The 57,671-nt window shown below is 37.0% G+C and carries 54 protein-coding genes and 2 riboswitches (1 of these 56 running past the window's edge); of the genes, 34 read left to right on the forward strand and 20 right to left on the reverse strand.

Features of this window, described 5'->3' with window-relative positions; all coding sequences use genetic code 11:
- Window positions 1-248, forward strand: the 3' end of a protein-coding gene (locus B2C77_RS06260) for a ThiF family adenylyltransferase (RefSeq protein ID WP_077702851.1). 772 nt of this gene lie to the left of the window's left edge; the window shows 248 of its 1,020 coding nt (coding positions 773-1,020); the start codon falls outside the window, past its left edge; its stop codon occupies window positions 246-248.
- A 306-nt stretch (window positions 249-554) separates the two neighbouring features.
- Here the strand turns inward: B2C77_RS06260 and B2C77_RS06265 are convergent, their stop codons facing one another.
- The 4 genes from B2C77_RS06265 to B2C77_RS21590 are packed head-to-tail and all read right to left on the reverse strand — an operon-like array spanning window position 555 to window position 3,620.
- Window positions 555-1,187, reverse strand: coding sequence for a transposase (locus B2C77_RS06265; RefSeq protein WP_077702852.1), 633 nt, complete (start codon window positions 1,185-1,187; stop codon window positions 555-557).
- Between the two features lie 59 nt (window positions 1,188-1,246).
- A complete protein-coding gene (locus B2C77_RS06270; RefSeq protein WP_077702853.1) occupies window positions 1,247-2,644 on the reverse strand; it encodes a nucleoside recognition domain-containing protein in 1,398 nt (465 codons plus the stop codon).
- The gene (locus B2C77_RS06275; protein ID WP_101933588.1) at window positions 2,634-3,365 is read right to left on the reverse strand and encodes a FeoB small GTPase domain-containing protein; all 732 of its coding nucleotides are present in this window, start codon (window positions 3,363-3,365) and stop codon (window positions 2,634-2,636) included. Before B2C77_RS06275 ends, B2C77_RS06270 begins: the two co-directional genes overlap by 11 nt.
- Window positions 3,366-3,620 (reverse strand): FeoA family protein, encoded by a 255-nt coding sequence (locus B2C77_RS21590; protein WP_176087287.1) that lies wholly within the window; start codon window positions 3,618-3,620, stop codon window positions 3,366-3,368. It abuts the gene before it with no gap.
- 686 nt (window positions 3,621-4,306) lie between these two features.
- Between B2C77_RS21590 and B2C77_RS06280 the strand changes: the two genes are divergently transcribed.
- Window positions 4,307-5,623, forward strand: coding sequence for a S1C family serine protease (locus B2C77_RS06280; protein WP_077702854.1), 1,317 nt, complete (start codon window positions 4,307-4,309; stop codon window positions 5,621-5,623).
- 123 nt (window positions 5,624-5,746) lie between these two features.
- Here the strand turns inward: B2C77_RS06280 and B2C77_RS06285 are convergent, their stop codons facing one another.
- The 3 genes from B2C77_RS06285 to B2C77_RS06295 all read right to left on the reverse strand — a co-directional run bounded on the left by B2C77_RS06285 (window position 5,747) and on the right by B2C77_RS06295 (window position 8,351).
- Complete coding sequence (locus tag B2C77_RS06285) at window positions 5,747-6,148, reverse strand: DUF4064 domain-containing protein (RefSeq protein WP_077702855.1); 402 nt, start codon at window positions 6,146-6,148, stop codon at window positions 5,747-5,749.
- A gap of 138 nt (window positions 6,149-6,286) precedes the next feature.
- Entirely contained in the window at window positions 6,287-7,657 is a 1,371-nt protein-coding gene (locus B2C77_RS06290; RefSeq protein ID WP_077702856.1) for a sensor histidine kinase, read from the reverse strand.
- Window positions 7,635-8,351: a response regulator transcription factor gene (locus B2C77_RS06295; RefSeq protein ID WP_077702857.1), complete on the reverse strand. Its 717-nt coding sequence runs from the start codon at window positions 8,349-8,351 to the stop codon at window positions 7,635-7,637. Before B2C77_RS06295 ends, B2C77_RS06290 begins: the two co-directional genes overlap by 23 nt.
- Window positions 8,352-8,607: 256 nt before the next feature.
- Here B2C77_RS06295 and B2C77_RS06300 point away from each other — a divergent pair, with 256 nt between their 5' ends.
- Window positions 8,608-8,853, forward strand: a complete 246-nt coding sequence (locus tag B2C77_RS06300; protein ID WP_073013282.1) for a hypothetical protein — start codon at window positions 8,608-8,610, stop codon at window positions 8,851-8,853.
- 17 nt (window positions 8,854-8,870) lie between these two features.
- A complete protein-coding gene (locus B2C77_RS22335; protein WP_257790344.1) occupies window positions 8,871-9,005 on the forward strand; it encodes a hypothetical protein in 135 nt (44 codons plus the stop codon).
- A gap of 75 nt (window positions 9,006-9,080) precedes the next feature.
- On the opposite strand, the gene psiE is transcribed toward B2C77_RS22335, so the two are convergent.
- On the reverse strand, window positions 9,081-9,530 hold the full coding sequence (gene psiE / locus B2C77_RS06305) for a phosphate-starvation-inducible protein PsiE (protein ID WP_073013284.1): 450 nt from the start codon (window positions 9,528-9,530) through the stop codon (window positions 9,081-9,083).
- A 309-nt stretch (window positions 9,531-9,839) separates the two neighbouring features.
- Here psiE and B2C77_RS06310 point away from each other — a divergent pair, with 309 nt between their 5' ends.
- From B2C77_RS06310 to xsc, 6 genes are all read left to right on the forward strand, one after another.
- Window positions 9,840-10,559: a GntR family transcriptional regulator gene (locus tag B2C77_RS06310; protein ID WP_077702858.1), complete on the forward strand. Its 720-nt coding sequence runs from the start codon at window positions 9,840-9,842 to the stop codon at window positions 10,557-10,559.
- A 464-nt stretch (window positions 10,560-11,023) separates the two neighbouring features.
- The gene (locus tag B2C77_RS22485) at window positions 11,024-11,140 is read left to right on the forward strand and encodes a hypothetical protein (RefSeq protein WP_164085478.1); all 117 of its coding nucleotides are present in this window, start codon (window positions 11,024-11,026) and stop codon (window positions 11,138-11,140) included.
- The gene (locus B2C77_RS06320; RefSeq protein ID WP_077702860.1) at window positions 11,125-11,247 is read left to right on the forward strand and encodes a hypothetical protein; all 123 of its coding nucleotides are present in this window, start codon (window positions 11,125-11,127) and stop codon (window positions 11,245-11,247) included. Before B2C77_RS22485 ends, B2C77_RS06320 begins: the two co-directional genes overlap by 16 nt.
- Window positions 11,248-11,398: 151 nt before the next feature.
- Window positions 11,399-12,787: an aminotransferase gene (locus B2C77_RS06325; RefSeq protein WP_077702861.1), complete on the forward strand. Its 1,389-nt coding sequence runs from the start codon at window positions 11,399-11,401 to the stop codon at window positions 12,785-12,787.
- Between the two features lie 48 nt (window positions 12,788-12,835).
- Window positions 12,836-13,771: a selenium metabolism-associated LysR family transcriptional regulator gene (locus B2C77_RS06330; protein WP_077706845.1), complete on the forward strand. Its 936-nt coding sequence runs from the start codon at window positions 12,836-12,838 to the stop codon at window positions 13,769-13,771.
- Between the two features lie 297 nt (window positions 13,772-14,068).
- Window positions 14,069-15,844: a sulfoacetaldehyde acetyltransferase gene (gene xsc / locus B2C77_RS06335; protein ID WP_077702862.1), complete on the forward strand. Its 1,776-nt coding sequence runs from the start codon at window positions 14,069-14,071 to the stop codon at window positions 15,842-15,844.
- 261 nt (window positions 15,845-16,105) lie between these two features.
- Here xsc and srtD read toward each other — a convergent pair whose 3' ends face one another.
- Together srtD and B2C77_RS06345 are read right to left on the reverse strand one after the other, a co-directional pair.
- Window positions 16,106-16,690 (reverse strand): class D sortase, LPxTATN-specific, encoded by a 585-nt coding sequence (gene srtD / locus B2C77_RS06340; RefSeq protein WP_077702863.1) that lies wholly within the window; start codon window positions 16,688-16,690, stop codon window positions 16,106-16,108.
- A gap of 146 nt (window positions 16,691-16,836) precedes the next feature.
- Window positions 16,837-18,018, reverse strand: a complete 1,182-nt coding sequence (locus B2C77_RS06345) for an LL-diaminopimelate aminotransferase (protein WP_077702864.1) — start codon at window positions 18,016-18,018, stop codon at window positions 16,837-16,839.
- 348 nt (window positions 18,019-18,366) lie between these two features.
- Between B2C77_RS06345 and B2C77_RS06350 the strand changes: the two genes are divergently transcribed.
- From B2C77_RS06350 to B2C77_RS06380, 8 genes are all read left to right on the forward strand, one after another.
- Window positions 18,367-18,960, forward strand: a complete 594-nt coding sequence (locus B2C77_RS06350) for a TetR/AcrR family transcriptional regulator (protein ID WP_077702865.1) — start codon at window positions 18,367-18,369, stop codon at window positions 18,958-18,960.
- A 229-nt stretch (window positions 18,961-19,189) separates the two neighbouring features.
- A complete protein-coding gene (locus tag B2C77_RS06355; RefSeq protein ID WP_077702866.1) occupies window positions 19,190-19,957 on the forward strand; it encodes a 3-hydroxyacyl-CoA dehydrogenase in 768 nt (255 codons plus the stop codon).
- Between the two features lie 188 nt (window positions 19,958-20,145).
- Window positions 20,146-21,303: an acyl-CoA dehydrogenase family protein gene (locus B2C77_RS06360; RefSeq protein ID WP_077702867.1), complete on the forward strand. Its 1,158-nt coding sequence runs from the start codon at window positions 20,146-20,148 to the stop codon at window positions 21,301-21,303.
- 174 nt (window positions 21,304-21,477) lie between these two features.
- On the forward strand, window positions 21,478-22,629 hold the full coding sequence (locus B2C77_RS06365) for a thiolase family protein (protein WP_077702868.1): 1,152 nt from the start codon (window positions 21,478-21,480) through the stop codon (window positions 22,627-22,629).
- Window positions 22,630-22,674: 45 nt separating this feature from the next.
- On the forward strand, window positions 22,675-23,694 hold the full coding sequence (locus B2C77_RS06370) for a CaiB/BaiF CoA transferase family protein (RefSeq protein ID WP_254843946.1): 1,020 nt from the start codon (window positions 22,675-22,677) through the stop codon (window positions 23,692-23,694).
- Window positions 23,691-23,834, forward strand: coding sequence for a CoA transferase (locus B2C77_RS22005; protein WP_254843947.1), 144 nt, complete (start codon window positions 23,691-23,693; stop codon window positions 23,832-23,834). Before B2C77_RS06370 ends, B2C77_RS22005 begins: the two co-directional genes overlap by 4 nt.
- 462 nt (window positions 23,835-24,296) lie before the next feature.
- Window positions 24,297-25,829 (forward strand): class I adenylate-forming enzyme family protein, encoded by a 1,533-nt coding sequence (locus tag B2C77_RS06375; RefSeq protein WP_077702869.1) that lies wholly within the window; start codon window positions 24,297-24,299, stop codon window positions 25,827-25,829.
- Between the two features lie 28 nt (window positions 25,830-25,857).
- Window positions 25,858-27,477, forward strand: a complete 1,620-nt coding sequence (locus B2C77_RS06380; RefSeq protein WP_077702870.1) for a long-chain fatty acid--CoA ligase — start codon at window positions 25,858-25,860, stop codon at window positions 27,475-27,477.
- Window positions 27,478-27,681: 204 nt separating this feature from the next.
- On the opposite strand, the gene B2C77_RS06385 is transcribed toward B2C77_RS06380, so the two are convergent.
- The 4 genes from B2C77_RS06385 to B2C77_RS06400 all read right to left on the reverse strand — a co-directional run bounded on the left by B2C77_RS06385 (window position 27,682) and on the right by B2C77_RS06400 (window position 32,353).
- Complete coding sequence (locus B2C77_RS06385) at window positions 27,682-29,160, reverse strand: APC family permease (protein WP_077702871.1); 1,479 nt, start codon at window positions 29,158-29,160, stop codon at window positions 27,682-27,684.
- Between the two features lie 624 nt (window positions 29,161-29,784).
- Window positions 29,785-30,270 carry a hypothetical protein gene (locus B2C77_RS06390; RefSeq protein ID WP_077702872.1) on the reverse strand — a complete coding sequence of 162 codons (486 nt, stop codon included), beginning with the start codon at window positions 30,268-30,270 and terminating at the stop codon, window positions 29,785-29,787.
- Complete coding sequence (locus B2C77_RS06395) at window positions 30,267-31,058, reverse strand: DUF3100 domain-containing protein (RefSeq protein ID WP_077702873.1); 792 nt, start codon at window positions 31,056-31,058, stop codon at window positions 30,267-30,269. Before B2C77_RS06395 ends, B2C77_RS06390 begins: the two co-directional genes overlap by 4 nt.
- Before the next feature lie 8 nt (window positions 31,059-31,066).
- A complete protein-coding gene (locus tag B2C77_RS06400) occupies window positions 31,067-32,353 on the reverse strand; it encodes a M20/M25/M40 family metallo-hydrolase (RefSeq protein WP_077702874.1) in 1,287 nt (428 codons plus the stop codon).
- A 208-nt stretch (window positions 32,354-32,561) separates the two neighbouring features.
- Window positions 32,562-32,663, forward strand: a riboswitch (purine riboswitch).
- 487 nt (window positions 32,664-33,150) lie between these two features.
- Here B2C77_RS06400 and B2C77_RS06405 point away from each other — a divergent pair.
- The 4 genes from B2C77_RS06405 to B2C77_RS21595 all read left to right on the forward strand — a co-directional run bounded on the left by B2C77_RS06405 (window position 33,151) and on the right by B2C77_RS21595 (window position 37,557).
- Window positions 33,151-34,551 carry a nucleobase:cation symporter-2 family protein gene (locus tag B2C77_RS06405; protein WP_077702875.1) on the forward strand — a complete coding sequence of 467 codons (1,401 nt, stop codon included), beginning with the start codon at window positions 33,151-33,153 and terminating at the stop codon, window positions 34,549-34,551.
- Entirely contained in the window at window positions 34,548-35,909 is a 1,362-nt protein-coding gene (locus tag B2C77_RS06410; protein ID WP_077702876.1) for an amidohydrolase, read from the forward strand. The genes B2C77_RS06405 and B2C77_RS06410 overlap by 4 nt, the downstream gene beginning before the upstream one ends.
- 63 nt (window positions 35,910-35,972) lie before the next feature.
- Complete coding sequence (locus B2C77_RS06415; protein WP_077702877.1) at window positions 35,973-36,980, forward strand: Rieske 2Fe-2S domain-containing protein; 1,008 nt, start codon at window positions 35,973-35,975, stop codon at window positions 36,978-36,980.
- A gap of 418 nt (window positions 36,981-37,398) precedes the next feature.
- Complete coding sequence (locus B2C77_RS21595) at window positions 37,399-37,557, forward strand: hypothetical protein (RefSeq protein ID WP_164085480.1); 159 nt, start codon at window positions 37,399-37,401, stop codon at window positions 37,555-37,557.
- A gap of 183 nt (window positions 37,558-37,740) precedes the next feature.
- On the opposite strand, the gene B2C77_RS06420 is transcribed toward B2C77_RS21595, so the two are convergent.
- The 3 genes from B2C77_RS06420 to B2C77_RS06430 form a co-directional block, all read right to left on the reverse strand.
- Complete coding sequence (locus B2C77_RS06420; RefSeq protein WP_077702878.1) at window positions 37,741-38,790, reverse strand: 2,3-butanediol dehydrogenase; 1,050 nt, start codon at window positions 38,788-38,790, stop codon at window positions 37,741-37,743.
- Window positions 38,791-38,977: 187 nt separating this feature from the next.
- Window positions 38,978-39,859, reverse strand: coding sequence for a 4-hydroxy-tetrahydrodipicolinate synthase (gene dapA / locus B2C77_RS06425; RefSeq protein WP_077702879.1), 882 nt, complete (start codon window positions 39,857-39,859; stop codon window positions 38,978-38,980).
- Window positions 39,860-39,970: 111 nt separating this feature from the next.
- A riboswitch (Lysine riboswitch) is annotated at window positions 39,971-40,150 on the reverse strand.
- 220 nt (window positions 40,151-40,370) lie between these two features.
- Window positions 40,371-40,913 (reverse strand): CueP family metal-binding protein, encoded by a 543-nt coding sequence (locus tag B2C77_RS06430; protein WP_077702880.1) that lies wholly within the window; start codon window positions 40,911-40,913, stop codon window positions 40,371-40,373.
- A gap of 576 nt (window positions 40,914-41,489) precedes the next feature.
- Here B2C77_RS06430 and B2C77_RS06435 point away from each other — a divergent pair.
- The 5 genes from B2C77_RS06435 (at window position 41,490) to B2C77_RS06455 (ending at window position 46,453) form a co-directional block, all read left to right on the forward strand.
- On the forward strand, window positions 41,490-42,527 hold the full coding sequence (locus B2C77_RS06435) for a lactonase family protein (RefSeq protein WP_077702881.1): 1,038 nt from the start codon (window positions 41,490-41,492) through the stop codon (window positions 42,525-42,527).
- A 188-nt stretch (window positions 42,528-42,715) separates the two neighbouring features.
- Window positions 42,716-44,362 (forward strand): thiamine pyrophosphate-binding protein, encoded by a 1,647-nt coding sequence (locus B2C77_RS06440; protein WP_077702882.1) that lies wholly within the window; start codon window positions 42,716-42,718, stop codon window positions 44,360-44,362.
- Between the two features lie 59 nt (window positions 44,363-44,421).
- Window positions 44,422-44,802: a carboxymuconolactone decarboxylase family protein gene (locus tag B2C77_RS06445; protein ID WP_077702883.1), complete on the forward strand. Its 381-nt coding sequence runs from the start codon at window positions 44,422-44,424 to the stop codon at window positions 44,800-44,802.
- Window positions 44,795-45,181 carry a hypothetical protein gene (locus B2C77_RS06450; protein ID WP_073005783.1) on the forward strand — a complete coding sequence of 129 codons (387 nt, stop codon included), beginning with the start codon at window positions 44,795-44,797 and terminating at the stop codon, window positions 45,179-45,181. The genes B2C77_RS06445 and B2C77_RS06450 overlap by 8 nt, the downstream gene beginning before the upstream one ends.
- Before the next feature lie 6 nt (window positions 45,182-45,187).
- Window positions 45,188-46,453, forward strand: a complete 1,266-nt coding sequence (locus B2C77_RS06455) for a methyl-accepting chemotaxis protein (protein ID WP_077702884.1) — start codon at window positions 45,188-45,190, stop codon at window positions 46,451-46,453.
- Between the two features lie 229 nt (window positions 46,454-46,682).
- Here B2C77_RS06455 and B2C77_RS06460 read toward each other — a convergent pair whose 3' ends face one another.
- Window positions 46,683-47,888 carry a transposase gene (locus B2C77_RS06460; protein WP_077702885.1) on the reverse strand — a complete coding sequence of 402 codons (1,206 nt, stop codon included), beginning with the start codon at window positions 47,886-47,888 and terminating at the stop codon, window positions 46,683-46,685.
- Window positions 47,889-47,899: 11 nt separating this feature from the next.
- On the reverse strand, window positions 47,900-48,808 hold the full coding sequence (locus B2C77_RS06465; RefSeq protein ID WP_077702886.1) for a transposase: 909 nt from the start codon (window positions 48,806-48,808) through the stop codon (window positions 47,900-47,902).
- A gap of 673 nt (window positions 48,809-49,481) precedes the next feature.
- Here B2C77_RS06465 and B2C77_RS06470 point away from each other — a divergent pair.
- From B2C77_RS06470 to B2C77_RS06500, 7 genes are all read left to right on the forward strand, one after another.
- Window positions 49,482-51,587: a BglG family transcription antiterminator gene (locus B2C77_RS06470; RefSeq protein WP_164085482.1), complete on the forward strand. Its 2,106-nt coding sequence runs from the start codon at window positions 49,482-49,484 to the stop codon at window positions 51,585-51,587.
- 28 nt (window positions 51,588-51,615) lie between these two features.
- Window positions 51,616-52,065 carry a PTS sugar transporter subunit IIA gene (locus B2C77_RS06475; protein ID WP_077702888.1) on the forward strand — a complete coding sequence of 150 codons (450 nt, stop codon included), beginning with the start codon at window positions 51,616-51,618 and terminating at the stop codon, window positions 52,063-52,065.
- Window positions 52,062-52,334: a PTS sugar transporter subunit IIB gene (locus B2C77_RS06480; RefSeq protein WP_077702889.1), complete on the forward strand. Its 273-nt coding sequence runs from the start codon at window positions 52,062-52,064 to the stop codon at window positions 52,332-52,334. Before B2C77_RS06475 ends, B2C77_RS06480 begins: the two co-directional genes overlap by 4 nt.
- A gap of 40 nt (window positions 52,335-52,374) precedes the next feature.
- Complete coding sequence (gene ulaA / locus B2C77_RS06485) at window positions 52,375-53,670, forward strand: PTS ascorbate transporter subunit IIC (protein WP_077702890.1); 1,296 nt, start codon at window positions 52,375-52,377, stop codon at window positions 53,668-53,670.
- Window positions 53,671-53,928: 258 nt separating this feature from the next.
- Window positions 53,929-54,921 (forward strand): phosphotriesterase family protein, encoded by a 993-nt coding sequence (locus B2C77_RS06490; protein WP_077702891.1) that lies wholly within the window; start codon window positions 53,929-53,931, stop codon window positions 54,919-54,921.
- A gap of 50 nt (window positions 54,922-54,971) precedes the next feature.
- Window positions 54,972-55,697, forward strand: a complete 726-nt coding sequence (locus tag B2C77_RS06495; protein WP_077702892.1) for a creatininase family protein — start codon at window positions 54,972-54,974, stop codon at window positions 55,695-55,697.
- Between the two features lie 74 nt (window positions 55,698-55,771).
- Complete coding sequence (locus tag B2C77_RS06500) at window positions 55,772-56,500, forward strand: SIS domain-containing protein (protein WP_077702893.1); 729 nt, start codon at window positions 55,772-55,774, stop codon at window positions 56,498-56,500.
- Between the two features lie 265 nt (window positions 56,501-56,765).
- Here the strand turns inward: B2C77_RS06500 and B2C77_RS06505 are convergent, their stop codons facing one another.
- Window positions 56,766-57,599, reverse strand: coding sequence for a YitT family protein (locus B2C77_RS06505; protein ID WP_077702894.1), 834 nt, complete (start codon window positions 57,597-57,599; stop codon window positions 56,766-56,768).
- Between the last annotated feature and the right edge of the window lie 72 nt (window positions 57,600-57,671).

Below are 57,671 nucleotides of genomic sequence, written 5' to 3' on the forward strand. Positions count from 1 at the left end.
AGACAGCCGTTCTTTGCGGAAGGGACACGGTGCAAGTACGCCCTGCACAAACCAATAAATTGTCTATTCCTTCCTTAGCGAAACAGTTAAAACCGTTTTCAGATTCGATGAAAGATAATGGGGAATTATTAATTTTTACGATTAAAAAAAACCGTTTTGTTGTGTTTAAAGATGGTCGAACATTAATTCACGGAGTAAGTGACGTAGATCAAGCTAAAAAGTTATATCAGCGTTATATTGGAGCTTAAAAGATAAGCCCCCTGACATTGTTGCTTCGTTATTGAATAATTGAATGCGACTTAAGAGATGACAGGAAAAAGATGGAATCATTTTTGGCCAACTTGTATGAACAGGATTAATGCTGTGTTTCATATAGAACAACCTTTAAATGAAGGAAAAGGAGCTGTCGCAAAATGCATATTATGCATTTGCTGACAGCTCCTTTTTATATATGAGATTGCTCGTTTTAAGATGCATTATTTTATTTATGGTGATAAAAGGAAATTTAATCGGTTTTTGACGCACTTAAATAAGCCTCGCCTTTTTTTATTTTTTTAAGCTGTCTTTAATGGATGATAATAGAGGTTTAGGCGATTAGCTTGGATTTTCGTATGTATTTTATTGAGATTATAACCAAATGCCAGGATTAAAAGTTCGTTTCGTACATTACCTGTTCCTCGCGTACGAAACTTCTTCAGATGATAATCTTCCTTCAGTACGCCGAACGTTCCTTCCACTTGAATGGAACGATTCATACGGTACAGTGTGCCTGTTTCTGTTAGAATATTTTCTTGCGCTGTTTCCCGGTATGCCAGAAATTCCTTGGCTACATGCAGTTGGCGATTCCCTTTCGCTTTTGTACATTTTTCTTTGAGCGGACAACCTGTACAATCTTCACATTCGTAGACGGTTACCTTAGATTGATAGCCAGTCTGCGAGGTTCGCGTGTAGTTTCTAATGGCATGCAGCTGCTGGTTATTGGCACAGGTATAGGTATCTGTGCTTTTATCATAAGCCATGTTTTCTCGGTGTCTGATGTCCTTTTTGAAAGAAGCTTTTTTCTTGCGTTCATGATTTTGCGGCTTGATATAGGCCGTCTGTTTTTGCTTCTTTAAATACACGTAATTTTCTTCGCTTTCATATCCAGAATCTGCGACGATGTTGCGATAGGTAAAGGGAAGATNGATCTGTGAACCTTTTTAAAAAGAAGTCTATATCGAAATCTATAATCGAACAAGTATAGAGTCTATACCCAGCCAAAGCCTTTTACGACTTGCGCAATAACGAATGTGACGACAATGGCGATAGTAGTAGGTAATATAAAAGCGGCCGACGTCCATTTTACACTTTTTGTTTCTTTCCAAATGTTGAACATGGTTGTACCACAAGGATAATGCAATAAAGAAAATAGCATCATATTAAGCGCTGTTAACCACGTCCATCCATGGTCAAGAAATATTTGTTTTAAATCGTTTAAGTTATCCACTTCGATCATCGATCCTGTTGCAAGATATCCCATTAAAAGAATCGGCAGGACGATTTCATTTGCAGGAAAGCCTAAAATAAATGCCGTTAAAATAAAACCATCCAAGCCAATCGCCTGTGCAAAAGGGTCTAAAAACCCAGCAAAATGTTCAAGAACACTTTGATCACCAACGAAAATATTCGCTAAAATCCAAGTAATAACGGATGCTGGTGCAGCAATAATGACGGCTCTTTTTAATACAAACCATGACTTATCCAATGTAGCTCGAACAATCGTATTCCATATTTTCGGTTTTCTGTAAGGTGGCAGTTCCAATGTATAGTGTGAAGGCACACCGCGCAATAATGTTTTGGAAAGAGCCCATGAAACAAAGATAGTCATGATAATGCCAAACAATACAATTCCTACGACAACGGACGCAGCAACAAACGTATTCATACCGCCTGAAAATCCAGCCGCCATAAATAAACCTGCAAGGAGAATTAATACTGGCCAGCGCCCATTACACGGGACAAAGTTGTTTGTCAAGATGGCTATCATGCGTTCCCGTGGTGACTCAATAATGCGTGAAGACATGACCGCTGCAGCATTACATCCGAACCCCATTGCCATCGTTAACGATTGTTTACCATGTGCACCAGATTTTTTAAATACACGATCTAAATTAAACGCTACTCGTGGTAAATATCCGAAATTTTCTAGCAAAGCAAACATTGGAAAGAAAATAGCCATTGGTGGCAGCATTACACTAACAACCCAGGAAGTACCACGGTAAAATCCTTCTACCAATATTCCATACAACCAATCTGGAGAGTTAGCCCATTGGAATAATGAAGCAAGCCAATTTTCAACTGTAGCAAATAACTGGCTTATAGCAATACCTGGATAGTTTGCCCCTACAATCGTTAAATAAATGACTACTCCAAGTAGCATAAGCATAATGGGAAAACCATAAATACGTGATGTTAAAATGTTATCCAAATTTTCATCAAGCCAGGTGGTTTTTTTATTAGAACGCTGTATGGAATGCTGGGTTATGCTTTGTGTAGATTGATAAATACTTGAAACGATATGATCTCTTAACGTATTTTCTTGATCACTGTACTTTTCAAACAATGCATCAAGTTGCTGTATTTGTTGGTTTGTTTCATACGCCATGACAACAGCCTCCTTGTGCAGATGGATGTTTTTCCGAACTGAATTGTTGGTTTTGTATATACGCTTTTAGCGATTCTAATAATTTTTTATCTCCATCTAATATACGTAAAGCGATCCATCTCGCAGGAAAGATATCCCCAAAAATATGCTTGATTTCTGGTTCGAGTTCTTTTATTTTCTTTTCTATTTCTGGACTATATTTAATTTTGTAACCTTTCGTTATTAATTTACCTTCAATCATTCGGTCTATCGTTTTTAGTAGTTGAATGATACCAATTTTTTCTCTAGCTGATATTAACACAACTGGAATACCTAATTGTTTAGATAACGCTTCTTTATCAATATGGATGCCTCTTTTTCTTGCTTCATCAATTAGATTGACACATAGAACGGCACGATCAGTCATTTCTAATACTTGTAATGCTATATTTAAATTTCGCTCTAACGAAGTAGCATCCACTACAACGAGTGCAATATCCGGTTTTTCAAAAATAATGTAATCTCTTGCTACTTCTTCGTCAGCTGAATTGGAGTAAAGAGAATATGTACCAGGTAAATCAATGACCTTATATACATGCTTCTCTGTTTTTAGTTCACCTTCAGCCCGTAATACCGTTTTTCCAGGCCAATTTCCTGTGTGTTGTTTTAACCCAGTAAGCAAGTTAAACAATGTGCTTTTTCCTGTGTTTGGATTTCCTGCTAAAGCAATGGTATGAGACATTTATACCACCTCTTTATGAACTTTCTTTGCGTAGATAAAAGAACTTTCTTCTTTCCGCAGTGCGATCGTCGTGTTAAAAACTTTAAAAGCGATTGGATCTCCTAATGGACTTTTCTGTACTATTTCAATGGTGGCTCCTGGGACAAAACCTAAATCTAGTAATCTACGCCGTATGACATCATCCCGTAGTTCAACAGATGTAATTTCTATTCGATCACCAATTTGAAATTGATAGATAGGTTTTTTATCAAGCATATTATGTCGCTCCTTTGGTTGTGAGTTAAATAGTTGGTTTAGGGAAACTTTAGGTTATACATAACTATATTTTAATAACATATGCTTTGTTGATATGGATGTTGATTTTGTTTACTCTCTAAATATATTATGATTATAACTCAAAAAGTTGCCTTAACGCAAACAATGTGTCCAGTTTTTTTGTAATACTGTAATAAGAGGCTTTCATGATTTTTTTACTTTATGGGGATTTTACAGTTCCTATTAGGAGTAACATGAATGGGGAGTAATGAGCATTCACAGGGGAAAAAAGTTAGTCCGTATTATAAACGAGTATATATCTAAATAATCGGCTTACATTTTAATTCATTCAAGTTAAAACATACCTTGTTGCCATTTCCAAAATGCCAAATGATGGTATAATAGACCTACATAATTAGTTGTTAACTATTTAAAATATGTCGTTATTATAAAGTTATACGATAAAAGAAGTACCGGCAAGGGAACATTACAGAAGCATATTATGTCACTATCAGCAAGCTAGCTGACTCCCCAAGTTTTATGACGAAATCTTCGTTTTTTCTTATACTTCCCATAGTAGAAAAAAGGATGAATTTTAAGTCTTATCGACTAAACAAAACTACGGCAATTTGCCATAAAATTTGCTGTGAAGTGAAATTTTCTAATGTTTTGAAAGGAGGCTAATCATGCGTTGCCCAACGTGTGGAATGAAAAAACAAAGAAGAACGCGTTTCTGTTTAAATTGTGGAAGAACGTTAAAGCGAGGAATAGCATTTAAGTTAACAGCCATCATTTCATTTTTGCTCCTTGTGAGCGGAGGCACTTATTTATTTATCGAAAGTAATGCTGCTAGCAATCGTCTAGAAACGCATACAAAAGCGGCTAACGCTGCAAGTCGCAATGATCCAGAATTAATGAACAAACAAAGCGATGACTTAGATGATGAAAAAACCGTTGAAGAAAAGATTCAAATGGCTGAAAAAAACGTATATACAGTTAGGACGAATGAAAGGGAAGGTGCTGCTTTTTTATATAATGATCAAGGCATCTTATTAACGAGTGCACATCTTGTTGAAGGGCATACGGAAGTACAAGTTAGAAATAATCATGATGCATTTACTGGCTCTGTTATCGGCTATTCCAATGAAACAAATCTGGCAGCGATTCAAGTATCTGAACTGGCAGGGGATCAACCAGCACCAATCGAGAGGGAAAAAGGTTTATCTGCAGGGGATGAAGTTATTGCTATGGGAAGCGAGCGTGTTTTAGACAATAATACAACGCCTACTGTTGTCAACGAAGTGGACTGGCATTTTTCTTATGGAAATTTTACATATGAACATACGTATCAATTGGAAGAGACGCTATTACTGGGATATAGTGGTGGGCCTTTATTGTCTGGCGAGACTGGTAGCATGATTGCTATTAATTCGATTGCCCATGTCAAAGATATTGCTGTACAATTTAGTGTCCCTATACACGAGGTTGCAGATATGATAGACGGTTGGATAGATGAACCGATGAATGCAGCAACAATTACAGAACAATTTTATGATGCAGATGGGGGCTATTTTTTTGGAGATTTTTGGGGGACTCGATATCCAGAAGAAACGGCCACCAATCAAGAAAGTGAATCTACTAGTAAGGGAGAAGGCAGTGTAACAAATGCCGCCGAAAATAATACTTCTAATCATAGGGGACAGCAAACGTGGCAAGCACCTGCTTATACGCCACCAGCTAATAATGGATGGCAAAACCGGGACAATAATACGCAAAATGGCACCAATGATATAAACCAAAATTCGACTCCGGAACAAAAGAAGGATAATGAAACAAATAAAGGCGCTGGTGAGGGTCCTTCAGACGGTGGTGACGATCAAACAAATTATGACGAGAATTCAACTAAACCTACAGATGGACCGAAGAAACCAGAAGAACCAGAGAAACCAAAAGAACCTCAAGAAGACTCGTCAGAAGAAGATAACGAATCTAGTCAGCAATAATTTCATTTGTAATCTTTTTGTCTTAGACAGACTTGGCCTAAGTCTGTCTAAGACTAGAGGCAGTGAGGTGTCATGTTATAAGAGACAAACCCTATCCATTCATTTCCTAATGATAGTTTACTTTTAATTTTCTATCGTTTTTGTTGGTTTTCTTACAAAACACATAATTGCGGCGGCGAGATATAACAAAGATTGAAATAAAATTCCTGATAATAAAAGCCAGCCACTTAGAACAGCTGCTGCAATAAAAAATCCGCCGGCAGTTTTAGGGTTTCGCTTCAACTGTAATACACCAATCAATCCTAAAGTAAAGCTTATCAGAGCACCAATAATAGGAATCCAAATAAAGATAGATAAGAAGGAACCAAGGTCTGAAAGCATTCCAAAATCAGCCGGATCAATAGAACCTTCAAGCAGGTCGATACCACTGTTTAAAAGCAAAATGCCAACGATCCCAAAAATAGCTAAAGCACCGTCCATTAAAAATCCGACAATGCCTAAAATCTTTTCAACTGTTCGATTCACGCTTGTTACCTCCTCAGTCTAATCAATGGTTTTATTATGTTACGTAAAAACAGCACGAATTGTTTCATTTTTCTTTATACGATACAAAACGAACATGACCTCGTTGTAAGTGTGCCAAACGTTATTAGGGTTGCGAATTTAATGTTTCCCTTTTTTCGGAAAGCAAACGGTCACGGTTGTACCTTCCCCAACTTCACTATTAAAATCTATGGTTCCGTGATGAGCGTCTACAAGTGCTTTCACAATGGAAAGCCCGATTCCTATACCGCCAGTCTTGGTCGCCCTTGACTTATCTCCACGATAAAAGCGTTCAAACAAAAATGGAATATCTTCCTTTTTAATACCTATTCCCTCATCCATAACCATAAAACAGATGCAATCTTCCTTCTCTTCTGTAAAAATTTTCACTGTCTTTCCTGTTGGAGTATACTGCAATGCATTGTTCATAAGGTTTGTTAAAATTTGTGTAACTCGGTCTTCATCTGCACGAAAATGGATTTCTTTGTTTGGAAAGTAGCTCCTTAATACAACCCCTTTTTTATGAAAAGCCGGCTGAAATTGACTATCCATAAAACGAAGAAGTTCCCCTGCATCTAAAGTAGACATGTTCAATTTCTTTTGTGGGTTTTCCACTGCAATTAACGTTTCCAATTCATTGACGAGTCGCACTAAGCGCATAAGTTCATGGTGGCTTTTTTGCAATCGTTCAGGAGTTGGTTCCCAAATACCGTCTTGATAAGCTTCCAATTGACTACGTAAGGTTGCTAATGGTGTTCTAAGTTCATGTGCAAAATCAGCGGTAAATTGCTTTCTTAGTTGTTCCTCTTTCGCCAAGGAATTAGCTAATTCATTAAATGACTCCCCAAGCTGTTTCATTTCAATACTTAAATCTTTTACAGGCACGTCTACTCGTTTATGTTTTTTTAATTGCTGTACAGCTGTTGATAACCGCGTAAAACCAGCACTTAACCTTCTAGAAAACAAAAAACTAAATAAAATCGATAACAATATAATAGCGATTACCGCAATTAGTATGTTTTTTTGAATCGATTTTAAGAAAGTAAAGTCCTCACCAACGAGTTCTACTGGATACACCACTTCCATCGTGCCAACCTTTTCTCCGTCTACTTCAATAGGGTGAGAACTTGTTTCGTAATCAACTTTTTCTGCTTGTTGATGCATGCCCATTCCCCTCATCATGTGCTGCATTCTTGTTGAGTCTGCAACAGCATTACCAGCCCGATCATAAATAGTATAAAACAAATTCTCTGTCATTGCTTGGTCATGAAGCATGCTGTTTGCTTGTTCACTTACTAAGCTTCCGGTTTGCTGATACGTTCGAATGATCTCTTCCTCTACAAATGACGTTTTTTCTTCTCTACTTATTTGTAAATAGCTAGAAAATTGATTTTCTACCCCGAAAAATATGGAAAAACTCGTTAAAAAAACACCGCATAAGGAAACAATTAATAAATAAATAAAAATTTTAGTGCGGAGTGTTAGCTTCATCTGGTTTGCCCCCAAACTTATACCCCATTCCAAAAACCGTTAATATATAATCAGGATGTCTAGAATCCTGTTCGATTTTTTTTCGTAAATTTTTTATGTGTGTATCAATACTTCGCTCATATCCTTCAAAAAAAAGATCATCCTCTTCTTGAATTTTTACGAGCAAATCCCCTCTGCTATATACCCTTCCAGGATAACTAGACATTGTTATTAATAGCTTATATTCATTCGGTGTAAGTGCGACAACTTCATTATTGACTTTTACTTCCTTTTTTAAATGGTCAATAATTAGTTGCCCGTCGTTAAAACGGAGTTGGTCATTTTTTTCCGTCTTAGAAATTCGGCGCAGTAGAGCTTTAGCTCGCACAACAACCTCTCTTGGGCTAAAAGGCTTGGTAACATAATCATCTGCACCGATGACAATTCCATTTATAATATCATCCTCTGCTGACTTAGCAGTAAGCATAATAATTGGCATATCACTATCTTTTCTAGTTAATCTGCACACTTCCTCTCCAGAAATATCGGGGAGCATTAAATCAAGAAGCACAATATCTGGGTTCCCTTCTTTTATTTGTTTTAGCGCTTCTAATCCATTGGCGGCAAATAAAATACTCCAACCTTCTTTTTCAAAATAAGCTTGCAAAACTTCACGAATCATTTCTTCATCATCGACAATTAATATGCGTGTCATTATTTTTCCCCCTCTTGTTTTGCACATCTTGTATTCTAGAAAGTGTAACCTGCTTTCATCTCACGAATGTAATAGGCTTACTAAAGCTGTCTAGTTAGACATAGACAATAACTACTTACATCTATTATTTGTAATTCCTATAGTATCATGCCAGCACAGTAGAATTCACATCTTCACAACTTCTCCATAAGTTCTCCATAAGAACTACAAATGCGTGCGATATGATATAGATAATGAAAGAAAGGAGTTGGGCATAATGAAAAAATTAATGATTGGTGCTATAACAGGAGCGATTATTTTAGGTGGTGCAGCAACGTATACATTCGCTGATGCCAATGAAGAGAATCAAGAATTTTATAATGATAGGAGACCGTATATGGAAGAAATGCATCCAAACTTCTCCGATGAGGATTATGAAGCAATGTATAACTTTTGTCACGGAAACGGAGACTTAGAAAGACGGCATCGCGGTGGAAATGGTTTTGATAAAAACAATGAATAGATAAGAGGTGAGTAGTAATGATGAATGGCTATGGCCTTCATTTTGCAGGATTTGGAATACTAGGATGGATAATAAACCTTCTTGTAATAGGAATTGTCGTATATTATGCAACTAAATTGGCGTTAAAACATTATGATAAAGACAAAAATTAAGTAAAGGATTGGCAGTCATCTTGCCAATCCATTTTTTATATCGTCTTTATTCAAAAGGCTATAAGGATGCTACATTCACCTCTTATTTTGAAAAAACCACTTGCTTTCAGGTCGTTCACGAGGGGTTAAATTCATAATAAAATAGCCAATAATTAAAATTAAGATAACGAATGCATAAAATAACGTATCTAGCGCATTATCATGTTCAACAATGATCAAACGAATCATTGCTGTTATACCAATATATAAAAAATAACGTAAGGGAAAATGATAGTTTTCCTTAAAATATTTTACAATCATAGCGACAAACTCAAAATATAGGAAAAATAATAATACATTGGCAAGAAACAGTTGGTAGTCTGTCGTATCACCTTCAAGTAAAATTGTTCCGAATAAAATAAGCTCCTTTACAAGTAAGACAGATAAAACAATAGCGAGAATAATCAGGGATACATTTAATATAACTTGTAATAAATAAGGAAATACATATAATGATTTTGTATACAGCGACTTTAAATTTTTCATGCAAATATAAGCCCTCCATTCTAGCATGATACGTACATATTTCTTATTGTTATCATAACACACCTCCAATAGATGACAGTATTAAATTTTCAATACTTTTTACTCTGTTAATAAAATCTAATATCTATTTTTTAAATAAAATAGAAGTAATAAACTATTCCTTTGACATGGAGAAAAAATTAAAAGCTAAAGGCAATAAATAAACTTCTATTTTTCCTATAGGACGTAGAGGCTTCTCGGTTATCGTATAAGCCAAGTTTTTCTGAAATTATGTTATGATAAAATAAATAAATCGAGGGGGGAGACTACGTGCTCGATTATACGAATTCAGTTCCTTTACATGTACAGTTGAAGGAAATAATTGAAAAGCAAGTAGAAAATGGCGAATTGCAAGGTCAAATACCAAGTGAACGTCAATTCATGCATACATATAATGTAAGTAGGAGTACAGTAAGGGAAGCTATCACGCTATTAGTACGAGAAGGAATTGTAGAAAAAAGGCATGGAAAAGGGACATTTGTTTCTTTAAAACCAATTCACGATTGGCTTGGAAATTTGCGTAGTACAACAGAAACAATTCAACATATGGGGATGGAGCCTGGCGCGCAACTAATTACAAATTATAAAACAACAACTCCAAGTTATATTCAAGAGCAAACTGGATTAAGAGAAGCATATTTTATAAAAAGAATACGTTACGCAGATCAGATCCCTATTGGAGTGGAGCGTCACTATTATCCTATATGGATTGGTGAAAAACTGCTGCAATATGATCTTAATAATGCGACCCTATACGATTTGCTGGAAAATGAATTAGGGATTACATTTGCGGAGGCGGATCAAACAATATCAAGCGGTCATATTTACGAAGAAGATCGACCTTATCTTTGTATAGAAAAAGACAAACATGTACTCATTGCCGAAAGAATTATAAAAAATGGAGCAGGGGAGATCATAGAATTTGAAGAAGCCTTCTATAAAAGTGATTTATATGCGTTTAAAATAAAGCTGTCTCGCAAATTTGGTTAAGTTGTGTTGCATACATGTAATAAGCGGGTACTTCATGGAGTGTATGGAGGGAAGAAAAGACTTGCTGGAGTCGGCTTACAATAGTTTAATTAGGTCGTTCGTTTTTGGGATATTTTGTAAATAACTCATAATAAATGCTTATAAATAGTATTTTAATTATTAATATCTGAATTTTTATAATAAATTGAAATATAGGGTGATAATTGTATATAATATGTGTGATCACAATCATTCAACTGGTACGGATGTCCTGATGAATCATTGTGTACAACGGTAGTTAACATGCATCAAAGGCATTTTTAAGCAATAACAAATAAGTAAAAAACAGCTAAATATAAAGTATGAGGAGGTGCCTGAATGATTATTCGTGTGCCAAAAGAGATTAAAAATAATGAACGTCGCGTTGCATTTACATCGTCTGGAGCTATGACATTTATTAGTCATGGTCATCCATGGTAAAAGGCATGTCCAAAGGATCGGTAATTATTGATGTAGCAGTGGATAAGGGGGGATCCATTGAATTATTACGACACATGTTTAACCAATATAAGAAAAACATGATGTATTGCCTTATGCAGTAGCTAATATCCCTGGGTTTGTAGCTAGAACAGCTACACTATCCTTAACAAATACTACCTGTCAGTATGGCATGTTAATAGCTAATCAAGGATTAAACAAGACGATTTAATTACATGCATCCTTAGCGAATGGTGTGAATACAGTTTACGGAAATATAACACATGAGAAAGTTGCAGCCGCTTTTGATTTACCGTATATACCATTATCTACAGCCTTATCAGAATATGTATCTGTATAATTTTAAAAAGGGGGATTTGGGAATGAAGGAGAAAATGGAAATGCGTTCTGTTACAGAAGAGAAGCCATCACACTTATGGCATGCCATGCATCGGCATGATCCGCAAGCGAAGCAGTTGGTTGCGGTTAAAGGAGAGGGCGGTTGGTTTACAGATGAGGCTGGGAATCGCTATTTGGATGGTGTTTCGGGTTTATGGTGTTTAAATCTAGGGCATGGAAGGCAAGAAATTATTGAAGCATGTGCAGAACAAATGGGGAAATTAACCTATTTTCCATTAACGATGAGTCACCAACCTGCATTGCAGTTAGCTACGAAGCTGAGTGATTTATTAGGCGGAAACTACCAATGCTTTTTTTCAAATAGTGGTTCGGAAGCAAATGAAACCGCTTTTAAGATTGCGAGACAGTATCACAAACAGACCGGGAATCCGGAAAAATATAAAATCATCTCCCGTTATCGGAGCTATCATGGGACTACTTTAGGTGCATTAAGTGCTACTGCACAAGCAAATAGACGTGTAAAATATGATCCGGCTGTTCCAGGGTTTTTACACGTCTATCCACCATATGCTTATCGGTCGATTTTTAATGGTACAAAAGAAGAGTCTGATTTAAAAACTGCGCAATTGGTAGAGGAGACCATTCGTTGGGAAGGAGAAGAAACAGTAGCCGCATTTATAATGGAACCGTTTATTTCTGGTGGTGGAGTTATCATTCCCTCTATGGAGTATATTGAACGAGTTCAAGACATTTGCAATCGATACAATGTCTTGCTCATCATGGATGAAGTCGTTTCCGGTTTTGGCAGAACGGGAGAAATGTTTGGGTTTATGCATGCAAATGGGGTACAACCTGATATCGTAACGATGGCAAAAGGATTAACAAGTGGTTATTTACCATTAGGTGCAACTGCTGTAAAAGATAAAATCTATCAATCATTTAAAAACGTCGGCAAAGATAACCATTTTCGACATGTATCCACATATGGCGGACATCCTGCAGCGTGTGCAGTAGCGCTAAAAAATATTGAAATTATTGAACGGGAAAATGTAGTGCAACGTGTACACGATCTTGCTAAAAGTCACTTAAACACGTTGCAGCGACTAACAAAGTATGATTATGTTGGTGAAGTGAGACAGATTGGTTTCTTGGTAGGCTTGGAAATGGTCAAGGATAAAGTAACAAAAGAACCGTTAGAAGATGAAAAAATGGTGGAAATATTGCAAAACTGCAAGCACAGAGGATTAATTATTGGACGAAATGGCGATACGGTACCTGGCCAAAATAATGTCATCATCATTGCTCCACCATTAACAAGTACGGAAGAAGATTTGATGTTTCTAGTGGAGACGGTAACAGATGTTTTTAATCATCTCTTTGGTAGTAATATTTCTGGAAGTATTCCATTATAGAACCTGAAGTAATAACAAAGAGTAGATAAAATGGGGGGATGGCGTAACGTGAACTATGAGCGATTACAAACGTTTATTGCAGTAGCTGAGAAAAACAGTTTTTCAGAAGCTGCGAAGAAGTTATTTGTTACGCAACCGACGATTACCTCACAGATAAAAGCTCTCGAAGAAGAATTACAAACTAAGTTATTTGAAAGAACGACGAAAACAGTTAAGTTAACCCAATCGGGAGAAATTTTGTTAAAGTATGCTAGAAATATTGTTCAGCTAAGCAATTTGGCTCGAAAAGAAATTTTAAAAATAGAAGAAAAAATATATGGAGATTTAAAAATAGGGTGTAGCTTAACAATTGGAGAATACATTTTACCGCATTTTTTAAAGCGTTTCAAAGAGAAGTATCCACTTATTCATATGCAAGCAAAAATTTCTAATTCAACTTCAATTGTTCATCATATAAAGGATCAGGTCGTACATGTAGGATTAATCGAGACTCCAATTAATGATAAGCACATCGTGATGCATCCAATATTAGAAGATGAACTCTGCTTAGTAACGAAAGTCGATTATTTTCCTTTTCTTGAAAAGCAAATAACGTTAGATCAATTAAAAAACATTCCTTTAATCATACGTGAAAACGGTTCTGGCACGCGTGAAGTTGTGGAGCAATATTTAAAACGAGCGGGAGTTTCTTTTCATGATTTGAACATTGTAATGGAATTGGGCAGTACTGAAGCAATTAAAGCGGTAGTAGAATCAGGGTTAGGAGCTTCTTTTATTTCTAAAAACGCAATTTTAAAAGAGAAGCAATTAGGCTTACTAACGTCCTATAGCATAAAAAACGTTGCGTTTAACCGACATTTCTATTTGGTGTTTCGAAAAGGTCAGATCTTAACTTCAACTACAGAATTGTTTATGGATGAATTGAGAAAGATGGCTATAGAACTAGAGGGCAATATTTCCACAAATCGATTAGGTGTTGTTTAATGAATTCACGTTAAATAAATTGAATTTTCCATTCATTAGGGTTCCTTTTTTCGCTATTACTCGTAAGCAGCTCAATGATAGGATAGGATTTCAAGAACACTTGAAAGAAGAAGGGATTTATGTGCTGTTATTCCCCAGTTAGTTTTTTGTAACTTGGCATTTCTAAGTATGAAAGGATAGTCTTACAGAACTTTGTATTAAGAAGAATCGTATCAGTAAAACGAAAGATTTCGTCATAGCGATTTTGCGATAAACCATTTTTTCTAAAGAGGATATAATCAAAGGGAGGCATTGGTTATGGTAAAACAACAGTATGCGGAAAGTAAACAAGTAGGTAATAAAATGAAAATGACGCCTAGTGAGGCGATTGTTGAAACGTTAGTTGCAGAAAACGTCAAAGAAGTGTATGGTATTGTCGGATCAGCTTTTATGGATATGTTAGATTTATTTCCAACTGCAGGTATTCGATTTTTGCCAGTACGGCATGAACAAAGCGCAGCTCATATGGCAGATGCTTATACACGCGTGTCAGGAGTCGCCGGTGTAGTCATTGGGCAAAATGGTCCTGGAATTACAAATATGGTTACATCAGTTGCAGCAGCAAACCAAGCCCATACACCTATGGTTGTTATTTCCCCGTCAGCTGGGACGCCGACGATAGGCTGGGATGGTTTTCAAGAAGCAGATCAAGTATCCATTTTTCAATCCATTACCAAAGAGACAGTTAGGGTTACTCATAAAAGTAGGGTAGCGGATTGTTTGCGGACAGCGTTTCGAATTGCGTATGCGGAAAGAGGGCCGGTTCTTTATGATATCCCACGTGACTTATTTTACGGTGAACTAGAAGATCAAATTCTTTCTCCCCGTCAATATCGTGTTGATAAACGAGGAAATGGCGACCCTGCTGCAATAAGTGATGCTGTCACATTATTACAGCAAGCTGAAAATCCAGTTATCCTATCTGGACGAGGTGTAGTAGATGCTGATGCCGTTGATGTGGTAAGTAAAATTGCTGAGCATTTAACTATTCCTGTTGCTGTTTCGTATATGCATAATGATGCATTTCCTGCAGATCACCCATTAGCAGTGGGTCCTATTGGTTACATGGGGTCTAAGGCGGCTATGTATACATTACAAGAAGCTGATGTAGTTTTAGCAATTGGTACACGGCTGTCTGTTTTTGGAACTTTGCCTTGCTATGATATCGACTATTTTCCTAAACAGGCTAAAATTATTCAAGTTGATATTAACCCGAGAAATATTGCTAGAACCCATCCTGTTGAAATTGGGATTATTGGTGATGCGAAATCTTCTGCAGAAGCTATTTATGAACAATTAGAGAAGTCTGTTCCTAAAAGAAAAAGTAATGACGAACGATTAACAGCAGTTAGTAAACGAAAACAAGATTGGGAGCAAGAACTTATTGATCTTGCTATGGTAGAAGGGGAGCCAATTAATCCGCGTCGGGCTTTACTTGAACTGACGAAAGCTTTGCCAGAGAATACAATTATCTCAACAGATATAGGTAACGTCTCATCTACGGCTAATGCGTATTTGAAATTCACTCAAACACGGCGACATATTGCTGCTTTAACGTTTGGAAACACTGGATTTGCTTATCCTGCAGCTTTAGGTGCACAATTGGCTGAACCAAGCTCTCCAGTAGTTGCAATTATTGGCGATGGAGCATGGGGGATGAGTTTGCATGAGGTAAGTACAGCTTTAGAACAAAATATTCCAGTTATTGCTTGCGTATTCAACAATAAGTCTTGGGCAGCCGAGAAGAAAAATCAAGTTGATTACTATGATAACCGCTTTATTGGGTCTGATATTGAAGCACCTGATTTTACAGAAGTAGCGAAATCAATGGGGGCATTGGGATATACCATAGAGCAACCAGAAGCTATTGCTGAAGTTGTAAATCATGTACTTCAACAAAGAAAGCCAGCTGTATTAAACATTATGGTTGATGGTACGCAGCTAGCTCCCCCGTTTAGAAAAGACGCACTGAAGATGCCTACACGTCTATTGGATAAATATAAGCATTTAGATTATGAAACTTGGGGTAAATAAGACGAGAAAATAAAAACTCACTGCATCCAATGAGGGGCAGTGAGTTTTTGTCGTTGAAGGGATAAGAAAGTATAAAATGAGGTGCTTGGAGTTAAGGAAATTCCTTTGTTCTATAGGAAACACTTGGCGACAAGCCAAGTGTTTTTAATTTAAAGAATCGTTGCTAAGGACGTTTGTTCTGAAGAAGGTTGTAGCTCGCTTCATTTGCTAGAACGATTTGTAAATAACAAGTATGAGTCATCCGTTATCCTATAAAACAATCTATTTCGTTGGGTAAGCGTAAATAACATAACGATCTGGCGCGTCCCCGATGTAGGAAAAAGGATAGCATGTAGATATCGTTAATACTTCGTTTTTTCTGTCTGGATCTATAACCGTTGTATCATCTGCAGCGACAATTTTATGATCCTGCATTGTATAAACAAAGGTTCCTTGTTTCATTTTTACATGGAATTCATCTCCATCTTGTAATTGGTCAAAATTTCTAAACACGGTATCACGATGTCCAGATAATAAAATTTGTTTGTTTTCTCCTGGAAACCCTGTACCGGTATAATGACCAACACCTTGAGCTAGGTCGTCTTCATCTACACCTTCAATGATTGGTAATTCTCGATCAAGCTTTGGAATATAAAGAACGCCGACTGTATCTCCTTGTTTGAACGCATCATAATTAAATTTTTCTACATCTTCTACATCCGAAATTATTTTATGGGAAACAAATGATTCTGCTTCTTCCATCCGCTCACTTTCCATTGCCTTTGAATGATAAAGCTGAAACCCACCATAGCCTAGAATGGCTATTCCGCACACAATTAAAATGATTGAAAAAGTCCTTAACAACATTCCCACCTCTACCCAAAGATTTTAATAAGGTTTTAAATGATAAAATTTTCTTACAGTATATTTTAATCATATACGATGTTGGATAGGTTCGTAAAGCATGAAATTTTTTACTCTCATACCGCATAGAAATCAAGTTGTGTAAATTTCTATCCCATATTGACAGGAGTAAATAAGGCACTTTTTTGTAATCTTTGCACTGCTTCGTTTAGCACTTCTTCTGGCTGTACTAAGCCAATACGTACATACCCTTCTCCTGAAGGACCAAAAGCATTCCCGGGCACGACAACAATTCCTGCTTCATCCATTAGTTTATAAGCGAATGCAGTGGATGTATAATTTTTGGGAACTTTAGCCCAAATAAACATGGATGCTTTCGGTGAAGCAACCTTCCATCCAGCATTATGAAAACCAGTGACTAAAAGATCTCTACGTGCTTTATAGACGTTGCGTAATTTTTGTGTGAAGAAAGATGCATGTTCCAGTGCGCAAATTGCTGTTTTTTGTATTGGTAAAAAAACACCAAAATCTAAATTAGATTTCAAACGTTTTAGCCCGTCTACTATTTGTTCATTCCCTACTATATAGCCAATTCTGCACCCAGCTAAATTGAAACTTTTAGAGAATGAATTAAATTCTACGCCAACCTCTTTAGCACCATCAACCGAAAGAAAACTAATTGGTTTTTCGTCATAGTAAAGCTCTGAATAGGCAAAGTCATGTAAAATAGCAATGTTATATTTTTTAGCAATAGCCACTACTTTTTCAAAAAAAGCTTTTGTAGCCGTAGCTGGTACAGGATTCCCCGGAAAATTAAGGATCATCAGTTTTGACTTTTGCAAAATTTCTTCTGGAATAGCATGAAGGTCTGGAAGAAAATGATTTTCTGCTTTTAGTGGCATGAGGTATTGTTCAGCTTCAGCTAAAGCTACACCCGTATGGTATGCTGTATAACCTGGATCAGGAAGAAGAATTGTGTCACCAGGGTTTGTTAATACCATTGGCAAGTGAACCAAACCATCTTGGGAACCCATGACCATGAAAGCCTCTCGTGTTGGCATAAGCGGTACATGATATTGTTTGCCATAATAGGTTGCTATTGCTTCATGTAACTCATCCGTACCTGTAAGGGTATAGCCATATTGTGCAGGGTCTTGCACTTGCTTTGTAAGTTCGTCAATCACGAATGATGCTGGTGGAAGGTCTGGGCTTCCTACACTCAAGTCAATCATGTTGACCCCTTCGCTAATTTTTTTCTGTTTATAGCTGGAAAGTTCATTAAAAATAGATGTTTGAAAATGTTTCATTTTGTCAGCTAGATTAATATTCATGTGTAACCACCTTATCGTTGTGTATCCTTATACTGAAATTAGTATGATTATACCACTTTTACAAACAGAATGGTAAATGAAATTTTTATAGGAAACCATGTTTGCTTTCACTAAACAACTATAAGACGAATGGTTAAATTAGTCAGCATAAAATATAAAAATAAGTGTATAAAATTTGTTATTTACCCCCATATAAAACAATTTTTTAGCGTATAATTATTAGATAATTAATGTAAGATAGTAAGATAGTAAGATAGTAATATAGTTTTAAATTTTAGAAAATTAACTTGACAGTTAAATAAAGAATAATTAGAATAATGAATAAGGTGAGGAAGGAAGTGAAACGGTATGTCCTTGAGAGAGAAAAAAGTAGCAGAAAAAAAAGAGGAAATCATTCGTATGGCCATCCGTGTCCTATCGGAAAAAGGATACAATGGAATTACAATGGAAGAAATTGCTGCTAAGCTGTTAATGACAAAAGGAACTGTTTATTACTATTTTAAAGATAAACAGGAATTACTGTATCAGAGTCAAATTATGCTATTGGAACGGAGTTTGTGGAAAGTACAACAAATTCAACAAAAACAAATTCCTATCGATAAAAAGCTTAATCAATCCATTATTTCTCATATTGAATATATATTGGAGGAACGCTCTGGGTTTGAATTGATGTTAAAACCAGAACAAATATTTAATACAAAACAATTAGATGTTATTTTTAAACTTCGAGATACGTATGCCGAAATTTTTGATCAGATGATTACAGAGGGAATAGATGAAGGTACCTTTGATGTTACAGATGTAAAAGTGGTGCGAAATATAATTTTAGGTTCGATGAACTGGGTAACGCAATGGTATGCTGAGGACGGGGAAAAAAGTAGGACAGAGATTGCTGAAGATATTGCTATCTACTTATTGCGAATGTTGTCACCAAATAAGTGACAATAGGTCCTTGCTAACGAAAGTGAATAGACGATAAGCACGATAGGAAAGTATACATTTTTTTGGTTTATAGCAAGAAAGACAATGGCGTCTTTCTGCCATAAGATAATTAGCCGAATTTTTAAAAAAGATTTGTATTGTAGAATGTGAATATGGAATTTCCATAGTATTTGAGGAGAGTAATTACTTGTTAAGAAGCAAATTTTAATTACATGTTGGAGGAGATTAAATGGAAATAGCAAAAGGGGTTGCTGTTGTTACTGGTGGTGCATCAGGCCTTGGTGAAGCTACAGTAAGAAAAATTGTAGAGGGAGGTGGAAAAGCCGTCATTTTTGATCTGGCAAAGAAGAATGGTGCATTACTAGCTGAAGAACTCGGAAGTGCAGTAGATTATTATCACGTTAATGTAACTGATGAGAGAAGTGTACAGGATGCATTAGAGAATACGATAAATCAATTTGGAAAAGTGGATATGCTTATTAACTGTGCAGGAATAGGCGCCGCAGAAAGAACACTAGGCAAAAAGGGGGTACATGATTTAGGAATTTTTAAAAAAGTTATTGAAGTAAATCTGCTTGGAACGTTTAATGTCATTCGGCTTGTTGCGCAAAAAATGTCCGCTAATACTGTTAATGAAAATGGAGAGCGAGGAGTTATTATTAATACAGCTTCAGTAGCAGCGTTTGATGGTCAAATTGGTCAAGCGGCTTATAGTGCTTCCAAAGGGGGAATAACAGGAATGACGTTACCGATCGCTAGAGATCTATCATCTATAGGTATACGTGTTATGACGATTGCACCTGGATTATTTGAAACCCCGTTATTTGCTTCCTTACCTGAAAAAGCAAAAAAAGCGTTAGGAGAAATGACACCGTTTCCATCTAGGCTAGGTTATCCCGAAGAATATGCACAGTTAGCAAAAAGTATTATTGAAAATCCTATGTTGAATGGAGAAATCATTCGATTAGACGGTGCCATACGTATGCAGCCCAAATGATAAATAGAAATCTTTATACAATATAAAATATTAAAATGTAGGCTTAGTCGTTGAAGAAACTGTCATGATTTGCATTAGATAGACTATCTATGAAGAAAAGAGAGTTTTTATAAAAAACTACATTGCACATATAGTTGTAGTAAAAGCTAGATTAGGTTTTCTCAACGGTATTAGGAGGAGGTTTTTGCCTGAAAAGACATTTTTTAGAAGAAGAACATGCGATTTTCCGTAGTTCATTACGAAAATTTTTGGAACAAGAAGCAGCTCCATATTTCGCTGACTGGGAAGTGAATCAGCAAATACCAAGGTCATTTTGGAAAAAAGCAGGGGAACAAGGCTATCTATGTTCTTGGGCTAAAGAAGTCTATGGTGGTTTCGAAGCAGACTTTAGGTATTCGGTTGTTTTAAATGAAGAATTTGAACGGATTGGCACAGCAATGGTAGGATTGGGCTTACATAATGATATTGTAATGCCTTATATAGATACGTATGGTTCAGAAGAACAAAAAAAACGGTGGTTACCTAAAGCGATACAAGGAGAGATTATTTCTGCTATTGCGATGACGGAGCCTGGGGCGGGGTCTGATTTGGCAGCAATTCAAACAACGGCAAAAAAAGATGGGGATGCTTATATTGTAAATGGAGAGAAAACATTTATAACAAATGGTTCTTCCGCAGATTTAGTGGTCGTCGTTTGCAAAACGAACCTACATGCCCAGCCTGCTTATAAAGGAATAAGCCTGCTCGTTGTAGAAGCTAATACTCCAGGATTTCGAAAAGGGAAAAAGCTAAAAAAGATGGGACAGCTCGCAAATGATACATGTGAATTAATTTTTGAAGATGCTCGTGTACCAGCTGGGAATTTACTGGGAGAAGAAGGTAAAGGATTTTATTATTTGATGGAAAAGTTGCAGCAGGAGCGGTTATTAGTAAGTATGCAAAGTGTTGCAGCTATAAAAGAAATGATTACAATCACATCTGAATATGTAAAACAACGAAAAGCATTTGGAAAGCGAATTAGTGAATTTCAACATACACAATTTCAACTTGCTGAGCTTTATACAGAGTGGCAAATTGGCAATGTGTTTGTTGATCGTTTAATTGAACAACATATGGCTGGGGAGCAAATTGTGTCAGAGGTGTCCATGGCAAAGTGGTGGACGACAGACTTAGCTAAGAAAGTAGCAGCAATTTGTATGCAATTACATGGTGGATATGGTTATATGGAAGAGTTTGAAATTGCAAGAAGATATCGTGATGTAGCTGTGTCATCTATTTATGCAGGTTCTAATGAAATTATGAAACTAATTATCGCCAAAAATATGGGATTAGTAGATGCGGAATAGTTAGATAACAATTGCCGTGGTTCGTATTGGAATAGTCACCATATACGAAGAAAGATATTTACAGGATTATTTTTGCATGTGAAAATGGAATCTATTTATTGAAAGGGTTTACATCTCGGGATTAGGCAATAGTCAGTAATAACATATATCAGAAATGGAAGGGATGATCATATATTGCGAGAAGCGGTAATTATAGAGGCTGTAAGAACACCAGTTGGAAGGCGTAAAGGGAGTTTGTCAGCAAAACGTGCAGAAGATTTAGCGGCAAAACCTTTGCAAGCATTGATAGAACGAGTAGGCATTGACCCTGGACTAGTAGAAGATGTCATCTACGGTTGTGTGTCTCAAGTAGGTGAGCAGGCGTTTGATATTGCTAGGCAAGCTGCATTAATTGCTGATTTTCCAGTTGAAGTGCCTGGAACAACGATTGATCGTCAATGTGGATCGAGTCAACAAGCTGTTCATTTTGCTTCTCAAGCGATTATGAGCGGAGACATGGATGTGGTCATTGCCGGCGGCGTGGAAAATATGACGCGTGTTCCAATGGGGTCCAATATGCAAGGGGTTACAATAAATGAAAATTTAACCTCCAAATATGAAATCATTAATCAAGGGCTATCCGCAGAACGAATTGCTGATAAATGGGGATTTAGTCGCCAGCAACTAGATGAGTTTTCACTCATAAGTCATGAAAAAGCCATTGCAGCAATGAAATCGGGCTACTTTAATAAGGAGATCATGCCACTAGAAGTAAACTTACCAGATGGATCATTGGATTTGTTGAGGTATGATGAAGGACCGAGGGAACAAACAAGTTTGGATAAGTTAAGCGAATTAAAGGCTGCATTTCAAGAAGGTGGAAAAATCACTGCTGGCAACTCCAGTCAAATTAGTGATGGTGCAGCAGCGCTATTGCTAATGTCTCGTGACAAAGCAAACGAATTAGGGTTAAAGCCAAAGTTTCGGGTCTTAGCACGTACGGTGATTGGCTCTGACCCAACGCTTATGCTGACGGGACCAATACCTGCTACGGAAAAAGTATTACGTATAGCCCGATTAAGCATTTCCGATATCGACGTTTTTGAAGTAAATGAAGCTTTTGCCTCTGTAGCTTTAGCTTGGTTGCATGAAACTGGAGCAGATCCAAAACGTCTTAATCCAAATGGTGGTGCAATTGCGCTCGGTCATCCGCTTGGAGCCAGTGGGGCAAGATTAATGACAACTATGATACATGAATTGGAACGTACAGGTGGACGGTACGGATTACAAACCATGTGCGAAGGTCATGGTATGGCGAATGCAACAATTATTGAACGTTTAGCTTAATAGAAAAAAAGCTTGGTGTAAAATTTTAAACAAGGAGGTGTTCTTTTGCCGCTTACAGCCATCCGTGTACTTGATTTGACTCGATTATTGCCAGGTCCCTATTGTTCTATGTTACTTGCAGATTTTGGTGCAGAGGTTATTAAGGTAGAAGATCAAGATAAGGGTGACTATGCTAGAAATTATTATCCTCTCCTTGATGAGGACAGTGCCATGTTTCACGCGTTGAACCGAAACAAGAAGAGCGTCTGTTTAAATTTGAAACGGGAAGCAGATCGAACCATTTTTTTAAACATGGTCAAGGATGCAGATGTTGTTCTCGAATCTTTTCGACCGGGTGTAATGAAAAGATTAGGCGTAGATTATGAAACATTAAAAACGATTAACTCGCGAATTATTTATTGTTCGATTACAGGCTATGGACAAACAGGTCCATATGCTTCAAAAGCTGGCCATGATTTGAATTACCTTAGCTACGCGGGATTATTACATCTCATAGGAGAACAGAATGGCAAGCCAATTGTACCAGCTGCGCAAATTGCAGATATTGGTGGCGGTGCTTATCCTGCTGCATTAGGAATTATGCTTGCATTGTGGGAGAGGAAGACATCTGGTGAAGGACAATTCATAGATATATCGATGATGGACGGCGTTCTTGCTTGGTTACAAACGAGCTTACCCAATTACTTTGCTACAGACGAATTACCAGAACGCGGAAAACAGCCTTTAAGTGGAGCATTAGCATGCTATGAAGTTTATGAAACGAAAGATGGTAGATGGCTAGCGGTAGGAGCATTGGAACCGAAATTTTGGCAAGTATTTTGTGATACGATTGGCAAAAGGGAGCTAATCGCTTATCAACACGCGCCTTTACTTGAACAGCATCGCGTCAAGTATGAAATTCAATCCGTTATTCAACAAAAATCATTAAACGAATGGGTACAGCTTTTTGAAGGTGTAGAGGCTTGTATATCCCCTGTTCAAAACTTTTCGGAAGTAGAAAAAGATGCCCAAGTAAAGGCACGAGATATGGTTGTATCCATCCCCCATCCTACAGTTGGGAGGTGAAGCAGATTGGGATACCTATAAAACTCTCTAAAACACCAGGAAGCATTCGTTCTTCAGCGCCTAAGCATGGAGAGCATCAGGAAGTGCTTGATCCATATTTAGCTCATAGTTCTACAGCAGCTTTACAAGATGAAAATTAAACGAAAACGGGGAGGAGGAAAAGTACAAGTCGTTCATTACACTTCTCTACTTACAAAAAAGTACCATCTTTTTAGCTATTTTAGAAAACTTTGCTTATACGATAAGTCCTAAAAAACTTGACAATGACCTATAGTGTAGAAACATTTTTACGTTGGAATACGTATGTTTTTGTAAGAAATAAGAAAGTATAAAAATTGTTGCTTTGGGATACCGAATTAACGGAATAGCCTTGTCCAGCAACTAGGCGAATTCACTTCATTGGTCTAAGTTAAGTCACCATCGGTTTGTGCTAAGTAGAAAGGCTGACTAAAAACTTTGCCTTAGTGTGTCGGCATACCTCTGTTTTAGTGGCAGGCTTCGTAAAACTTTCGTTGATTCGCTCCAGTCGCTACGTTGCTTAACAGGCGCTCTCAGCCTTTGTTACACAAAATTAAAATGGGAGGGATAGATTTGAATATAGGATCGACGTTAGATCGACGTTAGCTAGGAATGCGCGGCAGTTTCCAGATAAGCAAGCTGTTTGTTTTGAAAATCACTCCTACACATATAAGCAGCTCAACGACGAAGTTAATAAGATTGCTAGCGGTTTATTAACACATCATGTAGGGAAAGGAGAAAAAATAGGTGTTTTAATGAAAAATTCCGATCAATTCATGATTGTATTTTATGCCATTATGAAAATTGGAGCTATCGCTGTACCGATTAACTTTCGTTTAACCGCACGCGAAATACAATATATTGTGGAGGATGCAGACATTTCTGTTCTATTTTTTGACGAAGCATATGTCCCTTTAGTTCGGCAAATTACGGAAAATAATCCGAATATAAAGTTACGCATTTGTGCCAGTGATCAAGCTTATGAAAACATACAAACGATACATGATATTCGTGTGCAAAATGTATTAGAACCTAATGTAGAAGTTGCAGAATCAGATGATGCCGAAATATTATACACATCTGGTACAACTGGAAACCCAAAAGGGGCTTTATTTGACCACCATCGAATCCTTTATGTCGCATTTACCTCAGCCATTATGATGAAAATAGATCCTGCAGACAAATTACTTCACGTTGCGCCATTATTCCATTCCGCACAATTAAACCTATTTATGATTACAGGTACTTTTCTAGGTTCTACGCAAATTATCCATCAAGACTTTCACCCCGCTCATGTATTACAAGCGATTGAACAATATAAAATCTCTCTCTTCTTTGCCGTGCCGACCATGTATAATTTCTTACTCCAAGTGTCGAATTATGAAACTTATGACCTTTCTTCAGTAAAACGTTGCGGTTATGGTGCTGCACCGATGCCAACCGCTTTATTGAAAAAAGTGATGCACTTATTTAAGCACGATCAATTTTACAATATGTGTGGTTTAACGGAAGCTGGTCCAGGTGGAGTTCTATTGTTGCCTGAGGAACATAAGACAAAAATGGGTGCAGGTGGAAAAGCTATGCTCTGTACGGAAGTCAAAGTCGTCAATGAATGGGGAGAGGATGCTGCACCTTATGAAGTAGGTGAATTTATTATTCAAAGTGAAATGGTGATGAAGGAATATTATAAAAATCCCGAAGAGACAAGACGAACGCTGAGAGACGGATGGCTTTATACTGGAGATTTAGCAATCATAGATGAAGATGGGTATATTACCCTTGTTGATCGAAAGAAAGATATGATTATATCCGGTGGTGAAAATATTTATTCTACAGAAGTAGAGCAAGTTCTTTATCAATCCCCTGATGTATTAGAAGCAACAGTAATTGGATTACCAGATGAAATATGGGGAGAAAAAGTTGTTGCAATTGTTGTAGCAAAAGAAGGTAAAAGTTTGGAAGTAGAAAAACTAAAAACGTTTTGTCGCCAACATTTAGCTAGCCATAAAGTACCGACAGAATTTATTAAAGAAAATTTCATACCTCGCAATGCGTCCGGAAAAATCTTGAAATATCGTCTTAGAGAAGCGCTACAAACAGGAGAGTCATCATCTTAGCAAATCATTAAAAAGGAGTGGAGCAAGTATGATGGATAGCCCTTTATTAATAACATCGTTAATCGAACGTGCAGAGAATTATTTTCCCAACAAGGAAATTATTTCAAGAACGCAAAAATATATGCATCGTTTAACGTATAAGGAACTTGGTGGCAGAGTAAGAGCGTTAGCTCATGCACTAAAGGAATTAGGGATACAAAAAGGAGATCGTGTTGGGACATTCGCTTGGAATCATCATCGCCATTTAGAAGCTTATTTTGCGGTTCCATCTATTGGTGCGATTTTGCATACCATTAATATTCGCTTATCAGCTGAGCAACTTGGATATATTATAAACCATGCGGAAGATAAAGTGATTCTTGTCGATGAGGAGCTTTTACCTGCGATAGAAAGTATATTCGATCAGCTTGAGACAGTAGAAACAATTATTGTAATGACAGACGAGGAGGTTGTCCCTGCATCTAAATTACCTTCTCTTTTACATTATGAACAGTTTCTAGAAGATGGGGATGCTACATTTGCTTTTAAAAAGGACATGGAGGAAGAGGAAGCAGCAGAATTATGCTATACATCAGGAACAACAGGTAAGCCGAAAGGGGTTGTATACTCGCACAGGGGTCTTGTTCTTCATGCGATGGCTTTAAGTCTAGCTGATACTTCTGCTGTTTCTGAAGAAGATGTTTCTATGCCTGTCGTTCCAATGTTTCATGCAAATGCTTGGGGGATGCCGCATGCAGCGACATGGATGGGAGCTAAACAAGTTCTACCAGGTCCCTATCCAACACCTGAAATTTTAGCAAGATTAATAGAAACAGAGAAAGTAACCATTACAGCAGGTGTTCCTACTATTTGGCTAGGTTTATTAAAAGAATTAGACAAGAAAACGTACCAGCTTGATAGTTTGCGTGGAATATTATGCGGAGGTTCTGCAGCGCCATTTGGAATGATAAAAGCCTTTGAAATGAAACATAAAATACCGTTTTTTCATGCATATGGGATGACTGAAACGACACCGTTAGCCTTATTTTCCAAATTAAAAAGTTCCCAAAAACAACTGTCAGAAATGGATAAATTAGATATAAAATCAAAACAAGGAATGGCGGTGCCAGGAATTGAAATAAAAGCTATAAATGAGAATGGAGATATAAAAAGAGATGGTCGGGAAATGGGAGAGCTGCTGATCAGAGGACCTTGGATTGCCGACTCGTACTATAAAGATGACCGTAGTGACAATTCGTTTCTTGATGGATGGCTGTATACGGGCGATGTCGTAACCATTGATGAGGAAGGGTTCGTGAAAATTGTTGATCGAACGAAAGATTTAATAAAAAGTGGTGGAGAGTGGATTTCATCGGTAGATTTAGAAAATGCACTAATGGCTCACGAAGCAGTGTATGAGGCTGCTGTTGTATCCGTTCCTCATGAAAAATGGCAAGAACGTCCAGTTGCTTGTGTTGTATTAAAAGATGATTATAGAAGCGTTGTAGGTCAACAGGATTTATACGCATTTTTAGAAGCACAATTTGTAAAATGGTGGCTGCCTGATGACATTTTATTTATGGATGCGTTACCAAAAACATCTGTAGGTAAATTTTTAAAAACAGCTTTACGAGAAGAAGTGAAACAGCAATTAACGAAAGAATTTTAAACACGCATTGCATAAGTTTATCTTGGGTAGAAGGTGTTGTATACTCCCACTTCAAAGATTGGAAGGTGCGAGTTGAAACGGCCAAAGCGGGAGATAACAGCACCTAATCCCGATTTATCTAGAATTTTTTAGATTATCCCTTTGTTTGTTGTAATAATATTTAGTCGGGGATGAAATTGAAAATATAATTTATTTACTACTAAACTAGGGTAATTTCTTTTCAATAGCTGGCTCTGTTTGTTTTTCAATATATTCCGTTCCTAAAATAGAATAATCTAGTTCGTGTTGAGATAGTCTTGAATAAACTTGAAAACGGATAAGGAAAAAAATAATTCCAAGTAGGATCCAAACCAACAAAGCAATCCATGAAGGTGTGCTTAAAAATCCAGGTGAGCCAGGAACAACTAATAATAGAAAAAATGTTATTGCACAAAGTATGCCTAAAAAGAAAAAAAATTTTCTCTTTGGTGCTACAATTTGTTTGTTATTTTTAATATGTGTACGAGACCAAGCAAATATTCGGTAAGCAACAAAACATGCATAAAAGTAGGCAATGGTCACACCAAGTGCTGACATATCAACAACCCATAATAAGGCTTCTCGTCCAAAGAATGGCGCTGCAGCTGTTAATAATAAAGTAAATATTATACCAACATGTGGGGTGCGGTGTTTGGTATGTAATTTACCAAAAATAGCAGGTAAAACTTTTGCCCTGCCCATGGCAAATAGTAGGCGACTAGTAGACATATAAAAGCCATTTAACCCAGTAAAGATCCCCATAATAAGTGCTATGGCTAGTAAGAATACACCAAACTTACCGTAAGCATTTTCTACAATTGTCCCCGTTCCCCAAGCAGAGCCAACTTGCGAAGCATTAGCCCATGGTTCGCTCACACCAGTTGCAATAATGGTTAAACAATAGACAAAAGCAGAGCAAACAAGTGCAAGAACAATAATTTTAAACGTTTTTTTAGGGGAGAAATGAAATTCTTCAGCCGCTTGAGGAATATTGTCGAAGCCGATGAATGCCCAAGGAGCTATGGCTACGATAGCAAAGATGGAAGAAGCAGCGCCAATTTCTGGCTTAAACAATGGCTGTAAATTGGAAAAGGAACTAGAAGAATGGAATAACATAGTAATGGTAAGCAATAACACGCCACTAAGTAAAATGATACAAAATAAAAATTGGCTAAAACCAGTAATTCTTGCTCCACGTATGTTTAACCAAGCAATAATTGTTAATCCTATGCAGGCAATCATAACCTCGATAGCATATACGTCCCAACCTGCAATGCTGTATAATAATCCTGTTTCCACAAAAGTTGGAAATAAAAACTTACCAAGTAATGCTAAAGCAGACGCATTTAAAGCGACGATAGACAAATATCCTAATGTAAGAAACCAACCGCATAAAAATGCATGGTATCTTCCTAGTCCATAATAAGCGTAGGTGAACTCTCCGCCTGAGACGGGTAATTTTTCTACAAGAAATCCGTAACTTACTCCTATAATAATCATTAAAATGGCACCAATGATAAAGCCGAGGATGACTCCTAACGGACCAGCCATAGACATCCAATCTACTGGCAATACGAAGGCTCCCCATCCAATTGCTGAACCAAAAGCAATTGCCCATACCCAATGAGGTTTAAGGGATTTGGTTAGTTGTTCTCGATTTTCCATATAAAATACTCCTCTACTAAAAAAGGTTGTGATACTTATTTTATCCTATAGGAAAGTTTAAATTGAAAGGCTTATCCCAAGTATATCTAAGGTGATTAAAGAATATTGTAGTTAGTATGAGGTGAAACAGTAATTTTTTCCATGAGTCAAGTTACGTTGTTTTAACGCTTTAGAAAACCTATAAACCAAATTTTGAATGATTTCAAAAAAGTCGTAATTGTTACATAGTAGTATTAGAGTTTATTTAAACATAGGTAAGCATTATTAGCAATATTTTTTAGAATATTCCGCTATTAATATCTTGTATTGTACTTATATTAAAAAATTATATAAAGGTAAATTAATATTTTCCGATGAAGGACTGTCATTCGGAGGGGTTTTTTGAGCAATCTCTAAAATGTAACACTGTTTTATTAAAAATTCTACTCGAAGAATATAAAAAGGCTGAACAATAATAAAGGGATTGTTCAGCTTTTACTATTTAGTGATTGCTAACTAATGCCTAGTTTGTTGATTTTATGACCCTTAAATGGAATCATTCAACCTAGTAAGATTGCATTGTTACAAATAGTAGGTGTTTAACGATGATTCAAAGTTTACACGGTTTATAAAAGATAAACGGTCTTAATTTCCAGATAAATGCAAGCCAACCTGTGCAAGTAAGGCACTGCCTGCATATGTTCCTGTAAAAACAAAGACGGCTACGATTGCAACTTTCCATGAAGTATTTCGTAAATCAACAAGACGATTTGCAACAGATATACCCGCAAAGGTTAATATTGGTGTAGTTATTGAAAGAAAGTCAACTGCTTGAATTGCTTGGACAAAAAAATCGGATAGTAAACATAATAAAAGCGAGGTAATCGAAACCCAGCCTAAGATCGGGAAATTGCGAATAAATTTCACCGAGGATTTCTGCATAATAGTAGAAATGAAAATACCAATCATTGAAAATAGCCACAATACACCAAGACCAGCAAAGGTCATCGTTGTTATAGGCGTTGACTCAGGGTTTTTTATCAATTTAATTTCCATTGTAAACAAAATTAATGCTACACTTAAGAGAAGGATCAGACCATATTTGACATATTTATTTTTTGGTATACTCATTTTTTATCACCTCGAACTAGTTTCTTATACATAAATGCTTGAATAGGCGCAGCTAAAAATACCATTGTAAAGGTGCCAAGAAAACTAGTGAGAAGTTGGCTGGCAGAAGCATATGCAAGAATGGTGCTTTCCATTTCAGGGATGCGCGCGACTAATGTTGCTGATGCTGCACTCATCATACTACCTGATCCCACACCAGATGCCATAGCTAGTGCTTCAATTCGGATTCCTAAATCGAGTAAAATTGGTGCAAAAACGCTAAAAAAGATAGCCCCAAATAATGTTCCAATAATGTAGATGGAAAGAACGCCCCGACCTTCTTTAGATTCCAATGTGTACTTTTCTGAAATATATGCAAGCTCTCCCTCACGGCCAATTCCTAACGTAGCACCAATTGCTTCTCGGCGTAAACCTAACAAAATAGCAACTGGTAACCCGATGAACACCGTTCCTAAATTACCAAGTTCTTGAATAACAAATACCCAACCGACCTGCAAGATGTCTCTAATTTGTGGTGCGACATCCGCTCCGTATCGTGCCATTAAAGGGAGCATAATTAAAATCAGGTATGTGCTAGCAAAATGAATGTTCTTTTCACTGTATATTTTTTTCATGATTCCTTTACGAAATAATTTCAGACCTAAGAACATCGTTAATATAATGGCAAAAACTAAAGGAAGTAGTCCAATTGTAAACGGTCCTAATGGTATAGCTTGAAAACCTATTAATTCGGAGATGGTAATAATAACTAATGCAAAAGCGATTAAAAAAAGTAAGTTTTTGTTCATGTTCTGCCTCATTTCTTTGTTGGGTTGGAGTTATTTTGAACAATGGAAGCGATTAGTTCTTGATAAGCTTTATAGCTTTGTTTATATAGCTTTGCTTTGTCAATGCTTCCACTCATTTGTTCCAGTACTTGTGCTAAAAATCTCGGAAATATCTCGTAAATAAACGTAGGATCGACATCTATAAAGTCATCTCCATGGATGGTTCCGGTAAAGCCGCTATAGCCAATTTGTATACATGGCATTATAAAGGAAAGGTCGCCTATATCCCCTGCAGCACTAATAAAGTTACCATTTAGTATTTCATCAATTTCAGTGTTTTTATGGAATGCTGCTTCAACAAATGTGGATAGATACCTATCTTGTACGAATGGTAAATAGCCCATTTGTGTATCAATCGTTACATTTCCTTGTAGAGCCATGGCACTTCCTTTCGCCGCATCGTCCAATTTTTCCGCTGTCTCTTTTAAATAGTCTACAGATTTGGTTCGCAAGTCTGTTCCTACTACGATGTGATTAGGGATAACATTTGTAGACATATCCGATTCCATAATGATTGGATTAATTCGAACATGCTCTGACTCTTTTAATTGTTGACGACTAAGTCCGATTGCAGTATTAAACAGCGTCGACATATGATACGCATTCTTAGAAGAAAATGGATCAAATCCAGCATGTGTAGCTTTACCTTCAAAAGCGTATTTTTTGTATAAAAAACCAGCTAAATCGCAATTAATTTCAATGGTTCGTTTAGAAAATTCTCCGCCAATGGCATGCACACATATACTTAGGTCGATGTCATCAAAAACACCTAGTTTCATAGCTTCTGGTTTCCCACCATAATGACTAATTTGACCTTCTTGTAACAATTGCTGACGGTAGGTTAAATCTAAGTATTCTTCTGCGGGTACAAAAACGAATGTTAGTTTGAAATCTAAATTTTTATATGCTTTTGTCTTAAAGAAATATTGATAGAGTGCTAGAGCTATCGCTATTTGTGAGTAATGACCGCAGTTATGGGCTGCTCCTGTTTGCTCATCAGCATACATATGGGTAGGTGCATAGACTGCATCTAATTCAGCGATAAAAGCAATGTGTAAATCATCTGTTCCTTTAGTTCCTAAGCTTGTCTTAAAACCAGTTAAACTAAAATTTTCAATGTCAATATTAGGGTTTACTGCCTTTAAATAATCAATGACTTGTTTTTTTGTACGTTTTTCTTTATATCCAAGTTCAGGATGGTAATAAATATCCTCAGCGACCTGTTTTATGGCTTCATATTGTTGTTTAAATTGCATTTGGATGCCCCCTGTAAAATATGTCGAAAAAACACGAATTTATCTTATCACTATGTTGAAAGTTCGTCAATAACGAATATTTTTAAGTATATACGTTTTATTGTTCGTTTTTTAATTGTTTGATAAGTGGGAAACAAGGTAATATTTGATTTTTGCAACAAATTAACATAGGGTTGTTTTTTTAGAAATGAATGTTATACTTATCCCATTCAAATTAAATCGTAACTTTCATATAATCGCGGGGATATGGCCTGCAAGTTTCTACCGGTTTACCGTAAATAAACTGACTATGAAAAAGGTATGGCTTATGCTATTATGGCATAGTCTATTCTTTGTTATTTCGTTTTAAAAGTTCGGAATACATTGCTTTTTCATGGAAAGGCAGTGTATTCCGAACTTTTTTTATGGTCTAGGAAATTATAAAATTTTGCAGCTGTGGATAAACTAACTAAGTTATTTAGCCACGTCCGGCTCCAGCGCCCAGCAACTAGGCGACTTCACGAAATCGCCTTACGATAAGTCATCATCGGTTCGTTCCTCACCGTGATTCCTAAAACTTTCGTTGATTCGTTCCAGTCGCTACGTTGCTAACCGGGCGCTTGCGCCTTTGTTCCACTATAGGAAAGTATAAAAGTTTATAGTATAAGAAAAACTACACCTTTCGCCATAGGACTTGGCGACAAGCCAAGTTTTTCTAATTCTATCCGTGTATGTTCCAATAAGAGGATGCTAGATGGAGATATAGGAGAAACACCTACTGTATGGGACAATCAACTAGACAAAGGGGACAACAAAGAATGAAATCGTTACTCGAAGAAGACCAATTTCAGCGTAATCAACATCTATCTAAGCAAGAAAGACCACGAGTTTTAAAGTCACTTATGATTGGTTCACAGCATGTTTTAGCAATGGATTTGTTTATTCCACCTATTATTTTAGCTGGGCTTCTGTCGCTTTCTGTCGCAAATACAGCATTACTTATTCAAATGACATTTCTAGCTTGTGGTATTGCTACGGTGATACAAGCAGGGTTTGCAATGAAGCTACCTGTTATGCAGGGCCCTTCTTTTATACCATTGAGCGCTTTAGCAGCAATTGGAACTACCTCTGGACTAGGCGCTATGATTGGTAGCTTGATTCCTGGGGCCATATTGATTGCTTTGTTAGGCTATCCTTTCCGAATATTCAGTAAAATAATTCAATCTTTTATACCGAAACTTGTTGCTGGAACAGTAATTATTGTGGTGGGTGTTGCATTAATGCCAAGCGCCATTCAATCAATTTATACTGCTTCAGGTCATTTTGGCACGAATGTTTTCATTGCTGCTTTGAGTATGGGAGTGTTAGTAGTATGTATTTATATAGGAGAAACATTTATCAGTTTTAAGTTTGTGAAATTGTTTTCAGTTATTCTCGCCTTAACTATAGGCACAGTCGTAGCTTCATTCTTTGGTATGTTGGATTTTTCATCGGTGTATACAGCTAAGTGGTTTGCAATGCCACATCTTTTTGCTTTCGGTGTCCCCACCTTTGAATGGGAAGCGATTATGATTGTGACTTTTCTTTATTTTATTATTATGATTGAAACAACAGGCACCTGGTTTACCGTTAGTAATGTGACTGGACAGCCTCTTGATGATAGACGTTTAAATGGCGGAGCATTAGGAGAAGGTATTGGCTGTTTAATAGGCGCTTGCTTTGGTGGTACATCTGTTACTGGCTATTCTTCTAATGCTGGGGTAGTAGCTATTACTGGTGTGAAAAGCCGTTATCCGGTGATAGCTGGAGGAATTATTTTAATTGCATTAAGCATGATGCCTAAAATAATGAATGCTATTGCCAGTATCCCGGCTCCAGTTGTTAACGGTGTGTTCGCTTTAGTCTGTGTCGTCATTATGATGAACGGATTTCGAGTGGTAAAAGATATCCCGTTTTCTGAACGAAATATGTTAATGATTGGCATCCCAATTATGTTAACGTTGTTTACAATATTTTTACCAGCTGAAATTATTGAAAAAATGCCAGACATAATTCACTATTTATTATCTTCAGGAATGGCGGTTGGGGTTTTAGCAGCAGTTATATTAAATAAACTGCTACCTGAAAAAACAAATCATATAATACGAAATGTAAATAATAAACCATTAACAAATCATGTAGATAAACATTATGAAACGATCACTGGAGGAAAAAGATGAAACAAACACTTTTAAAAAATGGATATATTATTTCAATGAATGCAAATAGAGAAGTATTTGTTCACGGAGATGTTCTCATTGAAGGCAATACAATCAAAGCAGTTGGGCATGTTACAAAAGACAGCATTCACGATGATGCCGATGTAGTAGACGTTACTGGGAAAATGGTTATGCCAGGTCTTATCAATACGCATGTTCATTTGTCACAACAACTAGGTAGGGGCATTGCAGATGATGTGGATTTACTAACATGGTTGCGTAAACGAATTTGGCCATATGAAAGCAGTATGACAGAGGAGGAAGCGTATATTTCAGCCCTTGCTTGTAGTATTGAACTTATTAAATCAGGTGTTACGACTTTGGCTGAAGCTGGCGGTCATCATGTAGATGCATTAGGAAAAGCGGTCAAAGAAGTTGGACTTCGGGCTATTTTATCACGCTCAACCATGGATATGGGGGAAGGATTGCCATTAAATTGGCAGGAAACAACAAATGATGCATTGAAAAAACAAGAAGCACTTATAGAGAAATGGCATCATACTTCTGACGAGCGAATTAAAATGTGGTTTGGTTTACGTACTATATTTAATTGTTCTGATGATTTAATAAGACAAACAAAACAATTAGCTGATCAATATGGAGTTGGTATTCATATGCATGCAGCAGAAATAATGGATGAAATTCGTTATACAAAGGAACAACGTGGTGCTTCAACTATTGAGCATTTACATAAACTTGGTTTATTGGATGAAAACTTGTTAACAGCACATATGGTTTGGCTAACAGATCGAGAAATGGATCTTGTGATGTTACATAACGTTAAAGTTTCCCATAACCCAGGTGCAGCAATGAAGGTGCTCGGTTTTGCCAGAATTCCAGAAATGCTGGAAAAAGGAATCGATGTGTCCATTGGTACAGATGGCGCGCCCGCAAATAATCGTATGGACATGATGGACGAAATGTATGTAACATCACTCATACATAAAGGAAGAACATTGGATACAACGACTGTTCCCGCTGAGCAAGTCCTAGAAATGGCGACTGTAAAGGCAGCGAAATGTTTATTGTGGGATAGGGAGATTGGTTCATTGGAGCAAGGAAAAAGGGCTGACCTCATTATTATTGACCCTAAACAAATAGGAAGTTTCCCCATGCATGACCCGATTGCCAATATCGTTTATTCCATGCATGCAAGCAATGTAGAGTCTTCCATGTGCAATGGGCAATGGTTAATGAAAGATCGAAACATTTTAACCGTCAATGAAAATGAAATAATAGAGACAGCTCAGCAATTGGCGGAAGGTGTTGTGAAACGTGCAGGCATCCATTTAAAGGAACGCTTCCTGCATGTAAGGTAAGGAGTGTTTCAGGAAAAACGTTTTTGTAAAAATAACTCAACTATTAAACAGAAGGGGATTTGTATGAAAAAAGATCGATTATGGCAGGAGTGGCATCCAGTTTTAAAGGAAACGGAATTACACGAAGATCCAAAGCAAGTTCACATTCTTGGAGAAAGAGTAGTTTTATTTCGAAATCAAAAGGGAGTTCATGCATTTAAGGATTTATGCATTCATCGAGGTGCAGCATTGTCTTTAGGGAAAGTAAAGAATGGGAATATTGTTTGTCCATATCATGCTTGGGAGTACAATGATGAAGGGATATGTGTAAAAATACCTGCCCTACCATGCGAGCGTGCCATTCCACAAAAGGCGAAAGCCACGGTATATCATTGTCAAGTGTATGCGGGATTAATTTGGGTAAACTTAAGTGAACAGCCTTTACCATTATTAAACTATCTAGAATATAGTAGAGAAGGATATCGGACTGCTATTTGTGGCCCTTATAAAGTGAGTGCTAACGCACCTAGAGTCATTGAGAACTTCCTTGATATTTCGCATCTTATGTTTGTTCATGGTGGTTTATTGGGAGATGAGGATCATGCTGAAGTGCAAAATTATGATGTTACGTTTGTTGATGGTCGTTTTATCACAAGTGAAATACCAATCTATCAGCCCAATCCAGATGGTCGTTCAGTAGGTGGCTATACGGACTATGTATATGAAATACTTAATCCTACTACAGCTCGTTTTACCAAATCAGTTGAGGGTTCAAGTGAAGAATTCATCGTCCTCATTACAGTCGTACAAGAAGCGGATGAACAAACAAAAGTGTTTATGCTATTAACTAGAAACTATGATTTAGATAAGCCGGATGAACCATTTGTGGAGTTTCAAGATCTAATATTTAAACAAGATTTAGATGTGGTTGAAAGCCAGAAGCCTGAGTTATTGCCGTTAGATTTGCAAGCCGAAATGCATTTGAAATGTGATGCTTTAACCATTGCTTATCGTCGCTGGTTAGATGAACTTGGCATAGAAACCGGAACTACTCCTAATTATCGAAAAAAGCGTGAAATAGTACCATCTTAATGATCTTGAAAAATTAAAGTCCGATCTACCATTTGAGATTCTTTGAAATATGAATGATAGATCGGATTTTCTCTTAAATGTTCGCGCAGAACCTATCCCTGCTTCAAGTAGATTTTTTTAAACGGTAAGAAAGTATAAAAATTAGATGCTTTGGGGTAATGAATTAACAGAATAAGCCACGTCCGGCTTCAGCGCCAGCAACTAGGCGACTTCACTCCATTGCCCTAAGATAAGTCATCATCGGTTCGTGCTAAATAGGAAGACCGACTAAAAACGGGCTTGCCTTAGTGCGTCGGCATACCCCTGTAAAACATTAGTTGATTCGTTCCACTCGCTACGTTGCTAAACGGGCGCCCCGAGCCTTTGTTTAGAGGTTATGAGAATATGAGTAAATAACTGTGATTGGAGGGGAAGGTAATTGGGGAAGCAACTGTTAGCACATATAGCCTTACTTAGAAATGCTACTACAGACCAAAAGTTTATCATTGATGATCAATACCTTGTGCGTGCCTTTTCAAGTGAACAATCGTCAAATAGGCAAGCGGAATTTCATACACTTGCAAAGCTTTCTCCTTAAATTTGCTGAGTAAAAAAACAAGGTCTATCCAAAAAGTATTTGGCTAGACCTTGTTCGTTTTTCACAAGTTAACGTTTTTAATTAGAAAGCAATTGTATATTTTAGACGTTTTCACTTTTTTGTGAGCGTCAAGAAACAGATGCTGTTCTTTAAACGATTTAAACGTATATTTTTTTGTTGTGCTTATTTTTCGCCACTTAGCTCAATTAAAATTTTAGCTTGAGACTTATCTGTAGATAATAATTCAAATCCTTTTTCTACGATGTCATCTAATTGAATTTGGTTAGTAATAATGGATTGTGGTTTTAATTGTCCACTTGCCATTAAGTCGATTGTTTGTTGGAAAGATGTTGGTGTGTACGCAATAGTAGAAGTGATTTTCACACCTTTTCCAGTTAGTTGCATTGGGTTCCACTCAATTGGTCTAGCAAAAATAGAAACGATGACCATCGTTCCACGTGGTTTTGTTACTTCAATAGATTGTTTGAAAGTAGGCGCTACACCAGCAACTTCAAATGAAGCATTGACACCCTCAGGTACGATATCGAAAACAGCTTTTACTGGATCTGTTTCCCCTGAATTAATGACGTGTGTCGCACCAACTTCTTTTGCTTTTTCTAAACGTGTTTCAGATAAGTCTAATGCGATAATTTTGCTTGCTCCAGCTGCTCTTGCTGCTAGGATGGTTAACAAACCAATTGGACCAGCACCAAATACTGCAACAGTGTCGCCAAATTGCATGCCAGCTTCTTTCACAGCTTGAACTGCTACTGCTGTAGGTTCAATTAATGCCCCATCTTGTAAAGTTAATGGTTCTGGTAAAAGATACACGTTGTTTTCTGGAACATTGGCAAAAGATGTGAATCCACCATCTGTGTGCAAGCCTACAAAAGAAAAACCATCATATGGATCAAGATCTTCTGATTTGTTGCCATGCGTAATAGTTGGATTTACAGCTACGCGGTCGCCTGGTTTGAAGTTTGTTACCTTTGCCCCAACTTCTTCAATGACACCAGCAAATTCATGCCCCATGGTAAGCGGCGCAATACCACCAGCTAATTCATCTTCTTTTTCTGTTGGAATAAATACTGGACCTTCTTCATACTCATGTAAGTCACTACCGCATAGACCAGCCCATGCAACCTTTACTTTAACCTCTGTGTCTTTTAATGGTTTTTGTTCTCTTTCTTCTACGCGAATGTCTTTTTGTCCATACCATACTGCTGCTTTCATAATGTTGTTACCCCCAAAAGAAAATTTTTACAAACTAACTCCGGTATTATTGTATCGCAGATTTACAAATTTCGACACTCTTTTGTTTGAGTTAACGACAATGTAACAAAATGTTCATATTTCTTAGGTTTATCTTCAAGGGATTACAACTGTATAGAAGGTACTCACTTCATGGTAATGAATAAATCTATTTTAAAATACCAGTGGCAGTAAGTTGTTGTTCTAGTGTATCCCATTCCATTTTTGTTAAGTTCTGTATTGGTAGACGGACATCTCCAACCGTAATGCCTAGCATATTTAGAGCACTTTTAACCGGAGCCGGACTTGACTGAGCAAACATTGCTTTCATTATTGGCAGTAATTTTTGGTGCGATTTTGCGCTTGTGGTGATGTCACCATTTCTAAAGTGCTGGATCATTTCCTGCATTTGGTTACCAATAATATGAGAGGAAACGGATACAATGCCATTTGCACCAATGGCAATGGCAGGTAGCGTTAAGCTATCATCTCCACAGTATAAAGTGAAACTATCTGGAGTGTTAGAGATTATGGTTGTCATTTGATCTAAATTACCACTTGCTTCTTTAACCGATACAATATTCTCTATGTTAGAAAGACGATTGATCGTATCCGCTTCCACTTGGACAGAAGTTCTGCCAGGTACGTTATAAAGCATTATTGGTAAATGTGTTGCGTTAGCAATCGTAGCAAAATGCTGATAAATACCTTCTTGAGAAGGCTTGTTGTAGTAAGGGGTGACAAGCATAATTGCGTCGACACCAGTTTTTTCAGCCAGCTTGGTTAATTCAATGGAAGCTTTCGTATTATTAGAACCTGTTCCGGCTATTATTTTTGCTCGTCCTTTAGAAACTGTAACTACATGTTTAAATAAAGCTATTTTTTCATCATTGGTTAACGTTGGTGATTCTCCAGTAGTACCAGCAATAACTAAGCTATCCGATCCATTTTCAATTAAGTAGTTGACAAGTTTTTCAACGGCATAAAAATCAATATTTTCGTTGTTGTCAAATGGTGTTACCATTGCAGTGATAACTTGGCCAAAATTCATTACTTCACACCCTTTTTTAAAATTATAGTGTAGGTAACAAGGCAATTTTGTCCGCAAAAAAGCAACAGCGACGGCATATCGCTGCTGCTTTGAAAGTTTAAAAGCTTCATGCGTCTAGATAGCCCTCCATATAGTTACCTATATGACAGTCCTGTATTTGTTCAATAGCAGAACCAGCTGTAGAAGTAATGAGTTCTCTACAACTTCGGCAAAGCACCCTTTTCACTATTTTCCATGGATCTCATTATCCTCCAATAGTGTACTTTTGAGCCTCGCACCTCTATCCTTATTTCAATAACATTTTGAAATAGGAATATATTCGATTGTCTGTACTATAGCAGATTTCTCCTTGTTATGCAAGAACACTTTTTACGTGTTTTATCTATATAAAATGCCTAAGATTAGCATACTTTGGTCCATTATCTATTATAGAATTGAAATCTAATCTAAGGCGTGCTTGCAAGCCACCTTTTGTCTAAAGTTCTTGATCTAGGCTTTAGCTAAGTGATACCTACGTTAATTGCATATTAGTGAGGCAGGTTGGGTCTTCTGTATAAGAGGAAAATTCAGATTGAACTTGTTTACCATCATGCTCTATTGTTATATGGTATTTTTTGTCTCTAGGAACCCATAAGTCAATAAAACCATTTGCCAAAGACATTACTTTTTCATCGACAACGACATTACCATCTTCATCTTCAATATATACATCGAATTCTTTCATTACCATTTCGCCTTGGCATCCTGTTAAACTATGGTAAGTACAAGGATGCGTTTGTTCTACGAATGGAGCAATAGAAACGAAAAATTCATCTTTAGGGAGTTCATAGCTTTTTTCTTTTCCAGCTGTAGTATTTACAACTAGCTCTTCACCTGTAATTGAAGCTGATTCTGCTTCTTTTTTGTCCGTGCTGTAATCGTTTACTAACTGTTTAACGTCTACTTTATCACTATTCTCTTCAGTTTCACTTGTCGTATCGTCGTTATTACATGCGACTAGTATTAGTCCAAATAGTGATAGTATCAAGAAGAGTAGTAAGGATTTTAATTTCAATATCGTCACCTCCATTTTATAGTTTATTGTTTGAGAAAAGTATAGCAAATCGTTCATTAGACAATCAATCATTTGCTAGCAGATGGTTATTTACCAAAAAGGTCGATTTTAAAAAATTACACTTTCAAAAACCTATATATAGTGGTTTATCCAATAATCCAAACGCTATATGCCGTGCATAAAATGATCTTTAGAACCTTAATTGTTACTATCATAAAAAAGTGCAAATATTTTGTAGAACATTTAATATGAAAAAGGTATCTATTGGTTATATATCTAAATAATGGGTGGCAGGAATATAATGTAAATATTTGAAGGAGAAATAAATTAAATGATGTTATAAACAATGATTCTGGAGACATCATCGGTCCTAGCTTTAATTGGGGGTTTTTGGGATTGTCTAAAAGTGACAGCGTCTTTTTCTTATTAAAAAGCACCTTTTCCTTCTATTCTTCGAAACCAGATATAGGCTGGTTTCCATAGATGTTAAGAAGTTTCTCCCTCTCCGCGTTTTACTTTTTATTCATTTGCGCTTAGACTTTAAGTACACATCTCTTTAAAAAGGAAGGTATCATCATGAAAAATAATTTTCTTGGATATGCAGGGACGTACACGCGTAATACAAGTAAGGGTATCTATCGTTTTGAATTAGATCCAAAAGCGAAAAAAATAACAGCAGTTGAAGTAGCCGCTGAAGTTGGGAGCCCAACGTATGTAGCCGTTAGTGAAGATAACCGTTACTTGTTCTCCATTGGACAAGACGGAGATTTAGGCGGTGTACAAGCTTATCAAATAAAACAAGAAACAGGGGAACTAATAAAAATAGATGAACAACTAACAGAAGGGAAATCCCCATGTCACTTATCCATTTATGACAATCAAATAGTTACTGGTAATTACCATAGAGGCGAGGTAGTTTTATACGCTTTTGAAGATAACAAAGCATTAGTAACTGCGTCCGCTATACAACATAACGGTGATGGTCCTCATGAGCGTCAAGAAAAATCACACGTTCATTTTGCTGGATTTACGCCAGATCATAACTATGTAGTCGTTTGTGATCTAGGTACAGATGAGCTAGTAACCTACCGTATAGAAGATAATAAACTTGTTCGTCATCAAACACGAACCGTAAAACCGGGAAGTGGTCCAAGACATATTGTATTTCATCCCAATGGGAAAACAGCGTATTTACTTACGGAGCTTAGTTCAGAAGTAATTGTTCTAGATTATGATGCACAAACAGGAAGTTTTTCAGAAAAGCAAACCGTGCTTGCGAAACCAGCAGATTTCACAGAAACAAACGATGCTAGTGCGATTCATATCTCGTCAGACGGAAAATTTGTTTACACTGGTAATCGCGGTCACAATAGTATCGCGCTATTTGAAGTAGATGCAGAAACAGACGAATTAACCTTTATAGAATTTACTGCAACAGGCGGAGAGTGGCCACGTGATTTTGTATTAGATCCTAGTGAGTCCTTCATTGTTGCTTCCAATCAGCATAGTGGAAACTTAGTTTTATTTGCACGCGATCAAAAGACGGGAAAATTAACACCAATGGATTCTACTGTCGAAGTTCCTGAAGTAGTCTGTGTGAAATTTTTAAACTAGTTTTACATTGCTTGAATATACGAAATAACAGTATTACAATTACTAATCCGTTAAAGACTTGGCTTAAAGCCAAGTCTTTTTCATTTTATCAACTAATAAAATGAAGAAATGACTAAATATACCATAATATCCACCGATATAAACAAAGCAAAAGCAAAAAACATCTTCTAAGGAGGGGAGCAAAAAATATGTTAACCGTTGCAGCTCAAATCGTAGAAATCTTAAAAGCACAAGGCTGCCAGTATGCCTTTGGAGTTCCAGGTAAGCCTATTGTGCCGCTCATTTTAGAAATGGAACATCACGACATGGATTTTGTATTAGCACGACATGAATGTAGTGCTGGTTATATGGCAACAGGCTATGCCTTGAAAAATGATAGTTTAGCAGTTGCTATTGGTACATCAGGTCCTGGAGGAACGAACCTTCTTACAGCCGCAGCACAAGCAAAAGCATATCATGCACCTGTCTTGTTTATTACTGGTCATCCACCATTAACGGATATGGGGAAGCCAGTTGGTCAAGACTCAAGTATGTTTGGTACGGATTTAACAGAAATGTTTCGTTCTGTAACGTTGTTTAGCGCAAAGGTAGAGGATGCAAACCTGTTAAAAAAATATATTCAGTACGCTTTAGAACGAGCCTTGCTTGGAGAAAAAGGGCCAGTACATTTATCCATTCCCCTAGATGTACTTATTAATAAGATAGCCCCATTCTCATCGCCTATAAAGCTAATAAATGATACTCCTATTTCAGGGAATCTGAAGCAAGCAGCCCACATATTGCAAGATGCGAAACGTCCTGTTTTATTGTTAGGAAAAGGGGTTCACATAGCTAAGGCTTACCGAGAAGTAATGCAGTTTAGTGAAAAATGGAATATTCCGGTCATGACCACACCAGGAGGTAAAGGCACATTTCCCACAAAACATCGACTTTCATTAGGGGCGTATGGACTAGGTGGGACTGAAGCCGCTACTGCTTATATGGCTGAGGGTGTAGATGTGATGGTTGTTATTGGATCTAAGTTGACGGATATGTCAATAGCTGGATTGGCAAGTGAACAATACCCTAAAACAATGATTCATTTTGATCAACAGGCTGATTTTATCGGAAAGTCTATTTTAGTAGATACTGTATTTGTTAAAGGAGATGCAAAGAAGAATCTTCAGCAGTTAAATACGAACTATTCTTCAAATAGGGAAACGCCCAATTTAAAGCCGTATTGGAAAAAAGAAATACTTGATTTAGAAGAAAAGAAAAAAGACCAAGCTCCATACCAAAATTTATCTACAGCAGAAGTTATGAAATGTTTAAGAGCCGTATTACCTGAGGAGACCGTTGTATTTGGAGATGATGGTAGCCATACTTTCTATGCTATTAAATATTTTGATATTGTAAAATCTGGTACTTTCTTTTTTGACGATGTATTTGGTGCAATGGGGCACGGGCTTAATTTTGCAATCGGAGCAAAAATAGCTACAAAAGAAATACCTGTTGTTAGTTTTACGGGTGATGGCTGTGTGATGATGCAAGGAACGGAAATATCGACAGCTGTAAACCAAAAAATACCAATGATTTTCTATGTGTTTAATAATGGCATGCTTGACATGGTAGATAAAGGCATGCGTTATAACATTGGTAAATCAGCAGGAACAAGGTATACGACTGCAATGAATGCGACATTGTTTGCTGAATCTCTAGGCGCAATCGGTTATCGTTGCACAAAAATGGAAGAAATTGTCGAAGCAACTGAAATAGCGTTAAAAGAACGACAAACAGCAGTTATTGAAATCCTAGTGGAAAAAGAGGAAGTCCCTCCAACATTAAAACGTGGGTAAGGTGCAAATTTGCCATCTTTCCCTTCTTTATATGAATACCAAGATAGGAGATGAACATATTGACTAAACAAGAAAGAGGATGGAAGCAAATTGAAGAATTAGCCGGTTCTAAAGGAATAGATGCGATGAAAGAAGTTGAAAAGTTTTCGCCGCGTTTAGCTAAGCTTGCTTTAGAATTTGGCTATGGGGATGTTTATCACAATGATTCGCTTGATTTAAAGCAACGAGCCCTTATTACGCTATCTTCTTTAATCACCCAAGGAGATGCTGGTAGAGGATTAACCTATCATTTCCATGCAGCACTAAACGTTGGTGTTCATCAGTCGGAAATTTTAGAATTAATAAATCATTGTAGTGCCTACGCAGGATTTCCAAAGGCAATTCATGCATTGCATATTTTTAAATCAGTAGTTGAAGAAAGGGAGAAGAACAATGGCTAAGTATGAAATGAAAGTGTATAAAGATGTACTATATTTTAACTACTTTGAAATGGCTGGGACGAAAGAGGAAGCTGAGAAACATGCAAATGCAGTAAAAGAGGTTTTACAAAAACCCGAAATAAAAAAATTCCTTAATGATAATAGCAAGATTATAGGTGTAGCTAAGCCAGAGGTGAATATGGTATGGGGGAAATTTATGGAATGGGTAAGCAGTAATATTGAGAAAAACGCTACTGTAGCACCAAGTGTGGCGCTAAAAATGCAGTTGAATCGCTTATCTAGAACAGCAGGTACATATGACTCCATACGAGCTTTTACGAAATTAGATGAAGCACTGGAGTTCATGGGTATTCCAGAATTCAAAATAAATGAAGGATGAAAAGAGATGAAAAAAGTAGGAAGAAGCTTAACGGTTTATCAAACATTATTATTGTATTTATTTTTATTTACTTTAATTATTACTTTTATACCTTTGATTACACTTTTCATATTCATTATCTCAGATATTAGTTTGAAGTCTATTTCTGCATTAATCGGGCTATCTATTGCAAGTTTACTCTCCCTGTGTTTTGCCTATATCTATGGACATTTTCTGTTTTCTCCGTTTAAACAAAGTGTAAAAGATATAGATGTTAGCAGAGATGATTCTCTTCACCATCCTGTTTATAAGTGGGTGAAGGAGTGGATAATGAATACAGAGAATAATTATTCAGTAAATGAACAAGATCGACAAGTAATGGAATTAGTTGAACAAACAGCTGCATCTTCTCAGCAGCTGATGTCTACAACGGAAGAGACGACGAAAGCAACAGGCGAAATTTCTGCGTCCATTCAAGAATTAGCTTCTGGAGCAGATATGCAAACACAATCCATTCAAACGATTAATGATTCTTCATCGCAAGTCTTTTTTACTTTAACTGAAATAGATGAAAGTACGAAATTTGTGAAAGAGACGTCGAAAACGGCTAAGAAAAATGCGAAAAACGGAAGTGAAGTTGTTTTTAGTGCTACCGAGCAAATGGATGAGATAGCGAAGCAAGTGGATGATTCTATTCACGTCGTAAATGATTTAAAAGAAAAAATGAATCAGGTCGGAGAAATATTGTCGCTTATAACGGATATATCAAATCAAACGAATCTGCTTTCTTTAAATGCTGCAATTGAGGCTGCGCGTGCGGGTGAGCATGGGAAAGGGTTCTCTGTAGTTGCTGAAGAAGTTCGCAAATTAGCAGAGCAAACAAATGCAGCAACAGCTAAAACTCAACATCTAATTGATGAAATTCAAGGTGGAACAAAAGAAGTTATTCATGTCATTCAGGAAAGTGGAAATACCATTAAACAAGGTGTATCCAGAAATGGTGAAATTTCTCAAGTATTTCAGCTTATTTCTCAAGATGTGGATGTAGTGGATGAATTTATTCAAGATTTATCAGAAGCTGTTCATGAGGTAAAGGAAAATATGAATGGTGTTACTTCATCTATGGAAGATGTATCTAGTGTTGCAAGTCAATCGACAGCTAATCTACAAAATATTGTGGCTGTCGTTGAGGAACTAAATGCGTCTATGCAGGAAGTATCTTCTTCAGCCTCATTACTGGCTGATATATCGACGAAATTAAATGATCAAGTAGACAATGAGTGGAATAAATAGGGTTTTTTAATTAAACATATGGGCTAGCTTGTATTACTATATTTGTTAGTGATTAGTACTTGTGCTTTTATCTTGGAGCTGTCGCAAAATGCATATTATACATTTGCTGACAGCTCCTTTTTATATATGAGATTGCTCGTTTTAAGATGCATTATTTTATTTATGGTGATAAAGGGAAATTTAATCGGCTTTTGACGCACTTAAATAAGCCTCGCCTTTTTTTATTTTTTTAAGCTGTCTTTAATGGATGATAATAGAGGTTTAGGCGATTAGCTTGGATTTTCGTATGTATTTTATTGAGATTATAACCAAATGCCAGGATTAAAAGTTCGTTTCGTACATTGCCTGTTCCTCGCGTACGAAATTTCTTCAAATGATAATCTTCCTTCAGTACGCCGAACGTTCCTTCCACTTGAATGGAACGATTCATACGGTACAGTGTGCCTGTTTCCCGGTATGCCAGAAATTCCTTGGCTACATGCAGTTGGCGATTCCCTTTCGCTTTTGTACATTTTTCTTTGAGCGGACAATCTGTACAATCTTCACATTCGTAGACGGTTACCTTAGATTGATAGCCAGTCTGCGAGGTTCGCGTGTAGTTTCTAATGGCATGCAGCTGCTGGTTATTGGCACAGGTATCTGTGCTTTTATCATAAGCCATGTTTTCTCGGTGTCTGATGTCCTTTTTGAAAGAAGCTTTTTTCTTGCGTTCATGATTTTGCGGCTTGATATAGGCCGTCTGTTTTTGCTTCTTTAAATACACGTAATTTTCTTCGCTTTCATATCCAGAATCTGCGACGATGTTGCGATAGGTAAAGGGAAGATGTTCCTTTACGTATTGAAGCATTGGAATTAATGTTGTTGTGTCGTTTCGATCGGAAAACGCATTGATCCCAACGATAAATTCCGCATCCACGGCAGCTTGGACATTATAAGCTGGTTTGAGTTGACCATTCCTCATAGGATCATCTTTCATTCGCATAAACGTGGCATTATGGTCTGTTTTAGAATAACTGTTTCGTTTCTCTCCCATAATCTGATTGGAAGTATCGTAGTGTTCTTTACGTTGAAGCATTTCCTTTACTTGTTCATGATAACGTTGAAGGACCGTTTTTCTTTTCCCTTTTCCATAAACGAACGTGATGTTTTCTTCCGCTTTTACTTTCTCCAGGAAAACAAGCACTTTTTTCAAATCTTCTAAAAAAGTCTCGTAAGGACTGGTGAAAATCTGACAGTATGTTGTATTGATCTGTTCCAGCAGGGCTTGCCATTTGATATACATCTTGGCTTCATGTTTGGTGATTGCCTTTTTCCATACGAAAGAATACCGGTTGGCATACGCTTCGATTTTGGTGCCATCGATATAGATGGTTTCACCGGTAATCGCTTCTTGTTGATAAAGCCACACGACTTGTTGAAAGAAGAGCTGTTCCATCACCGTATCGGTCAGANTTCCGCATCCACGGCAGCTTGGACATTATAAGCTGGTTTGAGTTGACCATTCCTCATAGGATCATCTTTCATTCGCATAAACGTGGCATTATGGTCTGTTTTAGAATAACTGTTTCGTTTCTCTCCCATAATCTGATTGGAAGTATCGTAGTGTTCTTTACGTTGAAGCATTTCCTTTACTTGTTCATGATAACGTTGAAGGACCGTTTTTCTTTTCCCCTTTCCATAAACGAACGTGATGTTTTCTTTCGCTTTTACTTTCTCCAGGAAAACAAGCACTTTTTTCAAATCTTCTAAAAAAGTCTCGTAAGGACTGGTGAAAATCTGACAGTATGTTGTATTGATCTGTTCCAGCAGGGCTTGCCATTTGGTATACATCTTGGCTTCATGTTTGGTGATTGCCTTTTTCCATACGAAAGAATACCGGTTGGCATACGCTTCGATTTTGGTGCCATCGATATAGATGGTTTCACCGGTAATCGCTTCTTGTTGATAAAGCCACACGACTTGTTGAAAGAAGAGCTGTTCCATCACCGTATCGGTCAGATATTTTTGCTTGAAACGACTGATAGTAGAATGATCAGGAGCTGCATACCCTTGAAGAAGCCAACGGAAATTGATATCCCGACGACATGCTTTTTCTATCCCTCGGGAAGAGTAGATTTTTTGCGAGGCTGCGTAGGTAATGACCTTAAATAGAATGACTGGATCGACTGCTGGTTTTCTCCCTTTGGAAGCGTATGCCTGTAGTAGTTCTCTATAATCCATCCTTTCACATAAGAGGCAGTGGAGCCGGACCGAATCATCCATAGGAATCATTTCTTCTACATCCATCGGTAAATATAATTGATAATTTGCTGCAGTTTGCGTATACTGGGTTTGTGTTATTTGTTTATTGGTCATAAATTAATAATACATGAGAACAGGCCCTTTGTGGTCTGTTTTTTTGTGTATACACAAAAAAGCTGTTACACAATCAATTACCTGATTGTGCAACAGCCCCTTTTTAATGGTCTAGGAAATTATAAAATTTTGCAGCTATGGATAAACTTACTAAGTTATTTAGCCACGTTCGACTCCAGCGCCCAGCAACTAGGCGACTTCACGAATCGCCCTACGATAAGTCATCATTGGTTCGTGCAACACCGTCTCACCATGATTCCTAAAACTTTAGTTGCTTCGTTCCACTCGCTAAGTTGCTAACCGGGCGCCACGAGCCTTTGTTCCTATTGGAATTCTAAATGGCTATTGCGGTGAGCCGACAACTATGATGAACCTGAATTTAAAACTCAAGGAGATTTTTAGCACTATAGGAAGGAAGCAAAAAGAAGATTTTTGCCTAAAGAATTTAGAGATAAGCAAGTTTTTCTTAAAGATAAATTTTTTTCTAGTTCTCTGCAAAGTGATCCTTCAAATGGGGATTCTTTCATCTTCTCCTTCATATGCAAACAAATTGATCTCCGCCCATTTATTGCACAAACCCTTGTGATATTTTTGGTCTTATGGGAATAGAAATGTTCGCTTATAATAAAGTTAAGACATACTACTAATTCATAAAATGGCAGGTGGTAAAACCATGAACCAACGTAGTATGGCAGTACTCAATATGTTAGTTGAACAAGAAGGATATCTTTCAAGTGAACAGCTGGCGAAAGCATTTCACGTTTCGAGAAGAACGATTTATAACGATATAGGAAAAATCAATGATTGGCTTAAAAAGCAAAAGTTGGAGATCGTGAAACAAGTGAGAGCAGAGGGCTTTTACCTGGAGGAAAGTACAAAAGAAGCTCTAAGCCAAACGGATTCGCTCGTTCAAGATCATTATTATGAGTATACAAAAGAGGAACGCAAAGCATGGATATATTTGCATATTACATGCAGTTCTAAAACTTATTTTCTTGAAGATTTTCAAAATCTTTTTCAAGTAAGTAGAAATACAGTATTAGAAGATATAAAGGCATTAAAAAACGAAATTCAACTTGAGCAATTACAAATGCATACAAACCGAAGACAAGGGTACCATATTATAGGAGAAGAAATAGACGTTAGAAAAACAATTACTCAATATCTTTCTGTTGTTACTCCAATGGACAATTGGTACAGCCTATTACATTATCCATATGCGCATGAAAAAGACCTGTCACCAACGTATGCTATATTTGATGTGAAAGTCCTGCAGCGTATTCACCGTCATCTCATTAAATATGAGGAACGATTTAATATTGAAATTATTGATGACGTGCTAAACAGTTTAGTACTCTGGTTTCATTGTTTTATGAAGCGAATGGAACAAGATGCTATTGTCCAAATAGATCCTATCGAGAAAGAAATTATTGAGACAACGGATGTTTACGCAGGTGTACAAACGCTATGTCAAGAATTATTAGCAAACGACATAGATGATACAGATAAGAAAAAAGAGAGTTATTATTTTGCTAAATATTTACTCAGTGCAAAAGTGAATTATGATTTGACGCCAAATAAAGAAGATAGCGTTATGAAGTCATTAATAGATGTAGTCGAAAAAATGGTCAATGATTTTCAACTATATGCGGCGGTGGAATTTGATGAACCTAAACAGATTATGGATAATTTGCTCCTTCATCTAAAACCTGCATATTATCGAATTATGTATGGAATTAAATTAGAAAATACATTGCTGGATTCGGTTAAACAGACCTATCCAGAAGTTTTTCAAATTACAAAGCAAGTGATGAAACATTTTGAAGAGCTTATTGAAAAAGCAGTAGATGACAATGAGATCGCTTTTATTGCTACTCATTTTGGGGGATGGCTTCGAAGGGAAGGGGTTGTCCTTGAAGATAAACCAAAGCGTTTATTAATCGTTTGTACGAATGGTTTAGGAACTTCCAAATTACTAGAGAGTCAATTATTATCGCTATTTTCGAATGTGGAATTTCAAGGTGTAACGTCATTAAGAGAATACCAACACATGAATTTAGCTGTTGATTTTATTGTTTCAACCATAGGTCTTCCAGATCGAGGTGTACCTGTGTTTGTTGTTAGCCCTGTATTAAGCAATGATGAGAAAGAACAGTTGTTGAAAAACGTAAATAGTTTATTTTCCATAAATGCTCGACAAGAATATTCCGTGGAAACGCTTTTAGACATCGTTCATCGCTATGCTACTATTCAGAAAGAAGATGAGCTGCGAAAAGAATTAAGGAGATTTTTGTATACTCCTGAACAGAGGAATCATCAAAAGCAAAGTTTACAACAATTATTGCCTATTCATCATGTTCAATTGCAGACTAGTATTTCTACATGGCAGCAGGCAATTACTTGTGCAGCTCAACCTTTAGTAAAAGAAGGGTTTATTAATCAACATTATATAGATGACATGCTGCAGGCGGTTGATAAAAATGGCCCTTACATTGTTATTTCTGACCAATTTGCTTTGCCACATGCTGGTCCATCGAAAAATGTATTTCAAACGGGGTTAAGCATGCTTTGTTTGAACCAGCCGGTAAATTTATTAGGCAAAGAAGTTTCAATTATAGTTGTCTTAGCTTCAAAAGATAACGAACAACATTTAAAAGCGTTAGCGCAGTTAACGAAGTTGTTTTCTGAAAAAAATAATAAACAGCTCGTAATGAAGGCTAAGGATACGTTTACTATATATGAATTAATTAAACAGTATTCGCAAAGCATATTGGAATAGCAGAAAGAAAGACAGGTGTTTGCATATTATGAAATTTTTAGAAAAAAATATTATACAGCTAGATGTAGAAGTAAAAAACCCAGAAGATGCAATTATGAAAGCAGGCCAGTTATTAATGAAAGATGGGTTGGTTGAACCGTCTTATGTTGAAGCTATGAAGCAAGCTTATAACAAGAATGGTCCTTATTTTGTCTTAGCGCCTCAAATCGCAATTCCGCATGCACGGCCAGAAGATGGGGTAAATGAAGCAGCTGTTTCATTAGTACAATTAAAAGAAGCTATATCTTTTGGACATGCGATCAATGACCCTGTACGTTTAGTATTTGGGCTAGGTGCTTCATCAAGCGCAGAGCATTTAAAGCTGCTACGAAAACTAACAACATTATTAAATGATCCACAAAATATTGAACAATTGCTTCAAGCAACAACAATAGATCAAGTTCAAAAAACAATTAGAAATGGAGAGATGACAAGATGAAAGTTTTAACAGTTTGTGGTTTAGGACAGGGAACAAGTTTAATCTTAAAAATGAATGTGGAGCAAGCCTTAACAGATATTGGAATACGTGCAGATGTGGAGCATATGGACGTATCAACAGCTTCTAGTATGGACGCTGATTATATCATTACAAGTAATGAATTAGCTGAAGGTCTGCAAGGGCATAAGGCTAAGATTGTTATTGTTAATAACTATTTTGATATGGATGAAATTAATGAAGCTATAAAAGAAAATATGGAAGCCTCTTAATCTTTAAGAGGTTTCTATAAAAAAATAGGAGGAAAAAGTAATGGATATCATTTTTTGGATTGCCACGAATGTGTTTGGAGAAGCCGCCATATTATTAGGTTTTATCGTTCTTTTAGGATTACTGTTGCAAAAAAAATCAGCGAGTCAAACGGTCAGCGGTACGTTTAAAGCGATTATAGGGTTTTTAATAATTAGTGCAGGTGCTGGCGTTATTGTAAACGCATTAACCGTGTTTGAACCGCTTTGGAAGGAAGTTTTTAATTTATCGGCGGAGCCTCTTGGTGATTTTATGGGCCAGGAAGGGTTTAATGCAAAGTATGGAAGTGCTGTTACGTTAGCAATGACGCTAGGGTTTGTCATTAACGTCATTTTAGCTCGATTTACCAAATTTAAATATATTTATTTAACAGGGCATATGATGTTTTGGACAACCACCATTTTTGCAGGTGTAATCGTTCAAGCTGCTGGCGATGTTTCATTTTCAAAGCTCGTTATATTCTTAAGTATATTTATGGGGTTATATTGGACTATTCAACCAGCCTTAACACAACCATTTATGAGAAAAATTACCGGTAATGATAATATTGCCCTCGGACACACTTCAGCTTCTGTTGCTTTATTAGGAGCTTTAGCTGGTAAAGTGATGGGAAACAAAGAAAATGATTCAGAAAAAATAAAACTTCCCAAAGGGTTGGAATTCTTAAGGGATTCAAACGTTATAACTGCATTGACCATGGGATTATTATTTTTAGTTGGAGCCATCATTATATCGTTTAAAGATACCCCCGGGGCTCAAGAGTTAGTGGCTGCTGCAGGTGATAAAAACTTTATTATTTACTCGATTATTCAATCCTTCACATTTGCAGCGGGTATTGCAGTTGTTTTGCTAGGTGTACGAATGTTTATTGGTGAAATGGTTCCAGCGTTTAAAGGAATAGCGACAAAGATCGTACCTGGTGCAAAGCCAGCTCTAGACAGTCCAGTCGTCTTCCCATATGCACCAAATGCTGTTATTTTAGGGTTTTTAGGATCTTTTGTAGGTGCGCTAATTTGGCTTGTCGTGTTAGGAAATACAGTTGGTTACGTTTTTGTTCCAACGATGATCGTATTATTTTTCCATTCAGCAACAGCAGGTGTATTTGGAAATGCGACTGGAGGAGTACGTGGTGCATTAATGGCAGGATTTATTACTTCAACTGTCGTAGCATGGGGGCAATTTATTATGGTGAAAATGCTTCTATCCGATACCATTCCTGATACAGCAATGTGGGCAGCGGATTCAGACATGTTCATCTTAGGACCAATTGTACGTTTCTTATCCCAATTATTTTTCTAAATAAAGAAAACGACACTTATGATTGGTTTCAAGTAGAGAGGCTGGAGCATATCTTCAACTGCATGCTCTAAAGTCGAGCTATGTATTATTTTCAATAAGGAAAATGACGGCTATCGTCATAAAGACTTTGGCGATAGCCCAGTTTTTCTAACACTATACGAAAGTATAAAAGTTTAAAGGTTTATAGTATAAGAAAAACTACAACTTTCGTCATAAGACTTGGCGACAAGCCAAGTTTTTCTAAGGAGCTGATGCGTAATGAGTTTTATTCGTACATTTCATGGTGATGTTGATCCTAAAACACTAGGAGTTACATACTCTCATGAGCATATCGTTTGTCGACCGCCATATTGGGTCGAGCAAGAAGCAGATGATTTATTGCTTGATGATAAAGAGAAGTCCAAACTGGATGTGTTAGATTTCAGTCGCCTTGGTGGTGAAGCGATCGTAGATGCTACAGCAATTGATTATGGCCGAGATGTACAGGCGGTCAAGGAGATTTCAGAAGAGACAGGAATTACCATTGTAGGTACAGCAGGGTTTAATAAAAGTTTTTTATGGGCAGCAAGCATCCCTGAACATTTGAAATCTGTAACCGGCAATTATTCAACATTCCATGAGTGGATTGAAGCAAAAAGTATTAATGAGTTGGCAGATTTCGTTATTCGCGAAGTAGAAGAAGGTTTAGAAGGGACCAACATTTGCGGTGGTCAGGTGAAATTTGGGACGGGCTATAATCGAATTACTCCTTTAGAAGAGAAAACGATTCGTGCAGTAGCTAGAGCACATCATGAAACGAAAGCTCCCGTTCATTCACATACAGAAGCAGGTACGATGGCACTAGAGCAAATTGAAATTTTAAGATCAGAGAATGTTCCATTAGAATATGTGAGTTTTGGGCATATGGATCGAAATCCAGATCCTTTTTATCATGAACAAGTAGCAAAAACAGGTGCATTCTTATCTTTTGACGGTATATCTAAAATAAAATATGCCCCAGAGAGCACACGCATTCAATGTATTTTTGAATTAGTGAGAAAAGGCTATGAAAAGCAAATTTTAGTTAGTGGCGATACAGCTAGAAAAACGTATTACAAGCATTACGATTATGGGCTAGGTTTAGAGAATATTTTAGGGAAATGGGTACCTCGCTTTATAGAAGAAGCAGATCAAGCTGGATTTTCAGGAGAAGATTTAGTCACCAATTTCTTTGTAAATAACCCAGCGAGATGCTTTACATTTAAAAAGTAATTACCCTTAACAATTATGTGTAAATTAAAAATGTGATGGAAGGTGCAACCATGGAGTTTCAATATGAAAATTCATATGAAATAAAAGATAAGATCACAGCATCAAGTATTGCCATCTTACCAGTAGGAGCTGTTGAAGCACACGGCCCACACTTGCCATTGGGAACAGATAATCTTCTAGCTGAACGTGTCGCTACAAGCGTAGCTGAGCAAGTAGAAGCGTTTGTTTTACCTACTTTACCATATGGACAAGTATGGAGCTTACGAAATTTTCCAGGAAGTATTAACGTTTCGAACGAATCGCTTATTTCCATCGTAGTGGATATTGGTGAAAGTTTATATCGACAAGGATTCCGTACTTTTGTTATGGTGAATGGTCATTTAGGAAATCAGCCTGCATTAAAAGATGCTGCTCGTGTTCTATTTACATCATGCCCTGATATGAAAGTTTTTTACTTCTTTTATCCGGGAATGAAGCAAGCGGCAAAGGAAGTTCGAGAAACAGACTCTGCTCATGCCACATACTTTCATGCCTGTGAAATTGAAACATCTTACATGCTTTACTTAGCACCAGAATATGTGGATATGGAAAAAGCGATAAAAGATATTCCCCATATACCTGAAGATGCGGATGTCACGCCAACTCCTTGGGAAGCATTTACAAAATCAGCTGTATTAGGAGATGCGACATTGGCAACAAAAGAAAAAGGTAAATATATTATCGACATTGCGATTCGCAATATAGTTGACATGTTAAGGAATAACGGTCAGAAATGACGATCAGCTTTATTTTTTGCACTTTTTAGAAATTGATGGAAGGATTTACATGTTTAAAAGAGGAGGTAGTTGCTTTGATTCAAGCATATTTTGAAAAAATTCACGAATTACTGACTACTGTAGAACAGAAGGAAGCAGAAACAATGGAAAAAGCAGCAAAAAAAGTAGCTCAAACGATTCAAGCTGAAGGGGTCATTCATTTGTTTGGTTGTGGCCATTCACATATTTTAACAGAAGAAGTGTATTATCGTGCTGGTGGACTTGTGCCCATCCATCCTATTCTTCATGAACCTTTAATGCTCCATGAGGGAGCTGTGCGTTCTTCCTCTTTAGAAAGAGAGAACGATTATGCGAAAAACTTTATTTCTGATCAAGGAATTACAGCAGGAGATGTCGTATTTGTCATTTCTACTTCAGGAAGAAATCCAGTACCCGTAGATGTGGCTAACTATGCAAAACAGCAAGGTGCTTACGTAATAGGCATTACTTCCATTGCTTATTCATCTAGTCAAGCCTCACGTCACATTAGCGGGAAACATCTTTATGATGTCGTTGATATCATCATCGATAATCACGCACCTGCTGGCGATGCACTACTATCTCATGAAAAAGTAACTGTACCTTTTGCACCAAGTTCAACCGTTATTGGAGCAACGATACTGAATGCTGTATTAGCTAAAGCGATTGAAACGATGGCAGAGCAAGGATTTGAACCGCCTGTATTTTTAAGCGGCAATATAGAGGGTTCTGATGAACATAATCAACGATTAGTTGAAAAATATAGAGAACGAGTAAAATTATAGCTGTTTTTTGATGAAAACGATACAAAAGACCAAGTAGGTAAGGTCTTCATCGCCTTACATTGTATCTTTCATTTTCCGAGCAATCTCATTCATGTTCCGTCTCTATTTGATGATGGCGCTGAATAGAAAAGCAAAAGGTGATCCAATCTTATTCTAACAATCATTCAATAAGCTTTATTCAAGCTTATCGAATGGTTGTGTACAATAAAACACTATCATGACTTGCATTGAGCGAGCTGCTGAAAACCTTCATCTTAAATTTGTATTACCTTCCTTTGTAGCCTCTACGATTTATTTCCTGTACACTATGTACGGTTATATAAGCATCTCCATCTATTTTTTCAATAATGCGCTTCAAGTGAACAATTTCCTGTTTATTTATGACGATGTAAAGAATTTCTTTGTTCTGCTTTGTATAACCACCTTTACCTTCTAAAACAGTAATTCCACGAGACATATTATTCGTTACTTGTTCGAGAACTTCTTCAGGGTATTTTGAAATAATGAGTACGGCAGTGCGTTCATTTGCACCTTCTACGATAATATCAATTGCTTTGGCACCAACGTAAACGGAGATTAACGTATACATGGCTTTTTCTTGACCAATGACAAACGCAGAAACCCCGATTACAGCAATATCTGTAAGGAGCATGCCCTTTCCAAAGCTCCAGCCGATAAATTGATGAAGCAAACGAACGATAATAGCCGTTCCACCTGATGTACCTCCAGTTTTAAAAATGAGACCTAACCCAATTCCAACAGTTAAGCCAGCAAATAAAGCGGCTAACAATGTATCACCGTTTCCAGCTTTACCGATGTTTTCTGTTACATGCAAAAATAAGGACGAAAAGACGATAGATATAATAGTATATATCATGACCCGTTTACTAAAATATCGATAACCGATAGCTAGTAAAGCAGCATTAATAGCAAAATTTACAATTCCTGTGGACCATCCAAATATATAATAAGTTACAATCGATATCCCAATGATTCCTTCTTCAGACAGGTTATTGGGAATCGCAAAATAATTAACTCCAAAAGCAAATATAAATGATCCGATAATAATTAAACTGCTTTCTTTTATCCATTTTCCCATTTACAAGAACTCCTCTCTAACTAGATTTTACCAGTATTCCAAGAAAATAAAAAGCAACAAAATAATCTGAAG

Origin of the sequence: Virgibacillus dokdonensis, from assembly GCF_900166595.1 — a bacterium.
GTDB lineage: Bacteria > Bacillota > Bacilli > Bacillales > Amphibacillaceae > Virgibacillus > Virgibacillus dokdonensis.

Coding starts and splice junctions, on each gene's coding strand:
- B2C77_RS06270 (WP_077702853.1), bottom strand. CDS start 2,644: ATGGCGTATGAAACAAACCAACAAATACAGCAACTTGATGCATTGTTT.
- B2C77_RS06275 (WP_101933588.1), bottom strand. CDS start 3,365: ATGTCTCATACCATTGCTTTAGCAGGAAATCCAAACACAGGAAAAAGC.
- B2C77_RS21590 (WP_176087287.1), bottom strand. CDS start 3,620: ATGCTTGATAAAAAACCTATCTATCAATTTCAAATTGGTGATCGAATA.
- B2C77_RS06280 (WP_077702854.1), top strand. CDS start 4,307: ATGCGTTGCCCAACGTGTGGAATGAAAAAACAAAGAAGAACGCGTTTC.
- B2C77_RS06290 (WP_077702856.1), bottom strand. CDS start 7,657: ATGAAGCTAACACTCCGCACTAAAATTTTTATTTATTTATTAATTGTT.
- B2C77_RS06295 (WP_077702857.1), bottom strand. CDS start 8,351: ATGACACGCATATTAATTGTCGATGATGAAGAAATGATTCGTGAAGTT.
- B2C77_RS06300 (WP_073013282.1), top strand. CDS start 8,608: ATGAAAAAATTAATGATTGGTGCTATAACAGGAGCGATTATTTTAGGT.
- B2C77_RS22335 (WP_257790344.1), top strand. CDS start 8,871: ATGATGAATGGCTATGGCCTTCATTTTGCAGGATTTGGAATACTAGGA.
- psiE (WP_073013284.1), bottom strand. CDS start 9,530: ATGAAAAATTTAAAGTCGCTGTATACAAAATCATTATATGTATTTCCT.
- B2C77_RS22485 (WP_164085478.1), top strand. CDS start 11,024: ATGTCCAAAGGATCGGTAATTATTGATGTAGCAGTGGATAAGGGGGGA.
- B2C77_RS06325 (WP_077702861.1), top strand. CDS start 11,399: ATGAAGGAGAAAATGGAAATGCGTTCTGTTACAGAAGAGAAGCCATCA.
- xsc (WP_077702862.1), top strand. CDS start 14,069: ATGGTAAAACAACAGTATGCGGAAAGTAAACAAGTAGGTAATAAAATG.
- srtD (WP_077702863.1), bottom strand. CDS start 16,690: ATGTTGTTAAGGACTTTTTCAATCATTTTAATTGTGTGCGGAATAGCC.
- B2C77_RS06345 (WP_077702864.1), bottom strand. CDS start 18,018: ATGAATATTAATCTAGCTGACAAAATGAAACATTTTCAAACATCTATT.
- B2C77_RS06350 (WP_077702865.1), top strand. CDS start 18,367: ATGTCCTTGAGAGAGAAAAAAGTAGCAGAAAAAAAAGAGGAAATCATT.
- B2C77_RS06355 (WP_077702866.1), top strand. CDS start 19,190: ATGGAAATAGCAAAAGGGGTTGCTGTTGTTACTGGTGGTGCATCAGGC.
- B2C77_RS06380 (WP_077702870.1), top strand. CDS start 25,858: ATGATGGATAGCCCTTTATTAATAACATCGTTAATCGAACGTGCAGAG.
- B2C77_RS06385 (WP_077702871.1), bottom strand. CDS start 29,160: ATGGAAAATCGAGAACAACTAACCAAATCCCTTAAACCTCATTGGGTA.
- B2C77_RS06390 (WP_077702872.1), bottom strand. CDS start 30,270: ATGAGTATACCAAAAAATAAATATGTCAAATATGGTCTGATCCTTCTC.
- B2C77_RS06395 (WP_077702873.1), bottom strand. CDS start 31,058: ATGAACAAAAACTTACTTTTTTTAATCGCTTTTGCATTAGTTATTATT.
- B2C77_RS06400 (WP_077702874.1), bottom strand. CDS start 32,353: ATGCAATTTAAACAACAATATGAAGCCATAAAACAGGTCGCTGAGGAT.
- B2C77_RS06405 (WP_077702875.1), top strand. CDS start 33,151: ATGAAATCGTTACTCGAAGAAGACCAATTTCAGCGTAATCAACATCTA.
- B2C77_RS06410 (WP_077702876.1), top strand. CDS start 34,548: ATGAAACAAACACTTTTAAAAAATGGATATATTATTTCAATGAATGCA.
- B2C77_RS06415 (WP_077702877.1), top strand. CDS start 35,973: ATGAAAAAAGATCGATTATGGCAGGAGTGGCATCCAGTTTTAAAGGAA.
- B2C77_RS06420 (WP_077702878.1), bottom strand. CDS start 38,790: ATGAAAGCAGCAGTATGGTATGGACAAAAAGACATTCGCGTAGAAGAA.
- dapA (WP_077702879.1), bottom strand. CDS start 39,859: ATGAATTTTGGCCAAGTTATCACTGCAATGGTAACACCATTTGACAAC.
- B2C77_RS06435 (WP_077702881.1), top strand. CDS start 41,490: ATGAAAAATAATTTTCTTGGATATGCAGGGACGTACACGCGTAATACA.
- B2C77_RS06440 (WP_077702882.1), top strand. CDS start 42,716: ATGTTAACCGTTGCAGCTCAAATCGTAGAAATCTTAAAAGCACAAGGC.
- B2C77_RS06450 (WP_073005783.1), top strand. CDS start 44,795: ATGGCTAAGTATGAAATGAAAGTGTATAAAGATGTACTATATTTTAAC.
- B2C77_RS06455 (WP_077702884.1), top strand. CDS start 45,188: ATGAAAAAAGTAGGAAGAAGCTTAACGGTTTATCAAACATTATTATTG.
- B2C77_RS06460 (WP_077702885.1), bottom strand. CDS start 47,888: ATGGAACAGCTCTTCTTTCAACAAGTCGTGTGGCTTTATCAACAAGAA.
- B2C77_RS06470 (WP_164085482.1), top strand. CDS start 49,482: ATGAACCAACGTAGTATGGCAGTACTCAATATGTTAGTTGAACAAGAA.
- B2C77_RS06475 (WP_077702888.1), top strand. CDS start 51,616: ATGAAATTTTTAGAAAAAAATATTATACAGCTAGATGTAGAAGTAAAA.
- B2C77_RS06480 (WP_077702889.1), top strand. CDS start 52,062: ATGAAAGTTTTAACAGTTTGTGGTTTAGGACAGGGAACAAGTTTAATC.
- ulaA (WP_077702890.1), top strand. CDS start 52,375: ATGGATATCATTTTTTGGATTGCCACGAATGTGTTTGGAGAAGCCGCC.
- B2C77_RS06490 (WP_077702891.1), top strand. CDS start 53,929: ATGAGTTTTATTCGTACATTTCATGGTGATGTTGATCCTAAAACACTA.
- B2C77_RS06495 (WP_077702892.1), top strand. CDS start 54,972: ATGGAGTTTCAATATGAAAATTCATATGAAATAAAAGATAAGATCACA.
- B2C77_RS06505 (WP_077702894.1), bottom strand. CDS start 57,599: ATGGGAAAATGGATAAAAGAAAGCAGTTTAATTATTATCGGATCATTT.